Annotated in this window: 49 protein-coding genes; 28 read left to right on the forward strand and 21 right to left on the reverse strand. The window is 39.4% G+C overall.

From position 1 onward, the window contains the following. Window positions 1–217 precede the first annotated feature (217 nt). A complete protein-coding gene (gene rseP, locus ACNKXV_RS04850; RefSeq protein ID WP_417906576.1) occupies window positions 218–1,534 on the reverse strand; it encodes an RIP metalloprotease RseP in 1,317 nt (438 codons plus the stop codon). A 149-nt stretch (window positions 1,535–1,683) separates the two neighbouring features. On the opposite strand from rseP, the gene ACNKXV_RS04855 reads away from it, so the two are divergent. The 4 genes from ACNKXV_RS04855 (at window position 1,684) to ACNKXV_RS04870 (ending at window position 4,947) form a co-directional block, all read left to right on the forward strand. Continuing rightward, window positions 1,684–2,355, forward strand: a complete 672-nt coding sequence (locus ACNKXV_RS04855) for an SCO family protein (protein WP_417906577.1) — start codon at window positions 1,684–1,686, stop codon at window positions 2,353–2,355. A 75-nt stretch (window positions 2,356–2,430) separates the two neighbouring features. Continuing rightward, window positions 2,431–2,661 carry a FeoA family protein gene (locus ACNKXV_RS04860; protein ID WP_417906578.1) on the forward strand — a complete coding sequence of 77 codons (231 nt, stop codon included), beginning with the start codon at window positions 2,431–2,433 and terminating at the stop codon, window positions 2,659–2,661. A 1-nt stretch (window position 2,662) separates the two neighbouring features. Continuing rightward, complete coding sequence (feoB, locus tag ACNKXV_RS04865) at window positions 2,663–4,765, forward strand: ferrous iron transport protein B (RefSeq protein ID WP_417906579.1); 2,103 nt, start codon at window positions 2,663–2,665, stop codon at window positions 4,763–4,765. A 38-nt stretch (window positions 4,766–4,803) separates the two neighbouring features. Continuing rightward, the gene (locus tag ACNKXV_RS04870) at window positions 4,804–4,947 is read left to right on the forward strand and encodes a FeoB-associated Cys-rich membrane protein (RefSeq protein ID WP_417906580.1); all 144 of its coding nucleotides are present in this window, start codon (window positions 4,804–4,806) and stop codon (window positions 4,945–4,947) included. On the opposite strand, the gene ACNKXV_RS04875 is transcribed toward ACNKXV_RS04870, so the two are convergent. The 3 genes from ACNKXV_RS04875 to ACNKXV_RS04885 are packed head-to-tail and all read right to left on the reverse strand — an operon-like array spanning window position 4,944 to window position 6,888. After that, the gene (locus ACNKXV_RS04875) at window positions 4,944–5,360 is read right to left on the reverse strand and encodes a hypothetical protein (RefSeq protein ID WP_417906581.1); all 417 of its coding nucleotides are present in this window, start codon (window positions 5,358–5,360) and stop codon (window positions 4,944–4,946) included. The genes ACNKXV_RS04870 and ACNKXV_RS04875 overlap by 4 nt on opposite strands. A gap of 48 nt (window positions 5,361–5,408) precedes the next feature. Next, window positions 5,409–6,230 (reverse strand): ZIP family metal transporter, encoded by an 822-nt coding sequence (locus ACNKXV_RS04880; RefSeq protein ID WP_417906582.1) that lies wholly within the window; start codon window positions 6,228–6,230, stop codon window positions 5,409–5,411. A 1-nt stretch (window position 6,231) separates the two neighbouring features. After that, entirely contained in the window at window positions 6,232–6,888 is a 657-nt protein-coding gene (locus tag ACNKXV_RS04885) for a metal-dependent transcriptional regulator (RefSeq protein WP_417906583.1), read from the reverse strand. Between the two features lie 99 nt (window positions 6,889–6,987). Here ACNKXV_RS04885 and ACNKXV_RS04890 point away from each other — a divergent pair, with 99 nt between their 5' ends. Together ACNKXV_RS04890 and ACNKXV_RS04895 are read left to right on the forward strand one after the other, a co-directional pair. Then, on the forward strand, window positions 6,988–9,342 hold the full coding sequence (locus ACNKXV_RS04890) for a TonB-dependent receptor (protein WP_417906584.1): 2,355 nt from the start codon (window positions 6,988–6,990) through the stop codon (window positions 9,340–9,342). Window positions 9,343–9,353: 11 nt separating this feature from the next. Continuing rightward, window positions 9,354–9,848 (forward strand): thioredoxin family protein, encoded by a 495-nt coding sequence (locus ACNKXV_RS04895; RefSeq protein ID WP_417906585.1) that lies wholly within the window; start codon window positions 9,354–9,356, stop codon window positions 9,846–9,848. On the opposite strand, the gene ACNKXV_RS04900 is transcribed toward ACNKXV_RS04895, so the two are convergent. Beyond that, the gene (locus ACNKXV_RS04900) at window positions 9,845–10,579 is read right to left on the reverse strand and encodes a TerB family tellurite resistance protein (protein WP_417906586.1); all 735 of its coding nucleotides are present in this window, start codon (window positions 10,577–10,579) and stop codon (window positions 9,845–9,847) included. The genes ACNKXV_RS04895 and ACNKXV_RS04900 overlap by 4 nt on opposite strands. Window positions 10,580–10,765: 186 nt before the next feature. Here ACNKXV_RS04900 and ACNKXV_RS04905 point away from each other — a divergent pair, with 186 nt between their 5' ends. From ACNKXV_RS04905 to ACNKXV_RS04915, 3 genes are all read left to right on the forward strand, one after another. Continuing rightward, window positions 10,766–11,176, forward strand: coding sequence for a BrxA/BrxB family bacilliredoxin (locus ACNKXV_RS04905; RefSeq protein ID WP_417906587.1), 411 nt, complete (start codon window positions 10,766–10,768; stop codon window positions 11,174–11,176). A gap of 92 nt (window positions 11,177–11,268) precedes the next feature. After that, window positions 11,269–12,000 (forward strand): lysophospholipid acyltransferase family protein, encoded by a 732-nt coding sequence (locus ACNKXV_RS04910; RefSeq protein WP_417906588.1) that lies wholly within the window; start codon window positions 11,269–11,271, stop codon window positions 11,998–12,000. 1 nt (window position 12,001) lies between these two features. Continuing rightward, window positions 12,002–12,655 carry an HD domain-containing protein gene (locus ACNKXV_RS04915; protein ID WP_417906589.1) on the forward strand — a complete coding sequence of 218 codons (654 nt, stop codon included), beginning with the start codon at window positions 12,002–12,004 and terminating at the stop codon, window positions 12,653–12,655. 4 nt (window positions 12,656–12,659) lie between these two features. Here ACNKXV_RS04915 and ACNKXV_RS04920 read toward each other — a convergent pair whose 3' ends face one another. The 9 genes from ACNKXV_RS04920 to ACNKXV_RS04960 all read right to left on the reverse strand — a co-directional run bounded on the left by ACNKXV_RS04920 (window position 12,660) and on the right by ACNKXV_RS04960 (window position 24,029). Beyond that, window positions 12,660–13,442 (reverse strand): Fpg/Nei family DNA glycosylase, encoded by a 783-nt coding sequence (locus tag ACNKXV_RS04920; protein WP_417906590.1) that lies wholly within the window; start codon window positions 13,440–13,442, stop codon window positions 12,660–12,662. A gap of 44 nt (window positions 13,443–13,486) precedes the next feature. Beyond that, window positions 13,487–14,560, reverse strand: a complete 1,074-nt coding sequence (locus ACNKXV_RS04925) for a PA0069 family radical SAM protein (protein ID WP_417906591.1) — start codon at window positions 14,558–14,560, stop codon at window positions 13,487–13,489. A 117-nt stretch (window positions 14,561–14,677) separates the two neighbouring features. Beyond that, window positions 14,678–15,460, reverse strand: coding sequence for an enoyl-CoA hydratase/isomerase family protein (locus tag ACNKXV_RS04930; protein ID WP_417906592.1), 783 nt, complete (start codon window positions 15,458–15,460; stop codon window positions 14,678–14,680). 5 nt (window positions 15,461–15,465) lie between these two features. Further along, on the reverse strand, window positions 15,466–16,920 hold the full coding sequence (locus ACNKXV_RS04935) for a sensor histidine kinase (RefSeq protein ID WP_417906593.1): 1,455 nt from the start codon (window positions 16,918–16,920) through the stop codon (window positions 15,466–15,468). A 41-nt stretch (window positions 16,921–16,961) separates the two neighbouring features. Then, window positions 16,962–17,507, reverse strand: coding sequence for a CopD family protein (locus ACNKXV_RS04940; RefSeq protein ID WP_417906594.1), 546 nt, complete (start codon window positions 17,505–17,507; stop codon window positions 16,962–16,964). Then, entirely contained in the window at window positions 17,507–20,605 is a 3,099-nt protein-coding gene (locus ACNKXV_RS04945; RefSeq protein WP_417906595.1) for a VPS10 domain-containing protein, read from the reverse strand. The genes ACNKXV_RS04940 and ACNKXV_RS04945 overlap by 1 nt, the downstream gene beginning before the upstream one ends. A 57-nt stretch (window positions 20,606–20,662) precedes the next feature. Next, complete coding sequence (locus ACNKXV_RS04950; RefSeq protein WP_417906596.1) at window positions 20,663–22,003, reverse strand: MATE family efflux transporter; 1,341 nt, start codon at window positions 22,001–22,003, stop codon at window positions 20,663–20,665. Continuing rightward, window positions 22,003–23,037: a ferrochelatase gene (gene hemH, locus ACNKXV_RS04955; RefSeq protein ID WP_417906597.1), complete on the reverse strand. Its 1,035-nt coding sequence runs from the start codon at window positions 23,035–23,037 to the stop codon at window positions 22,003–22,005. Before hemH ends, ACNKXV_RS04950 begins: the two co-directional genes overlap by 1 nt. Before the next feature lie 101 nt (window positions 23,038–23,138). Beyond that, window positions 23,139–24,029: an AraC family transcriptional regulator gene (locus ACNKXV_RS04960; protein WP_417906973.1), complete on the reverse strand. Its 891-nt coding sequence runs from the start codon at window positions 24,027–24,029 to the stop codon at window positions 23,139–23,141. Between the two features lie 200 nt (window positions 24,030–24,229). Here ACNKXV_RS04960 and hemA point away from each other — a divergent pair, with 200 nt between their 5' ends. From hemA to ACNKXV_RS05040, 16 genes are all read left to right on the forward strand, one after another. Continuing rightward, the gene (hemA, locus tag ACNKXV_RS04965) at window positions 24,230–25,486 is read left to right on the forward strand and encodes a glutamyl-tRNA reductase (protein ID WP_417906598.1); all 1,257 of its coding nucleotides are present in this window, start codon (window positions 24,230–24,232) and stop codon (window positions 25,484–25,486) included. Continuing rightward, complete coding sequence (gene hemC, locus ACNKXV_RS04970) at window positions 25,483–26,400, forward strand: hydroxymethylbilane synthase (RefSeq protein ID WP_417906599.1); 918 nt, start codon at window positions 25,483–25,485, stop codon at window positions 26,398–26,400. Before hemA ends, hemC begins: the two co-directional genes overlap by 4 nt. Window positions 26,401–26,403: 3 nt before the next feature. Continuing rightward, window positions 26,404–27,069: a uroporphyrinogen-III synthase gene (locus tag ACNKXV_RS04975; protein ID WP_417906600.1), complete on the forward strand. Its 666-nt coding sequence runs from the start codon at window positions 26,404–26,406 to the stop codon at window positions 27,067–27,069. Continuing rightward, on the forward strand, window positions 27,066–28,091 hold the full coding sequence (hemE, locus tag ACNKXV_RS04980) for a uroporphyrinogen decarboxylase (protein WP_417906601.1): 1,026 nt from the start codon (window positions 27,066–27,068) through the stop codon (window positions 28,089–28,091). Before ACNKXV_RS04975 ends, hemE begins: the two co-directional genes overlap by 4 nt. Window positions 28,092–28,093: 2 nt before the next feature. Next, window positions 28,094–28,996, forward strand: coding sequence for an oxygen-dependent coproporphyrinogen oxidase (gene hemF, locus ACNKXV_RS04985; protein ID WP_417906974.1), 903 nt, complete (start codon window positions 28,094–28,096; stop codon window positions 28,994–28,996). Between the two features lie 82 nt (window positions 28,997–29,078). Continuing rightward, window positions 29,079–30,047, forward strand: coding sequence for a porphobilinogen synthase (gene hemB, locus ACNKXV_RS04990; protein WP_417906602.1), 969 nt, complete (start codon window positions 29,079–29,081; stop codon window positions 30,045–30,047). Window positions 30,048–30,109: 62 nt separating this feature from the next. Beyond that, window positions 30,110–30,463: a hypothetical protein gene (locus ACNKXV_RS04995; protein ID WP_417906603.1), complete on the forward strand. Its 354-nt coding sequence runs from the start codon at window positions 30,110–30,112 to the stop codon at window positions 30,461–30,463. A gap of 86 nt (window positions 30,464–30,549) precedes the next feature. After that, entirely contained in the window at window positions 30,550–31,035 is a 486-nt protein-coding gene (locus tag ACNKXV_RS05000) for a hypothetical protein (protein ID WP_417906604.1), read from the forward strand. A 124-nt stretch (window positions 31,036–31,159) separates the two neighbouring features. After that, a complete protein-coding gene (locus ACNKXV_RS05005; protein WP_417906605.1) occupies window positions 31,160–32,290 on the forward strand; it encodes a CNNM domain-containing protein in 1,131 nt (376 codons plus the stop codon). Beyond that, window positions 32,271–32,741, forward strand: a complete 471-nt coding sequence (locus tag ACNKXV_RS05010) for a methylated-DNA--[protein]-cysteine S-methyltransferase (protein ID WP_417906606.1) — start codon at window positions 32,271–32,273, stop codon at window positions 32,739–32,741. Before ACNKXV_RS05005 ends, ACNKXV_RS05010 begins: the two co-directional genes overlap by 20 nt. Window positions 32,742–32,758: 17 nt before the next feature. Next, window positions 32,759–33,919, forward strand: a complete 1,161-nt coding sequence (locus ACNKXV_RS05015; RefSeq protein WP_417906607.1) for a serine hydrolase domain-containing protein — start codon at window positions 32,759–32,761, stop codon at window positions 33,917–33,919. Beyond that, entirely contained in the window at window positions 33,897–34,610 is a 714-nt protein-coding gene (locus ACNKXV_RS05020; RefSeq protein ID WP_417906608.1) for a 3'-5' exonuclease, read from the forward strand. The genes ACNKXV_RS05015 and ACNKXV_RS05020 overlap by 23 nt, the downstream gene beginning before the upstream one ends. A 190-nt stretch (window positions 34,611–34,800) precedes the next feature. Beyond that, window positions 34,801–35,478 carry a DUF4331 family protein gene (locus ACNKXV_RS05025; protein WP_417906609.1) on the forward strand — a complete coding sequence of 226 codons (678 nt, stop codon included), beginning with the start codon at window positions 34,801–34,803 and terminating at the stop codon, window positions 35,476–35,478. A gap of 25 nt (window positions 35,479–35,503) precedes the next feature. Next, the gene (locus tag ACNKXV_RS05030) at window positions 35,504–36,205 is read left to right on the forward strand and encodes a DUF4331 family protein (protein WP_417906610.1); all 702 of its coding nucleotides are present in this window, start codon (window positions 35,504–35,506) and stop codon (window positions 36,203–36,205) included. Between the two features lie 58 nt (window positions 36,206–36,263). Next, on the forward strand, window positions 36,264–37,547 hold the full coding sequence (locus ACNKXV_RS05035; protein WP_417906611.1) for a tetratricopeptide repeat protein: 1,284 nt from the start codon (window positions 36,264–36,266) through the stop codon (window positions 37,545–37,547). Window positions 37,548–37,681: 134 nt separating this feature from the next. Continuing rightward, a complete protein-coding gene (locus ACNKXV_RS05040; RefSeq protein WP_417906612.1) occupies window positions 37,682–38,041 on the forward strand; it encodes a DUF6616 family protein in 360 nt (119 codons plus the stop codon). 31 nt (window positions 38,042–38,072) lie between these two features. Here ACNKXV_RS05040 and ACNKXV_RS05045 read toward each other — a convergent pair whose 3' ends face one another. From ACNKXV_RS05045 to trhO, 7 genes are all read right to left on the reverse strand, one after another. After that, window positions 38,073–38,729 (reverse strand): CoA transferase subunit B, encoded by a 657-nt coding sequence (locus tag ACNKXV_RS05045; protein WP_417906613.1) that lies wholly within the window; start codon window positions 38,727–38,729, stop codon window positions 38,073–38,075. A gap of 34 nt (window positions 38,730–38,763) precedes the next feature. Next, window positions 38,764–39,126: a four helix bundle protein gene (locus ACNKXV_RS05050; RefSeq protein ID WP_417906614.1), complete on the reverse strand. Its 363-nt coding sequence runs from the start codon at window positions 39,124–39,126 to the stop codon at window positions 38,764–38,766. Window positions 39,127–39,204: 78 nt separating this feature from the next. After that, window positions 39,205–39,903: a CoA transferase subunit A gene (locus ACNKXV_RS05055; RefSeq protein ID WP_417906615.1), complete on the reverse strand. Its 699-nt coding sequence runs from the start codon at window positions 39,901–39,903 to the stop codon at window positions 39,205–39,207. A 108-nt stretch (window positions 39,904–40,011) separates the two neighbouring features. Beyond that, window positions 40,012–42,321 carry a penicillin-binding protein 1A gene (locus ACNKXV_RS05060; protein WP_417906616.1) on the reverse strand — a complete coding sequence of 770 codons (2,310 nt, stop codon included), beginning with the start codon at window positions 42,319–42,321 and terminating at the stop codon, window positions 40,012–40,014. 13 nt (window positions 42,322–42,334) lie between these two features. Beyond that, on the reverse strand, window positions 42,335–42,826 hold the full coding sequence (locus tag ACNKXV_RS05065; protein ID WP_470269295.1) for a gliding motility lipoprotein GldH: 492 nt from the start codon (window positions 42,824–42,826) through the stop codon (window positions 42,335–42,337). Further along, entirely contained in the window at window positions 42,819–43,988 is a 1,170-nt protein-coding gene (locus ACNKXV_RS05070; RefSeq protein WP_417906618.1) for a PSP1 domain-containing protein, read from the reverse strand. The genes ACNKXV_RS05065 and ACNKXV_RS05070 overlap by 8 nt, the downstream gene beginning before the upstream one ends. A 206-nt stretch (window positions 43,989–44,194) precedes the next feature. Next, complete coding sequence (gene trhO / locus ACNKXV_RS05075) at window positions 44,195–45,226, reverse strand: oxygen-dependent tRNA uridine(34) hydroxylase TrhO (RefSeq protein ID WP_417906619.1); 1,032 nt, start codon at window positions 45,224–45,226, stop codon at window positions 44,195–44,197. A gap of 198 nt (window positions 45,227–45,424) precedes the next feature. Between trhO and recA the strand changes: the two genes are divergently transcribed. The 3 genes from recA to ACNKXV_RS05090 all read left to right on the forward strand — a co-directional run. Beyond that, entirely contained in the window at window positions 45,425–46,438 is a 1,014-nt protein-coding gene (gene recA, locus ACNKXV_RS05080) for a recombinase RecA (RefSeq protein ID WP_417906620.1), read from the forward strand. Between the two features lie 81 nt (window positions 46,439–46,519). Beyond that, a complete protein-coding gene (locus tag ACNKXV_RS05085; protein ID WP_417906621.1) occupies window positions 46,520–46,963 on the forward strand; it encodes a hypothetical protein in 444 nt (147 codons plus the stop codon). A 22-nt stretch (window positions 46,964–46,985) separates the two neighbouring features. After that, a partial coding sequence (locus tag ACNKXV_RS05090; RefSeq protein ID WP_417906622.1) for an RNA polymerase sigma factor occupies window positions 46,986–47,476 on the forward strand: 491 nt, incomplete at its 3' end.

Below are 47,476 nucleotides of genomic sequence, written 5' to 3' on the forward strand. Positions count from 1 at the left end.
GAATGTTTTGCTTTGTAAGCGGTTGCAAATATAAATCAATTTTTAAATGCCGTCAAAAGAAATATTCGATTTTTTTTGAAGTTTTTTTACTTAAAAATGAATCTATCGGACTCTCAATATTTTAGAGAAGAAAAAAAATAAAATTTTTCTGAAATAAATTTTCAAGCAATAAAAAAGGCAGCTCTAAAAGCTGCCTTTTTTATTGAGTAAACGGATGTTATTCGAACAACCATCTGTAAATATCGTTTCCGTTCGCATACAACACCAGGGCTATAAGCAGGAAGAATCCAACCATTTGTGCTACTTCCATGAATTTATCATTGGGTTTTCTTCCGGTTACCATTTCGTAAAGTAAGAACATTACATGACCTCCATCAAGAGCAGGAATTGGTAGGATGTTCATAAATGCCAGAATAATAGATAGCAATGCTGTAGTATTCCAGAATCCAAACCAGTTCCAGGTATCAGGGAATAAACCACCAATCGCACCGAAACCTCCTAATTGGGTGGCTCCTTTTTTAGTGAACACATATTTGAACTGGTATACATAGTCTCTTAAAGTCCAGTATCCATAATCAAAACCTTCACTTATACTCTCGGCAACCCCGTATTTTTTTCTGTCTACCTTAAATCCTCGGGCGATAGCAAAACCAAACTGCCCCTCTTCGTCTGGTGTGATCATTTTACTCATGATCTCCCCGTCACGTTGAAAAACAACTTCGATCTCTTTTTCTTTATTTTCAGAAGCTATAGGAGCAATTTCATGCCAGTAGCCTATTTCCATCTTATTAAGAAAAATAATGCTGTCTCCTTTTTTCAATCCTGCCTGAGCCGCTGCTTTATTTTCAATAACAGTATCCAGTACCGGGTATTGTAGCGGAATAAAGGGTTGCATTACCCCTTTCTCCCACATAGTTGAACCTATATCTTCAGGAATATCTATAGTTTCCACATCTCCATTGGAATGTTGAACCGTAATATTCTGCACATCTCTCATAAAGAGATATTTATTCACATCTGGAGTAAACTCAAGGTTTTCACCGTTAACACTTAGAATGTTATCTCCATCCTCAAAACCGTATTCCTTGAATTCATCTACTACCGCATAACCATCAGGCATTTGATCCGGACCAACTACCGGTGTTCCCCAAACAAACATGATCATCATGTATATAAGGAATCCAAGCACCAGGTTTACCGTAACTCCACCCAGCATGATAATAAGTCGCTGCCATGCCGGTTTACTTCTAAACTCCCATGGTTGTGGGGGTTGAGCCATTTGCTCTTTATCCATACTTTCATCGATCATCCCGGAGATCTTAACATAACCTCCCAGAGGCAACCAGCCTATTCCATAAACGGTATCCCCGATCTTCTTTTTAAACAATGCGAACTTTACGTCGAAAAATAAAAAGAACTTTTCTACACGAGTACCAAATAATTTTGCCGGAATAAAATGACCTAATTCGTGAAGAACGATCAGTAATGAAAGGCTTAATATTAATTGTATGGCTTTTACTAAAAATGGATCCATCTACTAACTTCAAATTTAAAATCGCACAAAAGTAAGTTTTTATAAGCTCCTACAAAAGTTTAAGTTCAAGTAGCTCCCGGAGTTAAAATTTCCTGATAAGAATTCGACAAATTGAAACTCAGGCTATAACTTTGCAAAAATTTTAATGCATGCGCAAGTTCTTTGCACGATACAAAACCTTTGCCATAGTTCTCGCGGTTCTATCTGTGATCATTGTATTTTGCATTTACAGCCTTTTAAAACCTGAAGAAAAACTTCCCGTTTTTCAACCGGATATGGTGAATGCTGAATTGGTGGACTCCACCGTTCAATACGTTCGTAAATATCACCGGATAGCAGATTTTGAACTCGTGAATCAAAATGGGGATACCATAACTGAAGAATTTTACGATAATAAGATCTATATAGCCGACTTCTTCTTCACCACCTGTCTTACTATTTGCCCGGTAATGACAGACCATATGATCAAAATCCAGGAGGAGATAAAAAACGACCCGGAAGTTTTATTGCTTTCGCATACCGTGTTCCCCGTAAGCGACAGTGTTCCGGTACTTAAAGAGTATGCTCTGGAGAAAGGGGTATTAGATGAAAAATGGAATCTGGTTACCGGTGACAAAAAGCAAATTTACGATCTGGCCAGGAAATCTTATCTGGCTACCAAGTCTACCGGAGATGGAGGGAAATACGACATGATTCACACCGAAAATTTTGTTTTGGTGGATAAGAAAAAAAGGATCCGTGGTTTTTATGACGGGACAAAACCGGAAGCTATAGAAGATCTTCTTCATGATCTGGAAGTACTCAAAACAGAGTACAACTAATTAATCTTCCATTAACTTTTGTATTGCTCTAAATTCCATTACTTTTGCCTTGTTTAAAATCAATCTAAATAAAAAGTGAAGGTAACAGTCGCAAATCTTAAACGAGGCCAGCGCGGGATAATCAAAGAATTTTCTGCAGATATGGTACCTCTTAAATTGCTGGAAATGGGTTGCCTTCCCGGAAACGAAGTAGAACTGGTTCAAACCGCTCCTTTTCAAGACCCTATGTACCTTAATATTAATGGAAGTCATCTGGCAATTAGGAAGGAAACCGCACTACTTATAGAAATCGATTTAATAGGCTAATATGGGTAAGCAAATTAATGTTGCTTTAATTGGAAACCCCAATACTGGAAAAACCTCTGTTTTTAATCAATTAACCGGGCTAAACCAAAAAGTTGGTAATTACCCCGGGATCACTGTTGAGAAAAAAGAAGGAATCTGTAAACTCCCTCGTGGCTTAAAAGCCCATATCTTAGACCTTCCCGGAACTTATAGCTTAAATGCCAGTTCTTTTGATGAGAATGTGGTTATTGAGCTGTTACTTAATAAAAATGATAAAGATTTTCCAGATGTTGCCGTTGTGGTAAGTGATGTGGAAAACCTGAAAAGAAATCTACTTCTTTTCACCCAGATCAAAGATCTTGGTATCCCTACTATTCTTGCCATTAACATGGCCGACAGGATGGACCGTAAGGGAATTAGCCTTGATATTGAATTACTGGAAGAACGTTTAAAAACCAAGATTGCCTTGATAAGTGCCCGTAAACGAATGGGTATAGATTATTTGAAAGATCTTATTCTTAATTATAAGAAGCTTACTATCGAGCCTTGCGTTAATGCTTCTATCATAGATCCTGAATATTTTGGGCATCTGCGTAAAACTTTTCCAAATCAGGCACTTTATAAACTCTGGCTGGTTATAACCCAGGATGTCAATTTTGGGAATATTAACCGCGGGGAAATCAAACGAAGTTCAGATTTCAATACAAAATCTACCAGTGACTTAAAACGTCTTCAGCAAAAGGAAACCATTTTAAGATACCAGTTTATCAACGGTGTTCTTAAGGAAACGATGACCGTAGATAAAAACAGCGCAACAGATCTACGCTCGAGACTTGACCGAATCCTTACGCATCAGGTGTGGGGTTACGTAATTTTCTTCGGAATTTTACTTTTAATTTTCCAGGCGATATACAGCTGGTCCAGTTATCCTATGGACATGATCGATGCGGCCTTTGCTTCTTTAAGTGAATGGACAAAAGATACCCTGCCCAAAGGACCTTTTACAAATTTAATTTCTGAAGGAATAGTACCCGGTCTGGGCGGAATTGTAATTTTTATTCCGCAGATCGCATTTTTATTCCTGTTTATTTCCATCCTGGAAGAATCCGGTTATATGAGTAGGGTTGTATTTTTGATGGACCGAATCATGCGAAGGTTTGGGCTAAGTGGAAAAAGCGTCGTGCCCCTGGTTTCGGGAACAGCATGTGCGATCCCGGCGGTAATGGCCACGCGAAATATCGAAAACTGGAAAGAAAGACTTATTACCATTCTTGTGGTTCCGTTTACAACCTGTTCTGCAAGACTACCCGTATATCTTATAATAATCGCTCTGGTAATCCCCGATGAAACATTTTTAGGTTTCAACCTTCAGGGTTTAACCCTTATGATCCTTTATATGCTTGGCTTTGGAATGGCCATATTCTCCGCCTGGTTGCTGAATAAGATCCTGAAAACAAGCACTAAAAGTTATTTTGTGATTGAAATGCCCAATTACAAATTACCAATGGTCAAAAATGTGACCATCAATGTGGTTGAAAAAACAAAATCCTTTGTCTTTGGTGCCGGTAAGATCATCCTTGCAATTTCTGTGATCCTTTGGGTACTGGCAAGTTATGGTCCTGGTGAAGATTTTGAAAATGCTGAAGAAATAGTTAGTTCACAATATGACGCATCTTCCACTATCGATAACCAGGAACTGGAAGAAGAGATCGCCTCTTATAAACTGAAGAATTCTTACATAGGGATCATGGGTCGAGGGATCGAACCCGCAGTGGCTCCATTAGGATATGACTGGAAAATTGGAATTGCCATAATAAGTTCTTTCGCCGCCCGTGAAGTATTTGTGGGGACTCTTGCCACCATTTACAGTGTGGGAAGCGATGAAGAAGAAACCATAAAGAACAGGATGGCCGCAGAGACCAATCCGGTGCTGGGAGGTCCATTATTTACCTTTGCCAGCGGAGTAAGTTTGCTGCTATTCTATGCTTTTGCAATGCAGTGTATGAGCACACTGGCCATTGTAAAGCGAGAAACCAATACCTGGAAATGGCCGGTATTACAACTGGTGATCATGAGTGGATTCGCCTATGTGGTGGCGCTTATAGCATTTCAACTTTTAAAATAGTAAGGAAAAGCTCTTAAACCGACTTAAACAACATGGAAATGATACAGGAAATACTCGTCTTTATTACTTTCTTAATGGCTTTAGGCTACATCATTACTAAGTTTGTGTGGAAACCTTCATTTGCCGGAAAAAAGAAAGATTCCAAAGCCTGCGGAATTTCTAACTGTGGTTGTGGCGACTAAGGCTGCAAAGTTTCAGTCACTCTAAAACTTATCCTGTATTCTTCAGGAGCTATTTTTTGATTTAGCCTGGGAGCAGGGAAAACTTCCATTACTTTTACTTCCATTTTATGAGCAGATTTGAAAAAATCCTTAAGAGAAGCATTCTTGCTAAATTCTAAATTTCCAATTGATTTATTCATCTCGAACACCTCTAAAAGGACTTTTACTTCTCCCGCCCATATACAGGTCACCCCATCATCAACAGGGCATCTGGAATCTGAAATTACCTGTCTAAATTTTATACTCCTATTTCCAATCTGGATTTGTTCTCCGGGACAAAGAATTTCTGCGTAAATATTGGTTTTGGGATCCTGCTGCGATACGGAAGCAGGAAAGTAAGAGTATAGAACAAGAAATAACATTAGCACCTTCATAGCGTCTTTTTATAGAAGACGACCAGAAAAGCAATTTGTTTCAAAAAATCATCCAAGACCTACATCCAGGGTCATCATAACCATAAATCCACCAATAAAGCCCATGGTAGAAATATCGGTAAAATTACCTTGTTGAGCTTCCGGCACAACTTCCTCCACTACTACAAAGATCATTGCACCTGCCGCAAAACACAATGCGTATGGCAAAATTGGCTGAAAGGTCAATACCGCCCAGGCTCCTAATACTGCAGCAACCGGTTCTACAATTGCCGATAATTGCCCATAGTTAAAACTTTTCCATCGGCTTAAGCCCTGTCTTCTTAACGGCATTGCTACCGCAAATCCTTCCGGGAAATTCTGTAAACCTATTCCAATTGCCAAAGCTACAGCTCCACCAATGCTTGCACCTTCAAAACCGGCAGCCACTCCTCCAAACAAAACTCCCACAGCAAGACCTTCCGGAATATTGTGCAAAGTTATAGCAAGAGTCAATAACACAGATTTATGCCATGGGGTTTTAATCCCTTCAGATTCGCTCATCTTAAAATTCACATGTAAGTGAGGTAAGATCTTGTCTAATCCAAATATAAAAAGTGCTCCCAACCCAAAACCTACCAGGGCGGGAATGGTTTTTTCAAATCCTTCGCCAGGACTCATTTCTATCCCGGGTGCCAGTAAACTCCAGAAACTGGCCGCTACCATAACCCCACCGGTGAACCCAAGCATCCCGTCAAAAAATGCACGGTTCATTCCTTTAAACAGAAAGACCAGTGATGCACCTAATGCTGTTAATCCCCAGGTAAACAAAGTGGCGATGAATGCTGCTAAAACGGGGTCTAAACTACTGAAGTAATCAGTTATAAAATCCATTCTATATAGTTTTAATAAATAAGTTAGTGGAGATCTGATTCGAGATAGTGAGTTCCACGCCATTTAAAATAATGAGCATGGATTGATCGAAATCTTCTTTAGAAACCACTTTAATTTGCTCTCCAAGAGCGATGTTATTTTTATCCAGATATTGCAGAAACTCCGTTGACGAATCTTTTACGCCAATAAAAACTCCGGCTTCCCCGGCTTTAAGATCAGATAACAACAAACGGTTGGAAACGGCGAAATTCCCTTTTGAATCGGGAATAGGATCTCCATGCGGATCACGTTTTGGATAACCCAGAAATTTGTCCAGCTCCCGGGTAAGTTTCTCAGATTTAATATGTTCCAACTGCTCGGCAATTTCGTGAACCTCGTCCCAGTTAAAATGAAGTTTATCTACTAAAAAAACCTCCCACAGCCTGTGTTTTCTAATAACTTCTATGGCAGCTTGTTTTCCAGCGGAGCTCAGTTTAACTCCCTGGTATCTTTTATAATTCACAAGATCTTTGTCTGATAGACGCTTCACCATATCTGTTACCGAAGAGGCTTTGGTCTGCATTTCTTCAGCTAAAGCACTGGTACTCACCCCGCTTTTATAGGAGGTTTCCAAATGAAAAATGGCTTTTAGATAATTTTCTTCAGATAAACTGAACATATAACACTGAATTTAATAAGCCCAAAACTACAATTTTTATTCTTTAAAACCATTTTTTAGATAAGCCTAAATATTTTTTATAAATTTGTCAAAATTTGAATGATGAAGTATTGGACAGGTCTGATTTTTAGTTTGCTAACCTGCATTACATTTGCTCAGGAAATAGAAATTAACGGAATGGTTACCTCCGCAGGGGAACCAGTTCCTTTTGCAAATGTGCTGATTCCGGGCACCAACGAAGGCACAAGTGCCAATTCTAACGGGCACTTTAAGATTATGCTTGCCAAGGAATCTATCACCCTGAATGTTCAGGCGATTGGTTACAAACCACAATCTGTAAGATTCGACCCTAAAGATTACCGTGATAAACAACTTAATATTGAGCTTCAGGAAGATGCCCTGGGACTCGATCAGGTAGTTATTAGTGCTACCAGAAACCGAATAAATTTAAAAGATGCCCCGGTTATCGTCAATGTTCTCGATTCTAAACTTTTCAATGCCACCCAATCTATTTCGGTAGCAGAATCACTGAATTTCCAGCCGGGAGTTCGGGTGGAGACCAATTGCCAGAATTGTGGATTTACTCAGGTAAGGTTGAACGGACTTGACGGAAGCTATACGCAGGTTCTTATAAATAGCCGATCGGTTTTTAGCGCACTAAACAGCGTTTACGGATTGGAACAAATCCCCACCTCTATCCTGGACAGGGTGGAAGTTATTAGAAGTGGTGGCTCGGCCTTATTTGGATCCAATGCCATAGCCGGAACCATTAATATACTTACCAAAGATCCCGTTCTAAACACCTGGAATGTTTCCGGCGATCTTGCACTTATAGATGGTAAAGTCCCGGACAGAACAGTAAATTTCACCGGTTCGCTTGTATCTGAAGACCTTAAAAAAGGAGTGACAATTTTTGGAATGCACCGGGATCGCGAAGCTTTTGATGCCAATAATGATGGATTTACAGAATTAACCGAACTAAAAAATTCCACTTTAGGAGCCAAAGCCTTCTACAAACCTACAGATCTTAGCCGATTAACCCTTGATCTAACGGCGCTGGAAGAATACCGGCGTGGTGGAGACAAATTGCATCTTGCGCCACATTTAACCGATATCACCGAGCAGCTGGAACACAACACCTTTATTGGTGGACTTACCTACGATCTCTCCAATGAGGCAGGTAACAACAATTACTCGGTTTACATATCTGGACAGCATACAGACAGAAAAAGTTATTATGGGGGCCTTGGAGGCGGAAGAACTCAACAGGACAGTATTGCGGCGAAGAATGCCTATGGCGATACAGATGACCTTGCCCTGCTTGCCGGATTCCAATATACCCGAAATTTCTCAGGAAATGATGTGCTTACCACGGGAGTTGAAGTAAACCACAGCAATACTCTGGATGAAATTCACGGCTATCAAAGATATATTGATCAAAAGGTTAATTCGTATGCCTTATTTAGCCAGTACGAATGGAAACAAATTTCAAATATTTCGGTTTTGGCAGGTGCAAGGATCGACCATATAGATGTAAATGGTTCTTACCGGATAGAAGACCTGGATCGCGAATCCAATATTAACCAAACAGTGGTAAGTCCGCGGCTTACTTTACTGTATGATATTACCGAAGATCTTCAGTTTAGAGGCGGATATGCAAGAGGATTCCGCGCTCCACAGGCTTTCAACGAGGACCTGCATATTTCTTCTGTTGGTGGAGAACCCCAATTTGTTATCCTTTCCAATGATCTTAAAACCGAATATTCCAATGCATACACGGCATCTTTTAATTTTTCCAGATCTAAAAATAAACTGCAAATGGACTTTTTACTGGAAGGATTTTATACAGAGTTAAAAGATCCCTTCACTACCATTAGTACAGGCGCAAGTTTATCCAATGGTTCAATTCTAAAAGAAATCAGGAATGGAAGTGGAGCTTATGTAACGGGAAGCAATTTTGAAATTGGTATTTCTCCTTCTTCAGGCTTAAGATTTCAAATGGGTGGTACTTATCAACGCTCAAAATATCAGAAAGACCAGGTGCTTTATGAGTCCAATTCCGGTCCCGGAGAGGAAATAATCATAACTGAGTTTGTTCGAAATCCAGATATATATGGGTATTTCAATATAAACACTACGCCATTTGAGAATTTTTCTGCAGATCTTACAGGAACCTATACGGGGAAAATGACCATCCCGAAAGTTGTTAATGCGGACGGGCTTCTTGAACTTAGAGAGTCTCCCTCTTTTAAGGATATCAACCTTAAACTTGGTTACCATATAGATATAACCGAAAATTTCCACATGAACTTAAGTACGGGGATTCAGAACATGTTTGATTCATATCAGGATGATTTTGATACCGGCCCTACGCGGGATTCAGATTACATCTATGGACCGGCAAGGCCCCGTACTTTTTTCTTCGGAATTAAAATTGGAGACCTGCACAATTAAATCTTCCGCAAATGAAGCTAATATTCAAAATTTTATTTCTGTTAAGTCTGCAGGCAGGTTTTGCACAAAAATCTGAAATAGACTGGATGGATTTTGAGACTCTGGATGCTGCATTAACTGTTCAACCCAAACCTGTTTTCATTTATTTTAATGCCGACTGGTGTGTGTATTGCAAGAAAATGGAAAGAAATGCATTCAGAGATCCGGAAGTAATTAGCCTCCTGAATAAAAAATTCTATGCGGTAAAAATGAATGCAGAAAGTACTGATGAAATTAGATTTGACGGGCAAACCTTTCGGAATGTTCAGGCAAAGACCATGCGCAATGGCATTCATGAACTTCCGCTTTTATTAGCTTCCAGAAAAGACCAAAAATTTACCTTGCCGGCATTATTGCTTTTGGACCAGAATTTTCAAATCAAATTGAGAAGCTTTCAGTACTTAACAACTGCTGAACTTTTAAAATTCCTGGCTAAAATTGATAAGAAAACTACCCAGCGGAATTAAATCCCCCTCTCCTTCTGAATTTGCTCATAAGCTTCCTGGACTTTTCTAAATTTTTCTTCAGCGCCTTTTCTATAAGCTTCGTCCATATGGCCTAATTTATCCGGGTGGTATTTTTTAGCCATTTTTCGGTATGCTTTCTTGACATCGGCATCAGAAGCAGATTTTTCAATTTCAAGAATAGTATACGCACTATCTGTATTTTTAAAGAACATTGCCTTTATACTCTCAAAATCTCTCGAGCCAATTTGCAAATAACCGGCAATCTCTTTGATAGTAACGGCTTCAGCCTCGCTTACAATTCCATCTGCCTGAGCAATCCCGAAAAGGAAATGAACTATTTGTAATCTGGTTGGATATTTGGTTCTTGCAGCAAGGTATCGGGATATTTTGGAAGCCGAAACCTGCCTGTTCTTAACTACTTCATTAAAAGTTCGAAAAGTAGCATTGGCCCGTTCCTTTCCATAGGCCTGTATAAAATAAGATCTAACGTAATCCAGTTCCTGCTGGGAAACCTGTCCATCTGCCTTGATCACAATGGAACAAAGAGAAAGTAAATTCAGTTCAAAATCTCCGGGTGATACCTGCTGTTTTTGTTCTCCAAAAACAGACTGGAACACACCTCCGGAACTACGAATGTAATTATCCAGAAGGGAACCTATTATAAATCCAAGAATAGCACCGGGAAACCTGAAGTACATATATCCCAGAACTGCGGCAAGCCATTTGATCATTGGGCAATTTTTCTTTGGCCGCTAAGATAACATTTTAAGAATTTATTCACCCATGCCTGGTCGCCGGAATTAAGGAAGCAGGTATAAATCAAACCTATTAGTACATAGTAATTTGAGATATGCCCACCTTAACTTAATTTGGTATCTTTGTGCCTCGATAAAGTTTAATATAAAAAGTTTAAATATATGTATCCAGCAGATTTAGTAAAACCAATGAGAGAAGATCTTACAAGTATTGGTTTTCAAGAATTACATACAGTAGAAGACGTAGAAAAGGCTATGGAACTAAAAGGAACTACTCTTGTAGTAGTGAATTCTGTTTGTGGTTGTGCAGCTGCGAATGCCCGTCCGGGAGCCAGAATGTCTCTTCAAAATACTAAGAAGCCAGATAACCTGGTAACGGTATTTGCAGGAGTAGATAAAGAAGCTACAGATAAGGCCAGAGAAATGATGGTTCCTTTTCCTCCTTCTTCTCCTTCTATGGCATTGTTCAAAGACGGTGAATTAGTTCATATGTTAGAGCGTCACCACATTGAAGGACGCCCGGCAGATATGATTGCTGAAAACCTAATTGGAGCTTATAACGAATTTTGCTAATTAGTAATTAGTTTAGCAATTAAACCACGCCTGGCGTGGTTTTTTTATGCCTTAATATTGGAAATACTTATTTTCGTAGTTTTAAACCTGAGATGAAAAAGATTCTATCCTACCCTTTATCTGTAATATTCTACCTCTTTTTTTTTATCAATCTGCTTGTCTTCCATCCTATACAGTGGATAAGTTTGAAACTTGGTGGATATGATGCACACAAGAAGAGTGTGGATATTTTCAATTTTTTCCTGCTGCGTTGCCTGAATATTCTTGGAACCCGGTTTACCGTGGAGAACGAACATGACCTACCGGATAATAGGACCATCATTTTTGTCGCCAACCACCAGGGGATGTACGACATTCCGCCTATCATCTGGCACTTTAGAAAACATCATCCAAAATTCGTCAGCAAAAAAGAACTTGGAAGAGGGATCCCCAGTATATCCTATAATTTAAGACACGGAGGATCTGTTCTTATCGACAGGAAAAACCGAAGAGAATCGCTCATGAAAATGAGCCAGTTTGGAGATTATTTAAAGCGAACCCGGAGATCTGCCGTTATATTTCCTGAAGGCACACGAAGCAGAACGGGACAGCCGAAGGAATTTAGAAAGAACGGTATGTTTATGTTGTTTAAAAAACTACCGGAAGCTGTAGTGGTTCCCATTACCATTAACAATTCCTGGAAACTTTTTAAACATGGTAATTTCCCAATAGATCTTGGTGTCCATGTTAAGCTGAAAGCTCATAAGCCAATTGAGGTTGGTTCCAAAGACCCAGATGCGCTAGCAGCGGAAATTGAAAGAATTATCATTGCAGATATTAATTAGAATGACAGAGCACGAGATAGTAGAGAAAACCAAAGACTTCGTAAAAAAAACTCTTGAAGGAGCTGAAGGTGGTCATGACTGGTTTCATATAGAAAGGGTTTATAAAAATGCAAAACATATAGCTCACACAGAAGATGCAAATCTATTTGTAGTGGAACTGGGAGCACTTTTACATGATATTGCCGACTCAAAATTTCATAATGGTGATGAGTCCGTAGGTCCAACCACGGCAAAGAACTTCTTAAACTCGCAGGGAGTTGAAGAAGATGTTATCGATCACGTAGTTAAAATTATAGAGAACATTTCCTTTAAAGGAGGTAACGGCCAGCAGAAGTTTAAATCTATAGAACTGGATATAGTTCAGGATGCAGACAGGCTGGATGCGTTGGGCGCGATAGGTATTGCCAGAACTTTTAATTATGGAGGTTTTAAGAACCGTCCTCTTTATGATCCATCTATTGAACCGCAGATGAACATGACAAAAGAAGAGTATAAAGCTTCCAATGCTCCTACCATTAATCATTTCTACGAAAAGTTACTTTTACTAAAGGACCGGATGAATACTGAAACCGGAAGAAAGATCGCTGCAGAAAGACATAAGTTTATGGAAAACTTCCTTGAACAGTTCTATGCAGAATGGGACGGGATCCAGTAAGATTCTATTTGATTTCCTGACATTCGGGACAAAAATAGGTGCTTCTCCCTCCCACCTTAATCATTTCTATTTTCCCTTTTCCATTAGGGCAATTTTCCCCTTCCGTACGGTGTGGCCTTAAATAAGTTTTAGGGATGGGATTACCTTCGGTCTTACTTTTGAAAACGGTATCGAGGACATTCTTCATATTTTTATACATGGAGGAAATCTCTTTATCGTTCAGCTTTTCAGCCTTGGATTTAGGATGAATTCCGCTGTGAAATAGTAACTCATCAACATATAGATTTCCCAGGCCGGCGATAAAAGACTGGTCCATTAGCGCAGTTTTCACACTCCCTTTTTTACCATCAAACAATTTCTGAAATTCCTTTTCACCAATATCTGTAGCATGAGGACCAAGGTCCTGCTGTTCCCGAAAGGCTTCAACACTTTCGGTTAAAAACAACTTTCCGAATTTTCGCGGGCAGATGAAGGAAAACTTTGCATCATTATCAAAGGTGAGGGTTAAATGTGCATGTTTATCCACCTCATCATGTTTAAAATAATCCAGTTTCCCGGTCATCCCAAAATGGATAACTAAATAGCCGGAATTCTTCAATTCCAGCAATAAATATTTCCCGATTTGTTTAGTTGCCGTGAATTCATTTTTCAACAATTTCACTTCGAAATCTTTTTGAGGCGATTGGAATAACTTTTTTGCGCCGCAATCAACTTTAATGATCTTTTGATGCAGACTCGTTGAATCCACATACATTTTTTGATAGGCTACTTCTGGTAATTCAGGCATGAAAATTTTCTTTTAAATTTCTGGAATATAAATTCCCTTTAAATTTAAAATAATTTCATTTGACCATCCTTGAAATCTTCATGTAACTTGCAGTTAAGTTTCGGTTTCTCCCTGTCACCAAGATAGAGTTTTCGAGCTATACGGAATTGTTGTTTAACCTGTTCAGCAAATTCTCCCTCCCCTTTCATCCTGGTTCCAAACCTGCTGTCGTTAAGACTTCCACCATGAATGTTGGCTATCTGGTTCAGCACTTTATCTGCCCTGTCTGGCAATGATTTCCTTAGCCAGTCGGAAAAAATTTCACCAATGGCACCATTTAAGCGTACTATGGTATAGCCCACAGCCAGCGCTCCCCGTTCTCCCACTTCTTTCACCAGCGGCATGATCTCGTGATTGTTAATTGAAGGGATGATTGGAGCCATCATAACGCTTACAGGAATATTGGCATTAGAGAGCTTCTCCACGGTTTCCAGGCGCTTCTTTATACTGGCAGTTCTGGGCTCCAGAATCCTTCTCGTGTGTTCCTGCAGGGAGGTTATGGAGATATTTACATGAATTAAATTATCCTGCGCCAGTTCTTTTAATATATCCAGATCACGCAGAATCAAAGAATTTTTAGTGATCATCCCTAAGGGATGCCGGTATTTTAAAAAGGTTTGAAGCAAGCTTCGGGTGATCTTCAATTTTTTCTCTACAGGCTGGTAGCAATCTGTATTGCCTGAAAGAACAATGGGCTTCGCCTGCCAGGACTTACTTTTTAATTTATTCTCAAGCAATTCAACCGCATTCCTTTTAACCAGGATCTTTTGCTCAAAATCCAGCCCGGCACTATAACCCCAATATTCATGAGAATTCCGCGCATAACAATAAATACAACCATGCTCACAACCCTGATAAGGATTCAGGGAATATTCCATCCCTATATCCGGACTAGTGACTTTATTCACGATAGTTTTAGGAAAGGTTTCTATAATGCTGGTTTTGCTTTCTATAGCCTCATCCCCCTCCGCCTCGCAATAATTTAAGTAATCATCACGGGTTTCGTGGCTATGTTCAGCAAACCGATTGGATACATTCTTTTGAGCTCCTCTTCCTTTAATATATTCTCCCATAGACATAGCTCAAAATTATGGAATTTTTCCTTTATTTAGGATTATTTCCTATTTAATATTTATAAAAAAACTGTTTTTAGATTTACCTGAATTACCAGACCTACTAAAAACAGCTTTTATAAATTATCTGCCCGGGAACTCTGCTTTTCGCTTATTCAGAAATGCTGAGGTGCCTTCTTTAAAATCTTCAGTTCCAAAGGATTTTCCAAATTGATTGACCTCTACGTCGAAACCATTCACACCATCTTCATAATTGGCATTAATTGCACGGATCGCTGCAGAAACTGCTACCATTGAATTCTTCATGATCTTTTTCGCAAGGTTTTTAGCAAATTCCAGCAGGTCGTCCTGCTCAACCACGTGATTCACTAGATTATACTGTAATGCCTGGTTGGCATCTATCATCCCGGCAGTCATGATCATTTCCATGGCACGGCCTTTTCCAACCAGTTGAGGCAAACGTTGTGTCCCTCCATAACCCGGAATTACTCCAAGCGAAACCTCCGGAAGTCCCATTTTTGCATTATCACTGGCGATCCTGAAGTGTGCTGCCATGGCCAGTTCCAGCCCGCCACCCAATGCGAAACCATTTACTGCGGCTATTACCGGTTTTGGAAAATTAGCAACATAATTGAATAATTTCTCCTGTCCTTCTGCCGCAAGTCTTTTACCTTCCTTAGGGGAATAATCTGCGAATTCACTAATATCTGCACCGGCTACAAAAGCTTTTTCGCCGCTTCCGGTCAAAATCACCACCTTAACCTCATCATCTTCTTTTGCCTGTTTAAATGCCTGATGCAGTTCCTGAATGGTCTCTTTATTCAGTGCATTCAGTTTTTTAGGGCGGTCTATGGTTATGGTTAGTATATTATTTTCAATCTCTTCTAAAATGTTTTGATAGCTCATAATTTTTATTTTGGAAATCTTACGTTAAAGATAGTGCCTTTATTCTGTTTTGAAATAAAGCTTATGTTACCATTATAGGTCTCTACGATGTTTTTTACCATGGCCAGTCCCAATCCCATTCCGCTGGTTTTGGTGGTGAATTTTGGCTCAAATACCTTGGATTTATTCTCTTCAGAAATTCCCGAACCATTATCGGTTACAGAAATGCAAACGTTCCCGTCTTCCTCTTCCACACTAACCAATATCCTTGGATCTTCCACATCTTTCAATGCCTGAGTTGCATTTTTCACCAAATTGGTTACCACTCGTATTAATTGTGTCCGGTCAAATTTTGCCAGGATCTCCTCCTTATCGCACTTAAACTCAATATATTTTTCATTAAAAATATCCAGAGCGAGTTTCACGATCTTGGGAACATTTAAAATTTCATTTTGTTGCGCCGGCATTTTCGCAAAATTGGAAAATGCAGAAGCGATAGAACTCATGGTGTCTATTTGATTAATAAGGGTGTCACTATACTCATCCACCTTTTGATGAATATCCGGATCCTGAGGATCAAAATTCCTCTGAAAGCTCTGTACGCTAAGACGCATTGGAGTAAGCGGGTTTTTGATCTCGTGAGCTACCTGCTTGGCCATTTCACGCCAGGCCTGTTCTCTTTCACTGGTTGCCAGCTTTACTGCACTTTCTTCCAGTTCATCGATCATACTGTTGTAAGCTGAAACCAATGCATAGATCTCTTCAGTAGCATTGGATAGTTCAATTTTTTGATTGCGCTTGTCCAGTCTGGTTTGATTGATCTTTTCAGAAATTATTTTCAGCGATTTGGTTATATACTTAGATAGAAAAAATGACAGAATGATGGCTATAAAAAGCATAAATAAATACACCTCTGCCATTCGCATCAGGAAATTATTCAGATCCCGGTTTAGCAGGCTGTCATCCTGAAGATAAGGCAAATACAGAATCGCCAGAGGTTTGAACTTACCATCGGTAATATAACTATAGGAAGATTGATATTTCTGCCCATTCACCTCGGTCTTTTTCAAATAGCGCTTATCCGGTGACGATTCCAGTCTATGCAGGATCTCATCCGGAATTTTAACTGCAGAGGTATCCTTGAAAAATGATTCGTCAGACTTTATTATAAGGCTTCCATCGAGGTCGTAAATATGAATTTGCATTTCGTGAACCTCAGCCATCTCATCGATCTTATGTCGCTCGCTAAAGATAGCCTCAAGACTTTCGGTTTCCACTACATAGGTAGTACTGGCAAGTACGAATTTGATATTCTCCAGAATCGCCTTTTGTTTACGTTCCAGCCGCTCCTCATGATAATTTTCGGCCTCCTGCTTATACTGGTATACGGTAACCCCAAAGATCAGGATGGAAGCCACCAGAACCAAAAGGATCATGGAAATAAAAATACGGGTACGTAAAGATAATTTCAACAGTTTCATATAAGGCAGCTTGCTTCCATGTTTACAATTATCACACCACTTCAGGCATTGGGATTCCGGTTTCTGATACTTTTATATAGCTTGATCCCCAACATAAGAATTATTCCTAATACAAAGATCCCAATTACCCCATAGATCCAGTTAAAGGCGTTTTTCAGGATCACCAGAAAAACCACCGAAAACAAGATTATAGTGGAACCTTCATTCCAGATCCTCATTTTATGGGATGACCATTTAACGATATCTTTTTGCAGGTCTTTAAAGATAAAATGACACTTGATGTGATAAGCAAAAAGCAATAGCACAAATCCCAGTTTTACATGCATCCAGGGCTGCTGTAACCAAACCGGTTGCATAATTAAAAGAGTAATGGCAAATATACTCGCCAGGATAGCCGAAGGCCAGGTGATAATATACCAGAGTCTTTTGGTCATTAATTTAAACTGATTGACCAGAATACTTTTATCCGGTTCAGCTTTCTGGGATGCTTCGATATGATAAATGAATAGTCTCGGGATATAGAACAGTCCGGCAAACCAGGTGATCACAAAAATGAGGTGTAAGGCCTTGATATAATTGTACTCCATTATTCTTTCGCTTCTACAAAAAGATAGTTAAGCTGCAATTCGTTGAATTGTTTATTGAAATCCTGAATCTCAGTTTTTAGCAGCTCGTCAAATTTATTCAATTCCGCATTGATCTTAGAGGTTAACAGATCTTTTACTTCAATATCCTGTTTGGTAGGTGGAAAATCGTCCATTCCCACCAAACTGTTCAAATGAGCCAGTTTATTGGTAAGCTTGATTGGGAAATTTAAAGGATCCTGATTACTTCTGTTTTTTGTCTGATACAAAGCATTCTCTATTTCTGAAATCTCAGTACTGAGTTTTTCAGCTTTTTCAAGCAGGGATTTCACCCTCGAATCATTTTTATATTGCTTCTGAAAATCCTTTAATTGGGCATCAAGTCTTCTCATCTTTTTAATGGATTTATGGGCTTTGTCTACAGTTTGATTAATACTACTAATAAAATCATACTGTTTCTGCATCCCTGCCTGGTCGGTTTCAGCATTTTTATCGGCTAGGATCTTAAAGTTTTTTGCCAGAGTTTTATCTCCTATTTCAAGCACCACTTTATAATCTCCGGGAACCACCATAGGTGCCTCGGTACTGGCCCACCACAGGATCATGCCGTCGAGCTTTTCTGCGCCGGCGCCTTTCATATCCCAAATATGTTTGTTCGCTCCCTGCTTTATTTCAAGTTTATTCTTTCCATCCTTATTGCGGAAGGTTTTAATGGTATCACCGGCTGTAGTTAAATAACTCAGTTTGATAATATCTTCTTTTGGAGCTGATATATGAAAATAAGTCACCACACCTGAAGGATGATTTGTTCCCTGCGTTTTGCTCTCTACGGCACGGCCCTCCATTCTATAAGCAGGTTTTGGCTGGAAGAGAATATCGCCTTTATTATCTACATCTTTAAGCTGATGGATTAAGCTAAGATCGTCAAGTATCCAGAGGCTTCTCCCCTGAGTCGCAACGATTAGATTATTTTCTTTAATGGCAAGATCTGTAATAGGAACTATTGGCAAATTAAGCTGAAAAGGTTTCCAATTCTTCCCGTCGTTAAAAGAGATATACATGCCAGTTTCAGTTCCCGCATATAACAATCCTTTTTGTTCGGGATCTTCGCGAAGAACCCGGGTAAAATGTTCTGAAGCAATTCCGGTAGTGATCTTTTGCCATGATTCACCGTAATTTGAAGTTTTATATAAATAAGGAGCAAAATCTCCTAATTTGTATCTGGTTCCGGCAACATAGGCAGTTCCCGCATCAAAGGCTGAAGGCTCTATACTATTTATCATCATCCACTCCGGCATTCCTTTAGGAGTCACATTCTTCCAGTTTTTTCCACCATCTTTTGAGATATGGATCAATCCGTCATCACTTCCCGTCCAGAGAATTCCTTCCTTCACCGGTGATTGGGCCGCTGCGAAAATCGTACTGTAATATTCAACCGAGGTATTATCCTGAGTGATAGGTCCACCAGAGCTTTTTTGTTTAGACTTATCATTTCGGGTTAGATCCGGACTTATTTCTTCCCAGCTTTCCCCTTCATTCGTGGTTACATGCAAATGATTGGAAGCAGTATAAAGTTTATCGGGATTATGTGGTGAAAAGAAAATTGGGAAATTCCACTGGAATCTGTATTTAAGATTTTCGGCTCCGTGACCCATAGGATTATCGGGCCAAACGCTAATGCTTCTTACCGTCCCTGTTTCATGGTTATATCTGGTTAAAAATCCATCATAACTACCACCATATACAATATCACTGTTTTCAGGATCTACTGCTATATGTGCACTCTCCCCTCCGGCTGTAGATTCCCAATCGGCTTCACTAATACTACCGCGTTCATTTCTGTGTTTGATCCGGATAGTTGAGTTATCCTGCTGCGCAGCATAAATTCTATATGGAAATGAATTATCTGTGGTCACTCTATAGAATTGCGAAGTTGGCTGATTATGATAAGTACTCCAGGTTTCACCACCGTCGTAGGTTACCTGAGCTCCTCCATCATCCCCCATGATCATCCGGTATGGATTTTCAGGTGCGATCCAGAGGTCATGATGATCACCATGCGGAGCATTTGCAGATGTATAGGTTTTACCACCGTCTGTACTTTTATGATAATTTACGTTTAGAACGTAAACTTTATCCTGATCATGAGGATCGGCATATATTCTTGTATAATACCAGGCTCTTTGTCTCAAACTACGATCCTCATTGATCAACTCCCAGGTTTCACCGGCATCGTTGCTTCGATAAACCCCGCCTTTTTCTTTGTTTTCCACAATCGCCCATACTCTTTCACTATTGGCCGGGGAAACGGTCACCCCTATAATCCCCAGGGTATCGGCAGGAAAACCTTTATTTTTAGAGATCTCGCTCCAGGTCTCACCACTGTCTGTACTTTTCCATAATGCTGAACCTTCTCCCCCACTGCTTAAGCTATAAGGTGTTCGCTGAACATTCCAGGTAGAAGCATATAAAATCCTGGAATTATTCGGATCCATGATGAGATCCACCGCACCAGATTGGGAATTGGAAAAAAGGACTTTCTTCCAGTTCTTCCCTCCATCGGTAGATTTATAAACTCCCCTGTCTTCCGTAGGTTTATAGATATTCCCCAGGACTGCCGCATAAACCGTATTATAATCATCTGGATGAGTTACGATCCTTGGAACATGTCTGCTGTTTTCCAGACCGGCTTTTTTCCAGGTTTTTCCGGCATCTTCGGTTTTCCAAATCCCATATCCTGAAGACACATTTCCACGCACAGTTTTTTCACCACCCCCAACGTAGATTACGTTAGGATCCTTTTTTGCAACTTCTATGGCGCCAATTGAGCCTCCAAAATATCCATCAGAAATATTCTCCCAGCTTCTTCCGCCATCTTCAGTTTTCCAAACTCCTCCTCCGGCTGCACCAAAATAGAACAGATTAGGTTTCCTCGGCACTCCGGTTACGGCTGCACTTCGTCCACCTCTAAACGGACCAATTAATCTGTATTCCAAAGCATCATACAACTGCTCGTCATAATTTTGCGCCTGAATGGGTTGAAAGAAAAAAATACTGAAAAATGAGAAAAGCAGGATTTGGGGGAACTGAATTTTGTTCATAGAAATATTGGTTAGAAAGTTCTAAAGATAAGGATTTGAAGGAATTCTAAAGGACGCCTATTTTAAAGATCTTCTAATTTCCCGGTTGAGGAAATACGCCGTAATGATCGTAGATAAAACATCTGCAATAGGAAAGGAAATCCATACGCCCAGTTCACCATAATATATTGGTAAAATAAGCACCAGCGGAATAAATATGAAACCCTGCCGGGACAAGGTGAGCAGGAATGCAGGAACTGCTTTCCCAATTGCCTGAAAATAGGCAGCGCCAATAAGTTGAATGGTGACAATGGGAATTGCTGCAAATACCCAACGCATTGCAGACGGGGTTTGTGCCAGAATACTTTCTTCCTGAGTAAAAATTCCGACTATATTTTCAGCAAACAGAATTATTCCGAAGAATATAAAAAGTCCCATCAGGAAAGCATATAGAATTGCCGTATTGATACTTTTTCTAACCCTATCAAATTTCTCTGCACCATAATTAAAACCGGCAATTGGCAAGAATCCCTGAGTTACGCCCAGAACAGGAAACAAAGCAAACATCAGCATTCTGGCAATGATGGCATAAACCGTTACCGAATCTTCACCTCCCAGATCGAAAAGAATATTATTCATTAAAAGATAAGTCACACTTACCACAGCCTGCCGGGCAAGAGTTACCACTCCAAGTGCCGACATCTCTTTTAAAATTGGCCAATCAAGGCTCAAATGAGAAAAGCTTATCCTTAATTCAGAATTTTTGGAGAGGAAGAACCAGACAATATACGCGAGACAACAGAAGTAAGAAGCTGTGGTGGCAAGGGCAGCACCTTCCATCCCCATATTCAGCTTGTTGATTAGAATGTAGTCGAATACAAGATTCACAACAGAGGGGATGATCATTGCGGTCATGGCGAAGCGAGGTTTCCCTTCAGCCCTTATCACATTATTTCCCATCATGGCCATTGCCAGCAGGGGAACTCCGCATAAAACAATGATGTAATAAATCTTCGCAGGATCGAAGATATCTCCTTTCCCTCCAAATGCGGGAATAAGACTATCCACGAATATTAAGCCCGGAATTACCAGACCAATAGACAATAGAAATGTTAGTGTAATTTGATTCCCAAAAGTTCTGAGGGCCTTTAGTTTGTCATTCGCACCCAATGCCCTGGAGATGATAGAAGAACCTCCAATCCCAATAGCCATCCCTAAAGCAGCAATAAAAAAGGAAACAGGTAAAACCACATTTATAGCCGCAATGGCTATAGGTCCTATCCAGTTCCCCACAAAAATGGTGTCCACTAGAATATTCAGCGACATTACCAAAATTCCCACCGAGGCAGGAACGGCCTGCTGAATAAGCAGTTTCCCAATGGGTTTTTCACCCAGTTCTTTGGAATTATTACGGGCCATTAAGCCTCAACAGGGGTTTGATGCGCCCATTCGTCCACCCATCTGGAAAGTACTTTTACCCATTCCTGCCTGTCGTTCAAACATGGAACTACCGTAAAATCTTTTCCACCAACTTCATGAAAGATCTCCTCCCCTTCCATGGCAATTTCTTCAAGGGTTTCCAAACAGTCTGATACAAAAGCCGGGGTGACTACAGCCAGTTTTTTCATGCCCTGCTTCCCGAATCTCTCGATGGTCCTGTCTGTATAAGGTTTTAACCATGGGTCGAAACCAAGTCGGGATTGAAAGGAGACACTATAGGTATTTGGTTTTAATTTCAAATATTCAGCAACCAGTCTTGTAGTTTCAAAACATTGATGACGATAGCAAAACTGATGAGCCGCAGAAGCGGTTTGACAGCAAGAACCATCTATCTTACAATGAGATTTGGTGACATCACTTTTTCTAATGTGTCTTTCCGGAACTCCGTGATAAGAAAACAACAGGTGTTCAAAATCTTTTCCGTCAAGATGTTCAGAAATACTGTTGGCCAAAGTCCTGATATAATCGGGATGATTATAGAACGGTGGAACCGTAATAAACTTCATGTCCGGAAAATGTTCCTTTCTAATTTCTTCAGCCAAAACCAGAATGGTTTCAGTCGTAGCCATAGCAAATTGAGGATATAATGGAAAAAGCAATACTTCTTTCACCCCTTTATCATACAATTCCTGCAGTCCGTTCATGATGCTGGGTTTTCCATAACGCATAGCCAGAGATACCGGAACAGAAGTATGATCATCGATCTTTGATTGCAACCTTTCTGAAAGTACAATTAAAGGCGACCCTTCCTCCCACCAGATCTTTTCATATGCCTCAGCAGATTTTTTGGGTCTTGTATTCAGAATGATTCCTTTTACCAGCAAAGTTCTCGCCCATAGCGGAACATCAATAACTCGTTCATCCATCAGGAATTCACCAAGATATCTTTTTACGTCTTTGTGATTGGTACTATCGGGAGATCCCAGGTTAACCAGCAATACACCTTTACTCATAATTCTTCTTTTTCCGCTTCAAAAATAATATTCTGTAATTCTTCTTCCCGGTTTTTTAATCGGACTTTTCTATGCGTCCATAATTGGCCCGGATTTTATCCTTAATTAACCGATAATGTGTATTTCTTAGGAGTGGTTCCAAATTTCTTTTTAAAACCAGCGATAAAATGACTGGCAGTGCTATATCCTACTTTTAAACCTACTTCATTAACATTGTATTCTCCGGTGTCCAGTAATTTACGGGCATACTCCATTTTATAATCAAACAGGAAACTGTAAACCGAATCCCCATAGATCTGCTTAAAGCCTTCTTTTAGCTTTTTAAGACTTAAACCAATTTCATCTGCCAGCTCCTGAAGTGAAGGTGGCTCTGCCATACGGGCGATCACAATATCTTTAGCTCGACGAATCTTCTTAATATTCTCTTCATCACTCAGGAAAGGACATTGTTCAAGGTCCGGGTTTTCAGATTTATTAAAGTAAAGACTTAATAATTCGTATGCCTTGGCCTTGAAATATAGATTTTTGATACTCGGCGTAAGATTGAAATTCATTATCTGGTTCAACACTACAGCCGTTGAAGGGGAAATCTGTGCGTCTTTATAATATTTCTTATCCTTATTATCTGCACTTAAAAAAGTAATATAATCGGCTTCCTGAGAAAACAGCGCATGGAATTTTTTAATGGAGATCACCAGAGATATCAACCAGGATTCTGCTTCCATGGATACATTTAAAGGAAGGTCACGCTGCGGATTGTATAACAGCAGAGAATTTTCCTCGGGCAAAGGAAGTTCATAACTCCCATTATTAAAGAGGAATTTACTGTTTCCTTTTACATTGAAATGAAACTGAATAAAGCTATTATCAATGTCCCGGGACATTATTTTTGACTGCCCTGTATCGTTCTGAAATTTCAAAATATAAAATCCATCTTCTATCCGGATTTCCTCAGAAATACTTACAGCGTTATTTTTTAAGTGATCTTCCATCATATTCAATTTTAACCAATTTAGAATAAGTCTAAACTAATCCATTCAAACCCGCTTTCCCTGCTACAAAAGTATGCATTTTAGAATTTTAGGGTTCAATTTTTACATAATTATCACCAATCGATATATTTAGTGCTTCCAGCGTTATTTTTTAAAATAAGCATCTGCTACTTTTGCAATTGTATTCCCTAAACCGATGCATGGAAGATTTTCACATATCTAGAGGTAAACATTTTTACTCAATAGGTTTAAGTTATAAGAAGGCCGATGCCGAGATAAGAGGGCATTTTAGCCTTACTGAAGAAGCTAAGGAAAGACTATTGGTTGAGGCGAAAAATGAAGGTATAGATGGCATCTTAGTCACTTCCACCTGCAACAGAACCGAAATTTACGGTTTTGCACAACACCCTTTTCAGCTTATTAAACTTCTCTGTGAACATACTCATGGCACGGTTGAAGAGTTTGAAAAAGTAGCTTACGTTTATAAAAACAAACAGGCCATTTCTCATATTTTTAGAGTGGGAACGGGACTAGACAGTCAGATCCTGGGTGATTTCGAGATTATAAGTCAGTTGAAGATAGCATTTGTAAGATCCAAGAAATTGGGTCTGGTCAACGCATTTTTAGAGCGTCTCGTAAATGCCGTAATTCAGGCCAGTAAAAGGATCAAGAATGAAACCGAGATCTCCAGTGGAGCAACTTCAGTTTCCTTCGCTTCTGTTCAATATATTCTGAATAATATTCAGAACGTTTCAGAAAAGAACATTTTACTTTTCGGAACAGGGAAAATTGGACGCAATACCTGTGAAAACCTTGTTAAGCATACCAAAAATAATCATATCACCCTTATTAACCGTACTAAGGGAAAAGCCGAAAAGATCGCGGGAAAATTTAACCTCATCGTTAAAGACTATGCCGATCTTCAGGCCGAAATAAGGAATAGTGATATTTTAATCGTAGCCACCGGAGCACAGAATCCAACCATTTCCAAAGAGCTTATTTATCCACGCAAGGAACTATTGATCCTTGATCTTTCCATTCCCAAGAATGTTTCAGACGATGTGAAGGAGCTGGAAAATGTACAGTTAATTCACCTGGACCATTTATCGCAAATGACAGATGAAACTCTGGAAAGAAGAAAACAATTCATTCCGCAGGCCCATGAGATCATTACTGAAGTGGAAAATGATTTTAATCAATGGCTGGAAACAAGAAAATTTGCTCCTACCATAAAGGCATTAAAAAAGAAGCTGAAGATGATGAAGGACGCTGAACTGGATTTTCAGCGTAAAAAGATCTCAGATTTTAATGATGAACAGGCAGAAATTGTAAGCAACAGGATCATTCACAAGATCATGAAGCATTTTGCCAATCATTTAAAAGAAGATACTGAAACTACTGATGAAAGTTTAGAGCTAATTCAGAAGGTTTTTCAATTAGAAGAAGTAAATAAATGAGCAAGGTAATTAGAATTGGAACCCGCGATAGCGAACTGGCGCTATGGCAGGCAAAAACGGTGCAAAATGCTCTGGAGCATACAGGCCATTCTACTAAATTGGTTCCTGTTAAATCTACAGGAGATCTAAACCTTGACCAGCCTTTATATGAAATGGGCATTACCGGGATCTTTACTAAGACTCTGGATGTGGCCATGATAAAAGGAGAAATTGATATAGCTGTGCACTCCATGAAAGATGTTCCCACGGCTTTGCCAAAGGGAATTGTGGAAGCCGCAGTGATGAAACGAGCCAGTAATAAGGATATTTTGATCCATAAAGGAGTTGAATTCCTTGAAAGTAAAGATGGAATCATTGCTACCGGAAGCCTTAGAAGAAAGGCACAGTGGCTTAACAAATATCCTGAGCATAAAGTTGTGGATCTTCGGGGGAATGTAAATACCCGGATGAAGAAATTAGAGGATAATGACTGGAACGGAGCAATTTTCGCTGCCGCCGGACTGGAAAGGATCGAAATAAAACCAGAAAATTTCCTTGACCTCAACTGGATGATCCCGGCTCCGGCACAAGGCGCTATGCTTATAGTAGCCATGGAGAAGGATAATTACTGCCGTGAAGCATTAGCGATGTTAAATCATAAAGAATCTGAAACATGCGTTCATTTAGAACGTGAATTTTTACAGGTTCTTGAAGGAGGTTGTACCGCACCTATTGGAGCACTGGCTAAAATTTTAAATGGCAATGTACATTTTAAAGGAGCTTTATTTAGTCTTGATGGCCAGCAAAAAATAGAAGTAGAAAGAACTATTCCTATGGATAATAGTTCCGGGTTGGGAAAAGAATGTGCGCTGGAGATTTTAAATAACGGCGGAAAGGAATTAATGGCCAGTATAAAAGCCAGTCTTAATATCTAAGCAATGCCCAGCATACTTTCAACAAAAAAACTTACCCCTGCCCAAAAAGAGCTTTTGCTTAATGGCGGGTTAGGTGTTGTAGAGTATGACGCGATAAAAATTGAATCCCGGGATCTTTCAGGAAAACCGGACTTTGTTGAAAATGCAATTTTCACCAGTAAAAATGCAATTCGGGCTATTTCAGGCAAAGGATTAAAATTAAGGAATTGCTTTTGTGTGGGAGAAACCACAGCACAGCTGGCCAGGACCGAAGGATTCCAAATCCTGGAAACCACAGATAATGCTGCCGAACTTGCAGAAAAAATTGTCGAAGCCCATCAGGATAAAAAATTCGATTTCTTTTGCGGGAACATTCGTCGTGATGAACTTCCTGATATCCTGACTAAAAACAAAATAGACTTTACCGAACATATAGTATATACCACTAATCTCAATTTTAAAACATTTGATTCTCAATTTGACGGGATCATGTTTTTTAGTACGAGTGGAGTGGAAAGTTTTATAAAAAATAACAAATTAAGAACCACCGCTTTTTGCATTGGGGAAACAACGGCACAAGAAGCCAGAAAGCATTTTGAACAGGTAATAGTAGCGACTAAACCCGGGATTGAAAATGTGATCGCTAAAGTTGTTTTACACTTCAAAAAGAATAAACATATCAGCACATGATTAAAAATGATCTTTTTTTAAAGGCACTTAAAGGAGAAACCGTTGAACGACCACCGGTTTGGATGATGAGACAGGCTGGAAGATATCTGCCGGACTTTATGAAATTAAAGGAGAAATATGATTTCTTCACCCGTTGCCGAACTCCGGAACTTGCTACTGAGATCACCGTGATGCCTATCAGGCAAATTGGACCAGATGCAGCTATTTTGTTCAGTGATATCCTGGTAGTACCACAGGCTATGAATATTGAGGTGGAAATGAAACCAGGAGTTGGACCATGGTTACCTAATCCCATAGACACTCCTAAAAAAGTAGAAAGTGTAATCGTTCCAGATGTAAAGGAAGAGCTTGACTATGTTTTTGAGGCCATCAAACTTACCAAGCAGGAATTAAATGATGAGGTTCCATTAATTGGTTTTGCCGGTTCTCCATGGACTATTTTGTGCTATTGTGTGCAGGGACAGGGTTCTAAAACATTTGACAAAGCGAAACGTTTTTGCTTTATGGAACCTATCGCCGCTCACACTTTGCTTCAAAAGATCACCGATACAACCATAGCTTACCTTAAAGAAAAGGTCAAAGCCGGAGTAAATGCGATTCAGCTATTTGACTCCTGGGGTGGACTTTTAGAGCCTAAGGATTATGAAGAATTTTCCTGGAAATACATGCAACAGATCATCGATGCCTTAAAAGATGAAATTCCTGTTATCGCTTATGGTAAGGGATGCTGGTTCGCATTGAATAAAATGTCACAGTCCGGAGCTGCTGCTCTTGGAGTTGACTGGACTTGTGAGGCAAGAAATGCCAGATATTTAAGTGGCGGGAAAATAACCTTACAGGGGAATTTTGATCCGGCAAGATTATACTCAAAGCCAATTGAAATAAAATACATGGTAAACGATATGATTAAGGCTTTTGGAAAAGATCGTTATATCGCCAACTTAGGACACGGAATTTTACCAGATATCCCTGTTGATAATGCCAAAGCCTTTGTAGATGCCGTTAAGGAATACAGAGAATAATGATGAAAGAGAAGTTTTACCGCTATATTGAAGATCTACAGGACCGGATCACTGCCGGACTGGAAGAAGTGGATGGAAAAGCGAAGTTCCGGGAAGATATCTGGAAGCGTAAAGAAGGTGGCGGTGGACGTACCAGAATCATTGAAAATGGTGCCGTTTTCGAAAAAGGTGGAGTAAATATTTCTGCTGTTCACGGCCCTCTGGCACCTGCAATGCAAAAGTATTTCAATGTTGGAGATGTAGATTTTTTCGCGTGCGGACTTAGCCTGGTTCTGCATCCAAAAAATCCCATGGTTCCCACAGTTCATGCAAACTGGAGATATTTTGAGATGTATGAGAAAGACGGGACTATTATTGACCAGTGGTTTGGTGGTGGGCAGGATCTTACTCCGTATTACCTTTTTGAAGAAGATGCCAAACACTTTCATCAGGTTTGTAAAAAAGCATGTAACCCTCATGGTTTTTCCTTCTATTCTGAATACAAAAAGAGATGTGATGAATATTTCTGGAATAGTCATAGAAATGAAGCCCGTGGAATAGGCGGACTTTTCTTTGATTATCTGAAGGAAAATGACCGAATGAAGATCGAAGACTGGTATGATTTTGTAACCGATGTGGGGAATTCTTTCCTGCAGGCGTATGTACCAATTGTCGAAAAAAGGAAACATCTTCCATATACCGAAAAACACCGAAACTGGCAGGAGATTCGAAGAGGTCGTTATGTCGAATTCAACCTTGTTCACGATAAAGGCACTTTGTTTGGCCTTAAAACCAATGGCCGGATAGAGAGCATATTAATGAGCTTACCTCCACATGTGCAGTGGGTGTATGACCATCATCCGGAACCCGGAAGCCCGGAAGAAAAATTGATCAAATTGCTTGAAAATCCTGTGGACTGGGTTTAAAAAAGGAACTCAGGAAACATATTACTTTTAAGATTTTCAGCCTTAAAAAATATTAGCATACAGCATTTAAAAATTCAATACTATGTTACGCCGAAACAGAAGATTAAGAACAAACGAATCCATAAGATCACTGGTTAGAGAAACCACTATTTCTCCTAACGATTTTCTTGTTCCCCTGTTCATTGTTGAAGGAAAACAGGTAAAGGAAGAAATCGCCTCCATGCCCGGATATTACAGATACAGCCTAGATCTGTTGAAAAACGAGGTGAAGGAACTATGGAATATGGGCCTAAAATCTGTTTTGCTGTTTGTAAAAGTTCCTGATAATTTAAAAGACAATGCAGGAACCGAAGCGCTTAATCCTGAAGGTTTAATGCAAAGGGCTATTAAAACGGTTAAGGACGTAGCTCCCGAAATGCTAATAATGACAGATGTTGCCCTGGATCCTTACTCCTCTTTTGGTCATGACGGGGTGGTTGCTAACGGCAAGATCCTTAATGATGATACTACCGCCATACTTGCTGAAATGGCCTTATCTCATGCCAGGGCAGGAGCAGATTTTGTTGCTCCAAGTGATATGATGGATGGAAGGATCTTTGAAATAAGAACATTGCTGGAAGATGAAGGTTTTCATAATACCGGTATCATGAGTTATTCGGCAAAATATGCTTCTGCGTTTTATGGTCCGTTTAGAGATGCGCTGGATTCAGCACCAGGGTTTGGAGATAAAAAAACTTACCAGATGGACCCTTCCAACCGCGAAGAAGCCATTAAAGAAACCCTTATGGATATTGAGGAAGGAGCGGATATTGTAATGGTAAAACCGGGATTATGTTATCTGGACATAGTTCGGGATATTAAAAATGCCGTAAACGTGCCCGTGGCTGTTTATCAGGTAAGTGGAGAATATGCCATGATCAAAGCTGCTGCCGAAAAAGGATGGCTGGATCATGATGCAGTTGTGCTGGAACAAATAACAGCAATAAAACGTGCCGGCGCGAGCATGATCGCTTCTTATTTCGCTAAAGAGACCGTGAAAATAATTTCCTGATTCCCATTAAATTATAACTAAATTTTATCACTACAGATCAGTTTTTGAACTAAGTTTGTTATGTGAAAAATCTGAATTACATCATTGCAAATCTGGTTTTAACGCTGGTATTTTCCGGCTTTAATTTTATTGCAATTGCTTCAGAAATTCCTGCTCCCAATCCGGAACCTACTCAGGCCACGTTTTTTAAAAATGATCTGAATGATAAGGCGGTTCTTTTAGAAGAAAGTCAGATCTCAATTCCTGTATCTATAAGTTATTTAGATGCAGAAATTTTTTCGGGAAACACTCCCGCCTTAATTGTTTCTAACCGCAACCTTCAGGATACATCAGGTTCTGTAAAACACCAAATTTCTCTTTTTGACAGGAAGAGACTGCTTCAATGTGGTATTTACCCATTCCATAACTTCTGGTGATACTTAAATGATTCTTTTTAGTCCGCAAAGGACGTTTTCAGCTTTCAGAATTATTTGAAAGCATTCAATCATTTAATATCAAAACAATGGATAAAATATCAATTTTGTTAGGGGTCCTGATGTTGATCCTTTTCCTATTCCCAATCGTGTATGTGTTAATTCAGCAAAAAGCGAAGGAAACAAGAACTAAAAAATTATTGTCACAGGCGGCTTTAGAAAATAACATAAAGTTGGATAGCATAGAGATCATAGGGCACTTAAGCCTGGGACTCGACTCTACAACAAAAAAACTTGTGGTGATCGAATTTAAAGATCCGGTAAAAACGAGGATCATCGATTTGAAAGAAATTCAGGAATTAAAGATCAATAAAAGATTCGAATCTTATATGCAGGGAGAATCCCGCAAAGAAAAAATCATTCATTTGAGTCTTGAATTTATTTCTAAAAATCCTGCACAAATAACAGAAATTGCCTTTTACGATGAGGAAGAACTGGATAGTACAGACGCAGCCATTAGCTTGAATAACGCCAGAAGATGGGATGAAATTCTTCAAAAAAACATGGCTTATTAAATTTATGAGTTTTGGATCAGGCCTTCGGTACACCCGGAGGCTTATTTTTTTCCTTTTATAGTTTCTTTTTCAAAAAATGCTTTGAGATTACATAAATTAGCCTGTTAAACAGATTATCTGGCTTATGGCTTTATTATTCATATACGCGATATTATCCATCTTTTTTTCTTTCCTGTGTTCTATCCTGGAAGCAACCCTGTTAAGCATAACACCCTCATATATAAAGATCAAAAAGAAAGAAGGAAAACCTTTTGCCAACACCCTTGCACATTTAAAGCAGGATATTGACAAACCCCTTATCGCGATCCTAACTATAAACACCATTGCCCATACGGTTGGGGCGATTCTAGTGGGAGTGCAGGCCGAAAAAACCTTCGGGGACGGTGGCAACTCGGTGATGATCGTATCAGCTATTATGACTTTGGCTATTCTTATTCTTTCTGAAATTATTCCGAAAACCATTGGAGCAACTTACTGGCAGTCTCTGGGGAATTTCACTGCGAAGACCTTAAAGATCATGATCTTTCCATTAAAATACACCGGGCTACTTTGGTTAATGATGCTTACCACAAAACTTATCGGGAAATCTGCTCACGTGTCCAGCATGAGTAGAGAAGAATTCGCTGCAATTACTGATGCTGCCGAAGAGGAGGGAGTTTTTGAGGAAAATGAAACCACTGTTATTAAAAACCTACTTGTTTTTAAATCTGTAGAAGCAAAAGATGTGATGACGCCTTTTTCTGTCGCGATCACTGAAGATGAAAGTATAACGCTTAGAGAGTTCTATAATAACCACAAGAACCTGAAATTTTCAAGGATCCCGGTTTATAAAGACAAATCCAATCACATTTCCGGCTTTATTTTAAAAGATGACGTGCTTGAAGCTATGATCGATGAGCACGGAGAAAAACCATTAAGCAGTATCAAAAGAAATATTCTGGTTACCAACGATAACACCCCAATTCCGGAGCTTTTTGAAATATTTGTACAGCAAAGAGCTCATATCTCCATGATCGTTGATCATTTTGGAAATGTTACGGGAATTGTAACCATGGAGGATATTATTGAAACCTTGCTTGGATTGGAGATCATGGACGAAAGCGATAGCGTGGAAGACATGCAGGTGCTGGCCCGTAAAAACTGGGAACGCCGCGCTAAAAGGCTTGGATTGATCCAAAGAAAACAAGATCAGGAAACCGAAAGCGCTGACTCTCCAATTAATGAAAATGGTAAGGATGAAAGCGGCAAGATTTAAAACCCCACTTGGGACTGCTGAAATTAGAGGCAGCGAAGAAGGAATATGCAGTATTAAAATTCTGGAAGGTGATCCCGGAATTACAGAAATCCCTTTGGAATTGCAGCCGGCGGTTGAGCAATTAGAGGCCTATTTTGCCGGGGAGCTTAAAGATTTCCACCTTAAATTAGATCCAAAAGGAACAGAATTTCAAAAACAGGTTTGGAAAAAACTGGCTGAAATTCCATTTGGCACTACCACCTCGTATTTGCAATTATCCAAAGAACTTGGAAATGAAAAGGCCATTAGGGCTGTAGCCGCTGCAAATGGGAAAAATCCTTTATGGATCGTAATTCCCTGTCACCGGGTAATTGGAAGCGATGGCTCATTAACTGGGTATGCCGGCGGACTCCACCACAAAAAATGGTTGCTCGAGCATGAAAATCCGCCTTTGCAGCAAAGCTTATTTTAATTTTAAAATATCCTTTTATGAAAAAGATCTTGAGATTTTTTCTATACCTCATTGCATTCCTTTTACTCGCCTCCTTTTTACTTCACATATTTGGTTACGGCTATATCTTTAAAGCCGTAAAAACCACTTACCTCACCGGGCATACTACTGCCTTTATAGACGATCATAAATATTTCACCAACACAGTGATCAACAATGGAGAAAAAGTGCAGGAATGGCCTTTAAAATCGACTTACGGTCAGGTTGAAGCCACTTCTACTCTGGACAGCCTGAATAAAGAACTTGAAACTGCCGCCTTTCTCATTATCTATAAGGATAGCCTGCTGTTTGAAAAGTATTATTACGGTTATGATGAATACTCAAAGACCAATTCGTTTTCGATGGCAAAAAGTCTGGTTACGGCAATGATGTTCAAAGCCATTCAGGAAGGACATTTAAAAGGTCTGGATCAACCGGTAGCTGATTTCTTTCCTCAGTTTGATAGCCGACTTAAAATTGGCAACCTCTCCAGTATGTCTTCAGGGCTTGACTGGAATGAGAATTATTATAACCCGTTTGCTTCAACGGCACAGGCATATTTTGGAAAGGATATCAGAGAACAGGTTTTGGGACTTAAGGTGATCGAAGAGCCGGGAAAGGAATTTAAATATTTAAGCGGGAATACCCAGTTGCTGGCTATGGTTCTTGAAAAAGCCACAGGCAAAAGTCTAAGCACCTACCTGAGTGAGAATTTCTGGCAGCCTATGGGAATGAATGACGAGGCCTTATGGCAATTGGACAGTAAAGAAAGCGGCATGGAAAAAGCCTATTGCTGTATTTCCAGCAACGCACGAAATTTCGCAAAATTTGGGAAGTTATTTCTAAACAATGGCAAATGGGAAAACGAGCAAATTGTGGATTCAGCATATGTGAGTAAACTTCAGAAGCCGGTTTTTGAAGATTCTCCGCAATACAGTTATGGATTCTGGTTAAGTAAGCATTTAGGGAAAGATATTTTCTATATGCGGGGTGTTTTAGGCCAATACGTTATAATGATCCCGGAGGATGATGTGGTGATCGTTAGACTGGGCAGGGAACTTATAGGGAAAGAAGCTGGAGATGAGCATTATAAAGATTTTTATCTTTATATTGAAGAAGCCTATAAAATGCTGAAAAATGCTTCAGAAACTCAATCTTGAGAACATACTTTTTCTGGATATAGAAACCGTTCCGGAATATAGATACTACAAAGAGCTCGATGAGGAAACCAGACTTCTTTGGGATGAAAAATCCAAATACCTGAGAAAGGATGAATCACCGGAAGATTTTTATAGAAAAGCCGGGATCTGGAGTGAGTTTGGAAAGATCATTTGTATTTCGGTAGGATATTTTATCATTGCTGCTGAAGGTCGAAAATTTACGACCCGAAGTTTTAAGGGTGATGAAAAACAACTTATTAATTCCCTTTTCAGGTTTTTGGAAACGAATTTCTCCAAACCTCAACACCTTTTGTGCGCACATAATGGGAAGGAATTTGATTTTCCGTATATAGCCCGAAGAGCCTTGATAAATGATTTGGCGCTACCTGCTAAACTCGATCTTTTCGGGAAAAAGCCATGGGAAGTGTCTCATCTGGATACTTTGGATCTGTGGAAGTTTGGCGATTATAAACATTATACCTCCTTAAAACTACTTACCCATGTTCTGGGAATCCCTTCTCCTAAAGAAGACATCGATGGCACGATGGTAAGGGAAGTCTATTATGAGAAACAAGAACTTGATAGAATTGTGAATTATTGCGAAAGAGATGTTGTGGCCATAGCGCAGGTTATCTTAAAATTTAGACAGGAACCTTTACTTAATCCTTCTGAAATCACTACCACGAAGTAATTATTAAAATTCATTTCCCAACTTAAAAAGCTGCACTTTAAAATTACTTCAGAAAAGAGATCTGAATACACCCCTTAAAAATCCTTTAACATAAGCTTAACTAGAAGCTAAAAACCGCCCTCCACCATAAGCCGTAAGTAAGGTAACGAAGAAAACAAAAGATGTTTTCAAATTATAATTTACGAACCTTATGAAAAAAATTAAACTTTTTACAGCTTTGGGAGTAGCCTTAGCAGCAGTACTTTTTATTGCAGCAGACCATGTGGATGCTCCTGGAGTAGCAGGCTCATCTGCAGATATTACAGATTTTTACGCTTTCGAGCCCACAACAGGATCAGACAATACAGTTTTTATAGTAGATGTACAGTCTAATGTATTGCCAGATCTAACTTATGGCGCATTTGACGAAGATGTACTGGTAGAGATCAATATAGATCTGGATGGAGATTTAGTGGAAGACCAGGTTATACAAGCTATACCAAGAAACGGGAAAATGTATTTCTTCGGACCTTTTAGTCCGTCCTCAACCGGGCTTAACAGTGAGATAAATGTTGACGCTGCTTTAGGAAGTGTAGAGATTTCTTCTCAAACGGCCATTACCAAAACTACCTTCAATGGTATTTCTTTATTCGCCGGTCCAAGACAAGATCCGTTTTATTTCGACTTTGTGAGATTTAATGAAGTGGTAGCACCTTCTTCTGAAGACAACTCCGGATTTAACGTTCCGGGTACCGATACTTTTGACGGAGCTAATACTCTTTCAATTGTTGTGGAAGTTCCAAATGCACTACTGGGAACTCCTACGGCTCAAAATGTAATTGGTGTGCCGGTTTATAAAACATGGGTAACAACCAACAGAAAACAATAATTCACAATTTAAAACAATCAATATCATGAAAATAAACAATATACATATACTCTTTTCAGCATTGTGTCTAAGTGTCCTTACAGTAGGATGCAGCAGCGATGATGACTTTATGACAACAAGTCCACAGCCCACTCCATCCATGGAAATGGATTTTAGCGGATCCTTTAGTCAGGTAGACCACATGGGGCGACCGGGAATAAACACAGTTTTAAGTAGTAGTGCTCAAATCAAGAATATGCATAATACTACCATTCCTTCTGAAATGCTTGCCACTTTCCAGACTTCATTTGAAACCCAACTTGAAGGTTTGCATGATGCTTACGCGGTAGCTTTGGGTGCAGATCCTGCAGATATTAATTTTGAACCAAACATTCTGGGAGATATTTTAAACGGACCTGAGCCAACTTCAGCAAACAATCCAAATCCCGTTTCTGCTACTGTTCTAACCTCTGTACTTGCTGCAGATGTTCTGGAAGTAGCTCCAGATGCACCAACTACCTATTTTAATGCCGGTACAGGTGCTCCAAATTTTGAAGGAGCTATTGGCCTAACCGGAAGAACACTTCAGGATGATGTGATCGATATTTCCCTGATTTTATTATTTGGAGGAGAAACAGGCGCCAGATTTAATGGTGAAGGTGGATTACCACAGTTGGTTACAGATGGAGTTGCAATAACTGCTAATAATATTACTTCGAGCTTTCCTTATATAGGAGCTCCGGAATAATTAAAACCTAATTAAAGGAGCCCCTAAAGAGGGCTCCTTTATATCTAATACCTAAATTATGAAAAACCTCTTTTATACCTTATTCCTTGCTGTAGTAATTACCGGATGTTCTAATAATTCCAGTAGATCAAAGGTTTCAGCTCCTCAGGATTACAATAAATTTCTGGCCGCTAACGATACCAGAACCACTTCACCTTATTTTGAATTATGGAATTCCAAAATAACAGAAGACAGTGTACAGCTTCCAAGTTTTGGCGTGGTAGCAGGAGAGTACAATAGGTTTTTTGAATCTACCGGGAATATTCAATTTCTTAAACAAGCTGAAAAGGCCTTAAAAAAAGCGGTTGAGATCGCTAATATCGATAAGGAAAAATATTACCGCTCCCTGGCCAGAAATTATATCTCCCAACACAGATTTAAAGAGGCTAAAATTTATGCAGATTCCGCTTCTCTTTCCGGTCCTGGAATAACGGCCAACCAACATCTGTTATTCGATGTATATATGGAGCTAGGAGAATATGAAGAGGCAGAAAGTATTCTGAAACAATTTGCAGATCCCTATGACTTTAATTACATGATTAGAGCTGCAAAATGGAACGATTTCAAAGGAGATCTTGACCGTACTATCATGTTCATGGAAAAAGCTAAGGAGAAAGCCGAAGCCAGCAAAAACCGGGAACTTTTACTTTGGGTTTATTCCAATCTGGGAGATTACCATGGGCATGCCGGGCAGATCAACGACAGCTATAAGCATTATTTAAAAACGTTGGAGATAGAACCTACGAACGCTTATGCAAAAAAGGGAATTGCCTGGATCATCTATTCTCACGAAGACAATCCAGATGAGGCATTACGCATTTTGGATTCTATTCTAACAGGACATAATTCACCAGACATACATCTTTTAAAGGCTGAAATAGCTCATTATAAAAAAGACGAAAAACTTCAGAACAGTTCTCTCCAAAATTTCTGGCAGCTAATGGAAAAGGAACAGTATGGTGAAATGTATAATTCTTATAAAATAGAATTGTATTCGGCAGAACCCCAAAATAAATTAAAAGCCCAGCACCTGGCTGAAGTTGAGGTGGGTAACCGTGCCACTCCGGAAACCTATCAACTACTGGCTCTGGCAAACCTTAACAATGGAAATAAAGAAAAAGCTTTAAAAATCATAGAAACTCAGGTTCAAGATAAAACCTATGAACCTTCGGCTCTACTTACAATGGCAAAAATTTTTAAGGTAAACCGTTTGGAGGAAAGAGTTCACCCCCTTAAAGAGGAATTAATGGAAGCCGGTTATGAGTTAGGCCCGGTTACATTTGCTGAAATACAGGCTTTATAATTAAGTGTGATACCATCAGAAAAATATATAACTAACTGTTTTTCAGTCAATTTATAAGGAAATATTAAGATTATCTACTGTTTTGTGTAGTACCTTTATACAGTAAACAGTTTTCTAATTTAAAAATCTATAATATGTACTTATACATTGAAATGTGGAATGTGACCACTGCATGGATGAAACTCGACCATGAAGAGCGCAAAAGAATGATGGATCACATGCATCAAAGAATCAACGAAATGAAGGCAAGTGGCGTTGAAAATCTGGGTTGGGCCAGAAACGATGAGCACACACCATACAGAAGTGATTACCGGTATATGTGCATCTGGAAAATGCCATCTGAAGAAGAAGTAAAGGTCCTGGAGAACAACCTTACAAAAGTGGGATGGTATAAATATTTCTCCCAGGCGAATTCAAGAGGGAAATTGATCTCGCAGAAAGAAGCGATAGATTTCCTCGTTGATATTGAAGAAAACTCAACATCTGTGATATAAAAAAAGCCGGATCGAGATCCGGCCTTTATATTTAATCCAATTTCATTTCGGGAATATCACCATCAACGATGAGTTCCCCTTCGGTTGCTTTACGGATATCCTCTACACTAACCCCCGGAGCTCTTTCAAGAAGCTTAAAGCCGTTTCCTGTAACTTCCAGCACAGCGAGATTGGTTACGACTTTGTTTACACAGCCTACACCCGTTAGTGGCAAGGAACATCTTTTAAGAAGTTTAGATTCACCTGCCTTATTGGTATGCATCATCGCTACGATAATATTTTCTGCAGAAGCAACAAGATCCATTGCACCTCCCATACCTTTTACCATTTTACCGGGTATTTTCCAGTTAGCAATATCTCCATTCTCGGCAACTTCCATTGCTCCAAGAATGGTAAGATCTACATGCTGCCCGCGAATCATTCCAAAACTGGTTGCAGAGTCAAAAAAACTTGCCCCTGGTAATGCGGTGATGGTCTGTTTACCCGCGTTTATAAGATCGGCATCCTCTTCCCCATCGATAGGAAAAGGTCCCATTCCAAGAATTCCATTTTCGCTCTGGAATTCCACCTGTATATCATCACGTACAAAATTGGCTACCAAAGTCGGGATCCCAATTCCAAGATTTACGTAATATCCGTCTTTAACTTCTTTGGCTATTCTTTGAGCTATTCCGTTTTTATCTAACATAGTTAATGTAATAATTCATTAATGTATTAATGGATCAATACTTATTAGTTAGGTTCTTTTTACTTGAACTTATTATCTTATACAAGATTAAACCCAACTCATTTATTCCATTCTTTAATTCTGAATCAAAAGGATAACTATCCGCTTTTTCACATAGGATCAGCCAATATTTAGTCTCTTCCAATTCTTTTAATGCAATTTTAATTTTATGTATAAAATCTATTCTACTTTCAGCATTTTGAGCTTCATGAACATTAGCACCAATACTTGTAGCAGACTTTAATAATTGATTTGCAATTACGTACTTCCTTTCATTTTCGAGAATTTCACAATATTCAATGATTTTTAAAGAGAAGTTCACACATTTTTCTAAAACGATATTCTCCTTTTTAAACATTTTACATTGATTAATTATTGAATTTTCACATTCAAAACCTCAGTGATCTTAAAATTCTCAAATTGGTGAATTCATATATTATTTACTTCGTACGGTACGTTGTTCAATTCTTTTTTCATATCCTTTCCCCTGGAAGATTCTCTGAACGAAAATTCCCGGAATATGAATATGATTTGGGTCCAGTTCTCCAGGTTCCACAAGCTCTTCCACCTCAGCTACGGTGATCTTTGCAGATCCGCACATTACTGGGTTAAAGTTTCTGGCGGTCCCTTTAAATATCAGGTTTCCGGCTTTATCACCTTTCCATGCTTTTACAAATGCAAAATCTGCCTTGAAAGCTTTTTCAAGAACATACATTTTACCATCGAATTCACGGGTTTCTTTCCCTTCAGCCACTTCAGTACCATATCCGGCAGGGGTGTATATGGCCGGGAAGCCTTGCTGAGCAGCCTGACATCTCGCTGCAAGTGTCCCTTGCGGAATTAATTCCACATCCAGTTCACCACTAAGCATTTGTTTTTCGAAGATCGCATTTTCTCCCACGTAAGAAGAAACCATTTTATCGATCTGTTTTTTATGAAGTAACTGTCCAAGCCCAAAGTCATCTACTCCGGCGTTGTTACTGATGCAGGTAAGATTCTTAACATTAAGTCGTACCAGTTCAGAAATTGCATTCTCTGGAATTCCGCATAAACCGAAACCTCCAAGCATAAAAGTCATTCCGTCTTTTACGCCCTCAGTTGCCTGTTGTACGTTATCAACCGTTTTTATGATCATTTTTTCAGAATTTTACCCGAAAATACGAAAATAAAAAGGTCGCTCCAATGCTCCCGGTATTCTTAATTGAAGAAAAAGGAATTTACAGCGGTAAAAATTGAAGAAAATTTAAAAATCCAGCTCATCCGGAACCGAATCATTATTTCGGCGCGATGCTTTATATGAACTACAGTCTACGGCAATACTTAAATTTTCAGGTCTTTCAAATTCATCTTTGGAAACCTTAAGTTCAGGATTAGCATAAACATCTTTCATATACATACCCCAGATTGGCAAAGCCATGGTAGCTCCCTGCCCGTACTGAATTCCCGGGAAATGCACCGCACGATCTTCAGCTCCAACCCATACACCTGTAACAAGATTAGGTACCATTCCCATAAACCAACCGTCACTTTGGTTTTGTGTAGTCCCCGTTTTTCCGGCGATAGGATTCTTGAAATCGTATGGATATCCTGTAACCGCTTTTTTATAAAACTCATTGTTCACAGCCCATGATCCACGAAGTCGTGTACCCGATCCACCCTGAGTTACTCCTTCCAGTAAGTTAACGGTAACATAGGCCGCCTCTTTACTAAGTACATCTCTGGTTTCGGGAACATTTTGATAAAGAACTGTTCCGTTCTTATCCTCAATTCTGTTAACCATAACCGGTTTAATATAAACTCCCTGGTTGGCAAAAGTACTATAGGCAGATACCATTTCGAAAAGGCTAATATCTGGTGTTCCAAGTGCAATAGACGGCACTGCAGGAATATTTTTAGTATCAATTCCAAGCTTTTTTAAGAGGTCTATCACAGGTTCAGGTCCTGTTTTATCAATAAGTCTTGCCGTAATTGTGTTTACAGATCCGGCTAAAGCCTGTTTCAATGTTAACATCCCGCCATAATCTCCATCACTGTTACGAGGAGCCCAATCGTTCATATTTCCATGCTTTCCTGCCTCAATAGTGAACATACTTTTTGGAAGGGTGTCACATGGTGAAAATTTAAGCTGATCTATGGCCGTAGCATAAACAAAAGGCTTGAAGGTAGATCCTACCTGTCTTTTCCCCTGCTTTACGTGATCATATTTAAAGTTCTTAAAATCGATCCCTCCAACCCAGGCTTTAACTTCACCGGTTTGTGGTACCATGGACATCATTCCTGCCTGTAAGAATGCCTTATAATACAATATGGAATCTCTTGGAGTCATTACTGTATCGATAGTTCCATTCCAACTGAAAACTCTCATTTCGGTTTTTTCTTCGAAAGATTTTTTGATTTCTTTATCAGATTTCCCCTGAGCTTTCATTTTTTTCCATCTCGCTGAAATACGCATGGAATTTTGAATACTGTTCTCTATTTCTTCTTTTTCCAGATCGCGGAAAGGAGCGGTTGGATTCTTTTCATTTTGCCTGTTAAATTCCTTCTGAAGCTGAGCAATATGTTTGGTAACCGCCTTCTCTGCATATTCCTGCATTTTGGAATCGATACTGGTATATATCTTTAATCCGTCACGATACAGACTATATTCAGTTCCATCAGGTTTTGGATTTTGCTTGATCCAGTCTTTCATGAATCCCTGAAGATAGGCACGGAAGTAAGTTGCCATCCCTTCGTCATGACCCTCTGGAGTAAACTCGATCTTCATTGGTAACTTTTGAAGCGAATCCATTTCGGCTTCAGCAAGAAAACCATTTCGGTTCATTTGCTCCAATACCTGATTTCTTCTGGATTTAACCAGCTCAGGTCTTCTCATTGGATTATATAAAGCTGAATTCTTCAGCATTCCTACCAGAACTGCAGATTCTTCGATCTTAAGTTCATGAGGTTCCTTATCAAAATATATCTTGGAAGCAGAACGAATCCCTACTGCCTGGTAAACGAAATCGTATTTGTTGAAATACATGGTAATGATCTCTTCCTTGGTATACTGTCTTTCAAGACGGGTTGAGATCACCCATTCTTTGATCTTTTGGAATACCCTTTCCAGGTCATTTTGAGCAACGTCCTCAGTAAACAATTGCTTGGCCAGCTGTTGGGTAATAGTACTTGCTCCACCACGGGTTCCAAGAAATACGGCCGCTCTTACGGTTCCCTTGGCATCAATCCCGGCATGCTGATAGAATCGTTCATCTTCAGTAGCAATTAAAGCCTGTACAAGATGGTTTGGAAGATCATCATATTTTATGGGAGTTCTGTTCTCGCTATAATATTTCCCCAGCGTTTTTCCATCTGAAGAAAAGATCTCGGTAGCAAGATTGGTTTCCGGATTTTCCAGCTCTTCAAAAGTTGGCATTTTTCCGAATAATCCCCAACCGGCAAAAAGGAATATTAATATAACCGCAAGAATTCCCACTCCAAACAGGGTCCAGAATCCTAAAATATACTTCCTGTTACTATGAGCAGGTTTCTTTGACTTTTTTGTAGTACCAGCCATTTATTACCAAAAATTAATTGTCGCTATTGCTATGTTCTATTCTGAATCCCACATCTGTGATCCCTTCCAGTTCACGTATGCCCTCTACTTCTCCATTCTTTCTCATGGCCTGCTGAATAGTCACCAGATAATCACCGGATTCATCAAATTTAATATTCTCTTTATACCAGAGCTTATTTTCTTTAACATCACCAAATCCTGTTCCCAGCCACTCACCTTCTGCAGTGGTCATTTCATACTCCAAAGTATCACTAATCACTTTGCCTTCAGGAAACCTGATCTCAGTAATTAAAAAGAGGTTACTAAAGTTGTATTTATTGTTATTCCTAATATTGATAAAAAGATCATAGGTCCCGGAGGTGTCCACATCTTTTAGTTTAAAACTCACAAGAGAGTCCTTATGCCAACCCTTAACCGATTTATAATCATCAAAAACTCTCTTTTCATCACAGGATACCAAGAGAATAAAATTCATCAAAAACAAAACATAAAACGCACTACGCATCTTTGGATCTTGAAGTATTTCCTTTTCGTTTCTTTCTTTTCTTAGGTCGCTTTTTACGCTGAGGTTTAGGTTTGTCAAAACGTGTCAAACTATCTTCGCTCACGCTGCTAAAACTCTTTTTCTCTGCTTCGTCCTGGGCAACTACCGTTGCAAACTCCTCAAGACTGCTCACAGCTTCTCCTTTTTTATTTTTAGCGACAATTTTATTAGCCTGCTCCGGAGTTAACTGGTGCCAGTTCATCCATTCACCTTCATAAGCGTACCAAAGGAATCCTTTGAAAATGTCAATTTTTTGACAAACCGCGGTTCCCTTTTTGGTTTTTAACTTAACGTCTGTTTTTGGAAAAGATTTTAAAGCCTCTAAATAAGTATCCAGCTCATAGTTTAAACAACACTTAAGCTTTCCGCATTGTCCGGCAAGTTTTTGCGGGTTCAGCGATAATTGCTGATACCTGGCTGCAGAGGTGCTAACAGACCTGAAGTCGGTTAACCAGGTAGAACAACAAAGTTCACGACCACAGGATCCAATCCCACCAAGGCGGGCAGCTTCCTGCCTTAGACCAATCTGGCGCATTTCTATACGGGTATTGAATTCCCGTGCAAATTCCTTGATAAGTTGCCTGAAATCTACTCTGTCTTCTGCAGTATAGTAAAAAGTCACTTTAGAACCATCGCCCTGAAACTCAACATCGCTAATCTTCATGCTAAGCTTAAGCCTGATGGCGATTTGTCTGGAGCGCTGTTTCATTTTCTCTTCCCTATCGCGGGCTTCCTGCCAGACGTCGATGTCTTTTTGAGATGCCTTACGGTAGATCTTAAGAATTTCTGGAGATTTTGGGTCTTCCTTTTTCTTCTTCATCTGTACTCTTACGAGTTCACCGGTAAGACTCACAATTCCAACGTCATGCCCGGGACTGGCCTCGGTAGCAACAACGTCTCCTATACTAAGACTTAAATTTTCTGAATTTCTAAAAAAGTGTTTTCGGCCGTTCTTAAAACGTACCTCTACAATATCAAAAGGTTCGACGCCTCCCGGAAGAGACATGTTGGAAAGCCAGTCGAAAACAGTGAGTTTATTACATCCATCTGTTCCACAGGTTCCATTGTTCTTACATCCTTTTGGCTGACCATCTTTCCCGGTCGAGCAACTGCTGCAAGCCATATGTTATATATATTGAGGACGTTACTTACTCTTGCGGTATATCCATCAACCCGTCGCACCTTTCGGCATTATTCGCAGGATCTCCTTCATCTTCAGGGCTCCAACCGGAGCACTACGCAATTATAAGCACCTCCTTAAGGTTCATAAAAAAATTTCAACAGTAAATATACCAATATTAATTGGCACCACCATTTTAGAATAGAAACCTATTGCTTAAACTTTAGAACCTGAGACCTGCCTTTTTTAAAGATCTTATTGCTGGCACCTTTACCTTTTCGCAATTCTTTTTGCTTTTCGTAAGGTAAGGCAGCTATTTCTTTACAGTTATCTGAACAACAATTGTTCATTTTTTGGGCACATTTTTCACACTGGATAAACAGCAAATGACATGCTTCGTTGGCACAATTCACATGAGTATCACAGGCCTTCCCACATTGATGACATTGAGCTATCACGTCTTCAGTTATTCTTTCAGCTCGTCTATGATCAAAAACAAAGTTCTTACCAATAAATTTGTTTTCAAGCTTCTGTTTCTCCACCTGTCTGGTATATTCTATAATACCTCCTTCAAGCTGAAAAACATTCTTGAATCCGCGGTGTTTGTAGTAGGCACTGGCTTTCTCACATCTAATTCCACCGGTACAATACATCACCAGATTCTTGTCTTCTTTATAGTCTTTAAGGTCCTCTTCTATGATAGGCAATGAATCCCGGAAGGTATCCACATCTGGAGTAATAGCACCCTGGAAATGACCAATTTCACTCTCGTAGTGATTCCTCATGTCCACCAAAACCGTATTAGGATCCCTAATAAGTTCGTTGAATTTGGCAGCATCTACATGCACACCTTTATTGGTCACGTCAAATGTTTCATCATTCAAACCATCTGCCACGATCTTTTTTCTAACCTTAACCTTTAGTTTTAGGAAAGATTTGATGTCGTGTTCGATGGCGATATTTAATCGAACATTTTCCAGGAAATAGATATTATCAATAAACTCCTTGAATTCATTAAACCTCTTTGCGGGAACAGAAAGTTGCGCATTGATACCTTCATGGGCCACATAGATACGACCAAGCACATCCATTTGATCCCAGGCAATGAATAAATGATTTCTAAAAAGTTCGGGGTTTCCGATTTTTGCGTAAGCATAGAAAGAGAGCGTAAGCCTGTCTTCACCGGCTTCTTCTAAAAGGGCTTCTCTTTCTTTAGCGCTCAATTTATTGTACAGTTGCATGCTATACTAATATTTTAAGTGTTAAAGAAAATTTTTGCAAAGATACATTTTTCAATTAATCACTCATAATGGTTTCCCCGGAATAAATACCTGTCCTAATTTTTGGAAATATTCCATAATTGAGCATAAGTTTTATTGTATGCCAGCAAAACTTATCTTATTTTAGCAGACCTTATTTTACATTTATAAAAAATATTCATGAGCAACGATAAAGAAAAAGAAGCGAAACTTAAAGCACTGAAGCTTACCCTTGATAAGATGGATAAAACCTACGGAAAAGGGACGGTAATGAAGATGAGCGACCAGGTAGTAGTAGATGTTGATGCTATTTCAACCGGTTCCTTAGGGCTTGATCTGGCCCTGGGAGTTGGAGGATATCCAAGAGGAAGGGTGATCGAAATTTACGGTCCTGAATCTTCAGGTAAAACAACCCTAACTCTACATGCCATTGCTGAAGCTCAGAAAAAAGGAGGTATTGCTGCCTTTATTGATGCGGAACATGCTTTTGACCGATTTTATGCTGAAAAACTTGATGTAGATATCGATAACCTGATCATCTCTCAACCAGATAATGGTGAACAGGCTCTGGAAATTACAGATAACCTTATTCGTTCAGGTGCAATAGACATTATTGTAATTGACTCAGTTGCGGCACTTACACCTAAGAGTGAGATCGAAGGTGAGATGGGTGATTCAAAAATGGGACTTCATGCAAGATTGATGTCTCAGGCTTTAAGAAAGCTAACCTCATCTATTAGTAAGACTAATTGTACGGTGATCTTCATTAACCAGTTAAGAGAGAAGATTGGTGTAATGTTTGGAAATCCTGAAACCACAACCGGTGGTAATGCATTGAAATTCTATGCATCGGTTAGACTGGATATTAGAAGATCCACTCAAATAAAGGATAGCTCCAACAATGTAATGGGTAACAAGACCCGTGTGAAAGTCGTGAAGAATAAAGTGGCTCCACCATTTAAAACTGCCGAATTTGACATTATGTATGGTGAAGGTGTTTCCAAAATTGGAGAGATCATCGATATAGGTGTGGATTACGAGATCATTCGAAAGAGTGGTTCGTGGTTTAGCTATGAAGACACTAAACTTGGCCAGGGTAGAGATGCGGTTAAGATCCTTTTAAAGGACAATCCCGATCTCATGGAAGAGCTGGAAGTCAAAATTAAAGATGCCATTAAAATGGCGAAAGAATAATAAGAAATCCCCGAAAGGGGATTTTTTTTGATCTTTACGCAACCATTTTATACAGCCTGTATCTACTAATAAAGAAACTATATGAAAAGACTGGTTGCAATTTTAATGACTTTTGTATTGACTGGCTGTTCTCTGGATAGTGATACTCCTAATACCTATTATGAACTGGCAGAGATCACCGACAATGATCTACCGGAAGAGTTTGTTTATGGAAAAACTTACGAAATCAACGTAAATTATCTCTTGCCAACAGAATGTAATGTTTTTCAGGCTATAGATGCCAGAAGAGAAGGTAACATGCCGGCAGAAAGAAGAATAATATATGTTTCTATAATAACATCAGTGGTGGAGTCAAATTCCTGTGACAGAGATTTTCCGGGAGGTGCAGGAGCTGCAAAGTTCAATCTTACCATAGATGAAAGAGAAGCCTATACTTTCAATTTTTGGACCGGTGCTTCAGGTACAGAACCGGTTTATAATGAGGTTATTATTCCCGTAGTTGAAGAAGCAACTTCAACCGACTAAATTTGAATTAACAGAATAATTTGTGGGTATAAAAGAGCTTATTTCCCGGTGTAAAAAACAAGACCGGAAGGCACAGGAAGAGCTGTATAAGCTTTATTCCCCTAAATTTTTTGGCCTTTGTCTCAAATACTCAGATAATAAGCTACAGGCTGAAGACACGCTTCAGGATGGTTTTGTAACCATTTTTCAAAAAATAAGTCAGTTCCGCAATCAGGGTTCCTTTGAAGGCTGGATGAAACGTATACTTATTAATACTGCGCTTCAAAAACACCGACAACAAAAGGTATATGAAATTATTCATGAAGAGCATTTGCAAGAACCTGAAGTAGAGATCGACGAGGAGGAATTAAGTGTGGATTACTTACTGGAATGCGTGCAGGGTTTACCTCAGCGTTACCGGCAGGTTTTCAACCTGTATGTCATGGATGGATTTTCGCATAAAGAGATCGCGGGCATGCTCCAAATTAGTGAAGGCACTTCCAAATCAAATCTCGCCAGGGCGCGGATGGCTTT

It is taken from the genome of Christiangramia aquimixticola, assembly GCF_048285835.1.
Classification (GTDB): Bacteria; Bacteroidota; Bacteroidia; order Flavobacteriales; family Flavobacteriaceae; genus Christiangramia; species Christiangramia aquimixticola.

Excerpts from the sequence above, each read along its gene's own strand:
- ACNKXV_RS04960 (WP_417906973.1), bottom strand. The coding sequence starts at position 24,029 with ATGGAAGATCACTTAAAAAATAACGCTGTAAGTATTTCTGAGGAAATC.
- hemA (WP_417906598.1), top strand. The coding sequence starts at position 24,230 with ATGGAAGATTTTCACATATCTAGAGGTAAACATTTTTACTCAATAGGT.
- ACNKXV_RS04895 (WP_417906585.1), top strand. The coding sequence starts at position 9,354 with ATGAAGCTAATATTCAAAATTTTATTTCTGTTAAGTCTGCAGGCAGGT.
- ACNKXV_RS04880 (WP_417906582.1), bottom strand. The coding sequence starts at position 6,230 with ATGGATTTTATAACTGATTACTTCAGTAGTTTAGACCCCGTTTTAGCA.
- hemB (WP_417906602.1), top strand. The coding sequence starts at position 29,079 with ATGTTACGCCGAAACAGAAGATTAAGAACAAACGAATCCATAAGATCA.
- ACNKXV_RS04940 (WP_417906594.1), bottom strand. The coding sequence starts at position 17,507 with ATGGAGTACAATTATATCAAGGCCTTACACCTCATTTTTGTGATCACC.
- ACNKXV_RS04855 (WP_417906577.1), top strand. The coding sequence starts at position 1,684 with ATGCGCAAGTTCTTTGCACGATACAAAACCTTTGCCATAGTTCTCGCG.
- rseP (WP_417906576.1), bottom strand. The coding sequence starts at position 1,534 with ATGGATCCATTTTTAGTAAAAGCCATACAATTAATATTAAGCCTTTCA.
- ACNKXV_RS05065 (WP_470269295.1), bottom strand. The coding sequence starts at position 42,826 with ATGCGTAGTGCGTTTTATGTTTTGTTTTTGATGAATTTTATTCTCTTG.
- ACNKXV_RS05010 (WP_417906606.1), top strand. The coding sequence starts at position 32,271 with ATGAAAGCGGCAAGATTTAAAACCCCACTTGGGACTGCTGAAATTAGA.
- hemC (WP_417906599.1), top strand. The coding sequence starts at position 25,483 with ATGAGCAAGGTAATTAGAATTGGAACCCGCGATAGCGAACTGGCGCTA.
- ACNKXV_RS04920 (WP_417906590.1), bottom strand. The coding sequence starts at position 13,442 with ATGCCTGAATTACCAGAAGTAGCCTATCAAAAAATGTATGTGGATTCA.
- ACNKXV_RS04875 (WP_417906581.1), bottom strand. The coding sequence starts at position 5,360 with ATGAAGGTGCTAATGTTATTTCTTGTTCTATACTCTTACTTTCCTGCT.
- hemE (WP_417906601.1), top strand. The coding sequence starts at position 27,066 with ATGATTAAAAATGATCTTTTTTTAAAGGCACTTAAAGGAGAAACCGTT.
- trhO (WP_417906619.1), bottom strand. The coding sequence starts at position 45,226 with ATGCAACTGTACAATAAATTGAGCGCTAAAGAAAGAGAAGCCCTTTTA.
- recA (WP_417906620.1), top strand. The coding sequence starts at position 45,425 with ATGAGCAACGATAAAGAAAAAGAAGCGAAACTTAAAGCACTGAAGCTT.
- ACNKXV_RS04945 (WP_417906595.1), bottom strand. The coding sequence starts at position 20,605 with ATGAACAAAATTCAGTTCCCCCAAATCCTGCTTTTCTCATTTTTCAGT.
- ACNKXV_RS04915 (WP_417906589.1), top strand. The coding sequence starts at position 12,002 with ATGACAGAGCACGAGATAGTAGAGAAAACCAAAGACTTCGTAAAAAAA.
- ACNKXV_RS04975 (WP_417906600.1), top strand. The coding sequence starts at position 26,404 with ATGCCCAGCATACTTTCAACAAAAAAACTTACCCCTGCCCAAAAAGAG.
- ACNKXV_RS05000 (WP_417906604.1), top strand. The coding sequence starts at position 30,550 with ATGGATAAAATATCAATTTTGTTAGGGGTCCTGATGTTGATCCTTTTC.
- ACNKXV_RS04885 (WP_417906583.1), bottom strand. The coding sequence starts at position 6,888 with ATGTTCAGTTTATCTGAAGAAAATTATCTAAAAGCCATTTTTCATTTG.
- hemH (WP_417906597.1), bottom strand. The coding sequence starts at position 23,037 with ATGAGTAAAGGTGTATTGCTGGTTAACCTGGGATCTCCCGATAGTACC.
- hemF (WP_417906974.1), top strand. The coding sequence starts at position 28,094 with ATGAAAGAGAAGTTTTACCGCTATATTGAAGATCTACAGGACCGGATC.
- ACNKXV_RS04900 (WP_417906586.1), bottom strand. The coding sequence starts at position 10,579 with ATGATCAAATGGCTTGCCGCAGTTCTGGGATATATGTACTTCAGGTTT.
- ACNKXV_RS05015 (WP_417906607.1), top strand. The coding sequence starts at position 32,759 with ATGAAAAAGATCTTGAGATTTTTTCTATACCTCATTGCATTCCTTTTA.
- ACNKXV_RS05070 (WP_417906618.1), bottom strand. The coding sequence starts at position 43,988 with ATGGCTTGCAGCAGTTGCTCGACCGGGAAAGATGGTCAGCCAAAAGGA.
- ACNKXV_RS05030 (WP_417906610.1), top strand. The coding sequence starts at position 35,504 with ATGAAAATAAACAATATACATATACTCTTTTCAGCATTGTGTCTAAGT.
- ACNKXV_RS05060 (WP_417906616.1), bottom strand. The coding sequence starts at position 42,321 with ATGGCTGGTACTACAAAAAAGTCAAAGAAACCTGCTCATAGTAACAGG.
- ACNKXV_RS04910 (WP_417906588.1), top strand. The coding sequence starts at position 11,269 with ATGAAAAAGATTCTATCCTACCCTTTATCTGTAATATTCTACCTCTTT.
- ACNKXV_RS04870 (WP_417906580.1), top strand. The coding sequence starts at position 4,804 with ATGATACAGGAAATACTCGTCTTTATTACTTTCTTAATGGCTTTAGGC.
- ACNKXV_RS05085 (WP_417906621.1), top strand. The coding sequence starts at position 46,520 with ATGAAAAGACTGGTTGCAATTTTAATGACTTTTGTATTGACTGGCTGT.
- ACNKXV_RS04950 (WP_417906596.1), bottom strand. The coding sequence starts at position 22,003 with ATGGCCCGTAATAATTCCAAAGAACTGGGTGAAAAACCCATTGGGAAA.
- ACNKXV_RS04905 (WP_417906587.1), top strand. The coding sequence starts at position 10,766 with ATGTATCCAGCAGATTTAGTAAAACCAATGAGAGAAGATCTTACAAGT.
- ACNKXV_RS05035 (WP_417906611.1), top strand. The coding sequence starts at position 36,264 with ATGAAAAACCTCTTTTATACCTTATTCCTTGCTGTAGTAATTACCGGA.
- ACNKXV_RS04930 (WP_417906592.1), bottom strand. The coding sequence starts at position 15,460 with ATGAGCTATCAAAACATTTTAGAAGAGATTGAAAATAATATACTAACC.
- ACNKXV_RS04935 (WP_417906593.1), bottom strand. The coding sequence starts at position 16,920 with ATGAAACTGTTGAAATTATCTTTACGTACCCGTATTTTTATTTCCATG.
- ACNKXV_RS05025 (WP_417906609.1), top strand. The coding sequence starts at position 34,801 with ATGAAAAAAATTAAACTTTTTACAGCTTTGGGAGTAGCCTTAGCAGCA.
- ACNKXV_RS05040 (WP_417906612.1), top strand. The coding sequence starts at position 37,682 with ATGTACTTATACATTGAAATGTGGAATGTGACCACTGCATGGATGAAA.
- ACNKXV_RS04890 (WP_417906584.1), top strand. The coding sequence starts at position 6,988 with ATGATGAAGTATTGGACAGGTCTGATTTTTAGTTTGCTAACCTGCATT.
- ACNKXV_RS05020 (WP_417906608.1), top strand. The coding sequence starts at position 33,897 with ATGCTTCAGAAACTCAATCTTGAGAACATACTTTTTCTGGATATAGAA.
- ACNKXV_RS05050 (WP_417906614.1), bottom strand. The coding sequence starts at position 39,126 with ATGTTTAAAAAGGAGAATATCGTTTTAGAAAAATGTGTGAACTTCTCT.
- ACNKXV_RS04925 (WP_417906591.1), bottom strand. The coding sequence starts at position 14,560 with ATGTCTATGGGAGAATATATTAAAGGAAGAGGAGCTCAAAAGAATGTA.
- ACNKXV_RS05005 (WP_417906605.1), top strand. The coding sequence starts at position 31,160 with ATGGCTTTATTATTCATATACGCGATATTATCCATCTTTTTTTCTTTC.
- ACNKXV_RS05045 (WP_417906613.1), bottom strand. The coding sequence starts at position 38,729 with ATGTTAGATAAAAACGGAATAGCTCAAAGAATAGCCAAAGAAGTTAAA.
- feoB (WP_417906579.1), top strand. The coding sequence starts at position 2,663 with ATGGGTAAGCAAATTAATGTTGCTTTAATTGGAAACCCCAATACTGGA.
- ACNKXV_RS05055 (WP_417906615.1), bottom strand. The coding sequence starts at position 39,903 with ATGATCATAAAAACGGTTGATAACGTACAACAGGCAACTGAGGGCGTA.